The following is a 55412-nucleotide window of genomic DNA, read 5'->3' on the forward strand; positions in this document are numbered from 1 at the left end:
TTCAGCAGCATGACGAGGCCCTCGCGGAGGAGCACGTTGTCCTCGGCGATCACGATCCGCACGGCAGCTCCACCTCGAGCGTCGTCCCTTCTCCGCCCCGCCGGTCCCGGCGCCCCCGGTACCGGCGCCGCCCGTCCCGCAGCCGCCGGTCCCGGCGCCGCCGGTGCCGCAGCCGCCCGTCCCGCAGCCGCCCGTGCCCGGGGCGGTCTGGACGGCGGTGGTGACGGCCGACCGCGAGTACTTCAACACGGTGATCGCCGAGGAGGGGCCCGACTCGGCGTCGCTGTCGTTCCCCCCGTACGCGCCCGAGCGGCGGATCCCGCTGGCCGGGCGGGAGGTCCGGATCGGGCGGCGCAGCTCGTCCCGGCCGTCCCCGCCCGAGATCGACCTGCGCGAGCCGCCCGAGGACCCCGGCGTCTCCCACGTCCACGCCGTGCTGCTGGCCAAGCCGGACGGCACCTGGACGCTGGTCGACCCCGGCTCCACCAACCGGACCTGCGTCAACGGGTCCACCGAGCCCATCCCGTACAACGTGGAGGTCCCCGTCGCCGACGGGGACCGCATCCACGTGGGCGCCTGGACCACCATCACGCTCATCCGAGGCGAGGCGACATGACGGCCGTGCAGCAGGCTCCCCCGGCGGGGCCGCCCGCCCCCTCCGCGCAGGCGTCCCCGCCGGCCCGGCAGGGCCCCGCGAGCGGGCGGCTCGCGCGGGTGGACGACGCCCCGCCCACCGGGGTCGCGCGGCTGCTCCCGCGCACGGTCGCGGCCCGCGTCCGGACGCTGACCGCGCTGTCGCTCGTGCTGCTGGTGGCCCTGCTCGGCATCGGCTGGGCGGCGATCGCGAACGCCCGCGAGGGCGTGCGGGTCATCGGGCACGACGCGGGCCCGCAGGTCGTCGCCACCGGCGACCTGTACCTCCAGCTCAGCGACATGGACGCGCAGCTCGCCAACGCGCTGCTGATCGGCAACGCGCCGGGCGGCGGACGCGACCAGGCCCTCAAGCGCTACGACGACAACCGGCAGAAGGCCGGGGACGCGCTGCTGAAGGCCGCCAAGCTCGCCGACGAGACCACCGAGAACAACACCGCCCGCGACCTGCTCGACGCGCTCGGCCGCTACGAGCGCCTCGCCGGGCAGGCGCTGCTGCTCGACCGGCAGACCCCGCACGCGTCCGGGTCGCCGTCGCAGCAGGTCATCGACCTGTACCGGCAGGCGACCGACCTGATGAAGCTCGACCTGCTGCCCAAGGCGTACAACCTGACGCTCGACAACGGGACCCTCGTCCGGCACACCTACGAGGACAAGCGGTCGGCGGTGCTCACGGGCCGCACGGGCCTGCTCGTCGCGGGCGTGGTGCTGCTGGCGACCCTTGCGGGTCTCCAGGTGTACCTGGCCAGGCGCTTCCGCCGCCTGCTGAACGTGCCGCTGGCGGTCGCCACGCTCGGGACGCTGGTCCTGGTAGCGGCGGGCGCCCTGATGCTGACCGGCCAGGCCGACCATCTGCGCAAGGCCAAGGAAGAGGGCTTCGACTCGATCCTGGCGCTGTCGCGGACGCGCGCCATCAGCAACAGCGCGAACGCCGACGAGACCCGGTTCCTGCTGGACCCCGGACGCGCCGACGCCTACGAGCAGGTGTACCTGAGCAAGTCCCAGACCGTCCTCTATCTGAAGGCGGGCAACCTGACGCAGTACAACGCGGCCGTGCAGAAGGGCCTGTCGTTCGAGCCCGGACGGGCGCCGTTCCTCGGCTTCCTCGGCACCGAGGCCAACCGTCCGGCGGAGTCCGCCGAGCAGAAGGCGCGGCTGGTGGACGTCATGAACAAGGCCCTGGGCGCGTACCAGAAGGTCCAGGCCAACGACCGGCGGATGCGCGACCTCGTCAAGGCCGACCAGCGCGACCAGGCCGTCGCGGCGCGCGGCACCGCCGCCGCCGACTACACCCAGTACGACCGCGCCCTGCAGCAGTTGAGCGGCATCCACCAGGACGCGTTCGACGAGGCCGTGACGGACGGCGACGGCGGGACGAGCGGCTGGTACGCCGTGCTGCCGATCGCGGGCGTCGCCATCGCCCTGCTGATGCTCGCCGGGGTGCGGCCCCGGCTGGCGGAGTACCGGTGGTCGAAATGAGGGCGCGGCGCCTCGCGGCGGCCGCCTTCGCCGCGCTGGCGGTCCTCGGCGCGGGCGCGGCGTGCGGCGTCGCGGACGCCGGGGAGATGTCGGTCGCCGACAAGGACGCGCTCGTCATCGGCGTCAACGGCGACCAGCCCGGCGTCGGCATGCGCACCGACGGCGGCGCCTACGAGGGCTTCGACATCGACATCGCCAAGGAGATCGCCGAGCGCCTCGGCGTCCGCGGGCCGGGCGTGCGGTTCAAGCCGGTGTCCTCGGCGACGCGCGAGGACATGCTCCAGCACGGCGACGTCGACCTGGTGGTGGCGAGCTACTCCGTCACCCCGGAGCGCAAGGTGAAGGTCTCGTTCGCGGGCCCGTACTACGTCGCGCACCAGGACATCCTCGTCCGCGCCGCCGACGCCCGGAAGGTCCGGAACATCCACGACCTGCAGGGACGGCGGCTGTGCAAGGTGCGCGGGTCGGTGTCGTTCCCGCGCATCCACGACGAGCAGGGCGTGGCCGCGCTCCCGGTCGAGGAGGACGGCTACTCCGACTGCCTCGCCGACCTCGTCGAGAACCGGCTGGACGCGGTCTCCACCGACGACCTGATCCTCGCGGGCCTGGCGGGCAAAGCGTCCGAAAGCGGCCACAAGCTCACGGTCGTCAACGCGCCGTTCACCGACGAGCCGTACGGCGTCGGCATCCGCAAGAGCGACGTGGACGGCTGCGAGGCGGTGAACAAGGCGATCACGGGGATGTACCAGGACGGCACGGCGGCGCGCCTGCTGACGCGGTGGTTCGGCACCTCCGGACTGAAGATCACCACGACCGTCCCGCAGTTCGAGGGCTGCGTCTGAGCGGCCCCGGGCACGGGCCGCCGATAGCACGGAGCCGCTCGCGGCACGCCGTGAAGCGGGGTTGTCACCACCGTCCGGTCATAGAGATCAGTCGGTTGCGTAAGTTCCGGTCGGCGCGCGTGATCGTAAGTTATGGTCGCGATCAAAACCCGGCCCGGCAATCACCGTCACCCCCCGAGGAGCACCATGACGACGGTCATCCTGGTGGTGATGTGCGTCGTGGTGGCCGCGTTCGAGCTCTACGCCGGCAAGCAGAGCCGGGACCAGGCCAACGCGTTCACCCGCCGGATCGACGAGCTGAACGACCAGGTCACCAAGCAGAACAACGTGCTGGTCACGGTGGGCGAGCAGCTCACCGCCGAGCTGTCGCGGGTCAAGCAGGACGTGCTGCCCGCGCTCGACGGCCGGCTCCGGCAGAACACCGGGCAGGTGGAGGAGCTGGCGGGCCTCGTCCACCAGGCCGACGACTACCTGCGCGCGCAGGCGGGCAGGCTGCGCGAACTGGAGCAGCAGCGGGTCACGCTGGCCGCGCTGCGCCGCAAGCTCGGCGAGGTCGAGACGTCGGTGCGCGCCGTCACCAAGGCGCACGGCGAGTCGGCGTCCGGGAAGGTCGACGCGGCCCTGGACCGGCTCGCCGACATCGAGCGCGGCGGCGCGGAGATCCTGGAGCTGCAGCGCACCCTCACCCGCACCCTGGAGGGCGTCGAGGACGTCGTCGCCGAGCTGCTGCAGTTCACCGAGGGCGAGCTGGACGACACCGTCACCGCCGCGCTCACCGGCCGCCCCCGCGCCCACGGCGACGCCGTCACCGCCACCGGGCGGCTGTGGACCCGCGACGACCAGCTGGAGGACATCCTCACCGAGATGTACGAGCGGTGCGTGCGCGCGAGCCGGCTGAACGTCCGGTTCCGCACCGCCGAGGGCGCGAACGGCACCGCCCCCGGCGGGCCGGAGCGGCGCCGCTACTTCCTGGGCGGGCACGCCTCCGAGGACCTCGCCGGCGTGTTCAGCGCGCTGCTCATCTCCACCGGCGCCGACCTGCCGCACAACGGCGCCCACGAGTCCCGGCGCGGGCTCGCGCGGGTCGAGCCCGGCGTCCCCGCGGGGGTGGAGCCGCCCCGCCCGCCCGAGGACGAGGCGGCCCTGAAATCGCTGCTGCGGACGCTCGCGGAGAGCTCGGGCGCCGTCGCGCAGATCGGCCCGCTGCTCGCCGTCCGGACGCGGGACGAGCTGCTGTGCGCCGTGCTGACTTCCGCGCAGTCGCTGGAGCTGGAGAGCGACGAGGTCTTCTGGGACCCGGCCGCCGCGACCGTCCGGCTGCGGCGGCTGCCGTCCCATCAGCTCTGGGACCTCACCGCCTGGTCCGCCCCGTAGGGCGGGGCGCCGTAGACGCGCACCGTCCGCTCCGCGGGGCCGCCGAGGCGCACGTACAGGGGGCACGCGGCGGTGCGGGTCAGCGGGTCGACCTCGGCGCACAGCCCGATCCCCGCCGCGCGGTCGAGGAACACCACGTTCTCCACCGCGCGCGCGCCGCGCACCGCGTACGGGACGGAGTCGGCGTCGCCGGTGTCGAACAGCTCGTCGAACGTCAGCCGCCGCGCGAACCGCATCAGCGCGCCCGCATCCACGACCCGGCTCCCGATGGCCGCGGCCGGGCCCGCGGCGACGATGCCGAAGCTCGGGTTCTCCCGGCCGCGCACGTAGATCTCCCGGTCCGGTTCGAGGCCGCGCCGGCGGTCGGGCACCTGGACCCCGAACCCGGCGTCGCCCGTCAGGTAGGCGGGCGGGCCGAACCCGCCGGCCGCCGCCGTCCCGTGCCGGACCCGCACCGCGCCCGCGGGCATCTCCCAGCCCGGCAGGTACACGCCGAGGCCGCGCAGCAGCAGCCGCCAGATGGGCCGTCCCGTCACGTCCGGCGCGAACTCCATGGCGACCATCATCCGGTGCGCCGGCTTCCGCCGACAAGATCCTCTCGGGGGGCCAGAGCCCTTACCGCGCCGCCGCTGCGCGCCCGGCACCGCGTCGGCTACCGTTGGACCACCCGGATCATGACGAGGACGCCGCCGTGAATCTGCAGGACATGATGGTGCACCGCGACACCTCGTCGCGGACCGTCGACAAGTACCTGATGTCCTACGAGGGACGCGTCATCGCGGTGCGCCGGCATCCCGCCGTCCTGCTCCCGCCCGCCGCGATCGTCGTCGCCGGGCTCATCGCGTGCGGCGCCGCGAGCGCGTGGACCGGCATCGGCTGGCTCTGGGCGCTGTGGCTGATCGCCGTCGGCTACCTCGCCTGGAAGGTCCTCGCCTGGTCGATGGAGTTCTTCCTGGTCACCGAGCACCGGGTGATGGTGGTCAAGGGCGTCCTCAACCGGGACGTCGTGATGATGCCGCTGTCCAAGGTCACCGACATCACGCTGAACCGGTCCATGGTCGGCCGCCTGTTCGGCTACGGGGAGTTCCGCACCGAGTCCGCGGGCCAGAAGCAGTGGCTGAAGAGCGTCAACTTCATGCCGTACCCGGAGCAGCTCTACCTGGAGGTCTCCTCCGTCATCTTCGGCACGACCGACGCCTCGCCCGACTGAGCGGCCCGGCGCCGCGTCCGGCCGCCGCCTACCGTCAACCGCCTGCCGCCTGCCGCCTGCCGCCTGCCGCCTGCCGGCGGTCGTCAGGAGTCGAAGCCGAGACCGAGGCGGTCGAGGGTGCGGAGCCAGAGGCTGCGGCGGCCGGCGTTGCGGTCGGCGCGGGCGATCTCGCGGCGGGTCAGCTCGATGACGCCGTACCGGAGCGGCTCCGGCGGGAACGGGACGGGCTTGGACCGCACCATCGCCAGCCGTGTCCGCTCGGTCTCCTCCCCGGGCGCGAGGCCGACGCGCAGGAGGTCGAGCATGACGTCCGCGCCGAAGCGGGTGGCTCCGACGCCCAGGCCGGTGTAGCCGGCGGCGTAGGCGAGCCTGCCGCCGTAGGCGGTCCCGAAGAACGCGCAGAAGCGGCTGCACGTGTCGATGACACCGCCCCAGGCGTTGGTGAAGCGGATCCCTTCGAGCTGGGGGAACGTCTCGAAGAAGTGCCGCGCGAGCGTCTCGAACGTGGCGGGACGGTCCTCCAGCGCCGGCTTCATGCCGTTGCCGTAGTGGTAGACGGCGTCGTAGCCGCCCCACAGGATCCGGTCGTCGGCGGTGAGCCGGTAGTAGTGGAACTGGTTGGCGCTGTCGCCGATGCCCTGGCGGTGCCGCCAGCCGATGGCGTCGCGCTGGGCGGCGGTGAGCGGCTCGGTCATCAGCGCGTAGTCGTACACCGGGACGACGAAGTTGCGGAGCCGCTTCACCAAAGGCGGGAACGCGCCGGTGCCGAGCGCGACCCGGCGCGCGGTGACCGTCGCGCCGCTGGGGGTCGTCAGACGGAGCGTGCGCCCCTCGGAGCGCACACCCGTGACGCGGGTGCCCTCATGGACGCGGACGCCGAGGGACCGGCACGCGTCCGCGAGGCCCCAGGCGAGCTTGGCCGGGTGCACCATCGCGGTGGAGGCCGGGTTCCACAGGCCCGCGTGGTAGGTCGGTGAGTCGACCTCGGCGCGGACGGCGTCCCGGTCCAGGAGGACGGGCTTCCAGCCGAGCCCAGCCGCCGTCGCCGCGGCCTCTTCGAGCGCGGGGACCTGCCACTCCTCGGTCGCGACGTCCATCTCGCCGGTGAGCTCCCACTCGGCGTCGATCCCGTACCGCGCGAGGGTGGCGCCGATGGCGGCGAGGTTGTCGCGGCCGAGGCGTTCGAGGACCGGCATGTCGTCCGGCCACCGTCCCGCGCCGTTCTCCAGGCCGTGCGTGAGGCTGGCCGAGCAGAAGCCGCCGTTGCGCCCGGACGCGGCCGCACCGATCCGGCCGGCCTCCAGCACGACCACGTCCAGGGACGGGTCGCGCTCCTTGGCGAGCAGGGCCGTCCAGAGCCCGCTGTAGCCGCCGCCGATGACGGCCAGGTCGCACGTCAGTGCATCCTGCAGCGCGGGCTCGGCGGCGGGGCGTGCTGCGTCCTGGAGCCAGAACGGCCGCCGCTCGGCGTCGGCGAGCGCCCTCACGATGTCCATCTCGTCCCCCGGTGTCGGCGTCGTCAGGTCATGCGGTGTCGCGAGCGGTATCCCGGGCGGGGCGGCGCCGTCAGCGGGCGGCGCGGATGTTGCGGCGCGCCGAGATGACCGCGATGAGGACGCCGACCGCGAAGATGAGCGTGCCCATCACGTTCACCTGCGGCGGCGTGCCCGTCCGGGTGGAGCCGTAGATCCACAGCGGGAAGGTGACGGTGGCGCCGCTGGTGAAGTTGGTGATGATGAAGTCGTCGATCGACAGCACGAACGCCAGCAGCGCCCCCGCCAGCACCCCCGGCATGATCATCGGCAGCGTGACCAGGCGGAACCGCGTCCACGGTCCGGCCCCGAGGTCCTGCGCCGCCTCCTCCACCGCCGGGTCGAGGCCGACGACGCGGGCCCGGACGGTCACGGCGACGAACGCGATCGAGAACATCACGTGCGCCACGAGGATCGTCAGGTAGCCGCGCGGCAGGTTGAAGGTGACGAACATCGACAGCAGCGACGCGCCCATCACGATCTCCGGGCAGGAGATCGCCATGAACAGCACCAGGTTCGTCGAGCCCTTGCCGCGGAACCGGTAGCGGCCGAGCGCGAGCCCCGCGAACGTCCCGAGGACCGTGGTGATCAGCGTGCTGAGCAGGGCGATCGTCAGCGAGTTGACGACGGCGGTGGTGAGGTCGCTCTTGTCGAACAGGTGCCGGTACCACTTGAGCGTGAAGCCCTGCCACTCGAAGTTCTGCTTGCTGCGGGTGTCGTTGAACCCGAACAGGATCATGATCGCGATCGGCAGGATCAGCCAGGCGATCAGCACCAGCGTGTAGACGTGCAGGCCGGAGACCTTCCGGCGCGGGCGCGCCGCCGGGGGCTTCGCCCTCGCGTCCGGGGACTCCGGGGTCTCCGGGGTGGTGAGCGTCGTCATCGTCCCGCCGCCTCCAGAACGTCCTGCGTGCCGAGGGTGCGCGCGTAGGCGAAGATCCCGACGAGCAGGATCGCCATCAGCGAGAACGACAGCGCCGACGCCATCGGGTAGGCGCTGTTGTTGAAGTACTCGGTCTGGATCACGTTGCCGATCATGGTGTTCTGGGGGCCGCCGAGCACCTCGGCGTTGACGTAGTCGGACGACACCGGCACGAACGTCATGATCACGCCGGCGAAGACGCCCGGCAGCGACAGCGGCAGGATCACCTTCGCGAACGCCTGCACGCGGCTCGCGTACAGGTCGTAGGCCGCCTCGACCACGCGGTGGTCGATCCGCTCCAGCGCCACGTAGATCGGCAGCACCATGAACGGCAGGAAGTTGTAGGTGAGCCCGGAGACGACCGCGAGGCCCGTGTCCAGGATGTGGAAGTCGTCCGGGACGATCCCGCTGTGGCGCAGCGGCCCGAGGACGGGGCCGTTGTCGGTCAGCACCAGCTTCCACGACACCGTCCGCAGGATGAACGAGACGAAGTACGGGAGCAGGAGCAGGAACAGGTACGTCGACTTGTGCCGGCCGCCGCGGAACGCGATCCAGTACGCGGCCGGGTAGGCGATCGCGATGCACGCCGCCGTCGCCAGGAACCCGTACCAGAGCGACCGGACGAACTTGTCGCCGTAGGTGTCGAGCCCGTCGACGTAGTTCTGCCAGTGGAACGTCTGCCGGAACCCGTCGATCAGGTTGCCCGTCTGCAGCGACAGGGACACCATCAGCACCATCGGGACGAGGAAGAACGCCGCCATCCACAACCCGCTCGGCAGGATCATGAGATACGGCGCGAGCCGTCCCCGGCCCGGCGGCCGGCCCCGCTCCCCCCGCGCCATCACGACCCCTTGGCGATGGGCTCGAAGATCTTCTGGTACTCGGCCTCCTCGGCCTGGGTGAGCCTGCGGTAGTGCCGCAGCTTCGCCAGGTCGTCCTGCGTCGGGAAGATCAGCGGGCTGGTGCTGAGCCGGGTCAGGTCCTTCTTGTCGTCGCCCGTGGCCGCGGCCGCCTTCTGCTTCAGCAGCTCCTGCGTGGACGGGATCGGCGGCATGTAGTTGATGAACTCGGTCAGCGGGACGTTGTTCTCCGGGACGTACAGCCAGTCCATGAGCGCCAGCGCGTCCACCGGGTTCTCGGCCGTCTTCGGGATGCACAGGTTGTCGGTCCAGATCGTGCCGCCCTCCTTGGGCACCACGAACTTCACGTCCGGACTGGTGAGGCTGTAGACGTCACCGGACCACGCCATCGTCATCCACACGTCGCCCTTGCTGACGGCGTCCACGTAGTCCTGGCTGTAGTACTTGCGGACGATGCCCTTGTCGCGCTGCTCGCGCAGCTTCGCCGCGGCCTTCTCCCAGTCGGCCTTCGTCGACTTCTCCGGGTCGACGCCGAGCAGGAACATCCCGAAGTTCCCGAGCTCCTGCGAGTCGGCCATCATGCCGACCTTGCCCTTGTACTTCGCGTCGAAGAGCTGCACGATGCTCGTGATCTCCTCGTCGACGTACTTGGTGTTGTACGCGATGCCGGTGACGCCCGACTCGTACGGGATCGTGTGCGCGTTTCCGGGGTCGTACGACGGGTTCTTGAACGACTCCCCCGCGTTCTTCTGGAAGTTCGGCAGCTTCGCCAGGTCGAGCGGCGCCAGGTAGCCGAGCTGGCGGCACTGCTCCAGCTGGATGCCGTTCGTCATCACCATCAGGTCGAACCCGATGGACTGGCCCGCCGACAGCGGCGCCTGGATCTTGCCGAACCACGGGCCCATCTCCTGGATGACCTCCTTGTAGGTCACCTTGATGCCCGTCTCCTTCTCGAACGCCTTGATCGTCTCCCGGTCGTCCTGCATGTAGCCCGGCCAGTTCGCCCAGTTGAGGCTGCCCTTCTTGGCCTTGTCCGCCCAGAACTTCTGCACGTCGGTCTGGCTGACCTTCTCCTTGCCGCCCTGCCCCTGCACGCCGCAGGCGGACAGCGCGAGGCCCGCCCCCGCGGCGCCCATCATCCGCAGGACGTCCCGCCGGGCGTAGCTGGACCGTGCCAGGCGCGGCCGCGTGAGACCGCGCAGGAAGGCGGGATCGATGTTGCTCACTGGGGGGCTCCTATGGCGTAAGAGTGGCGCGGGTCCCACGACAGCCAGACGGTGTCGCCGCGGGCGGCGATGTCGTCGGCGGACGTGGCGTTCTGCAGGAAGACGACGACGTCGGCTCCGGCGGCGGTGGTGATGTTGTAGTTCGTCGACGTCCCGAGGTACACGACCTCGGTCACGGTGCCGCGGACGCCGCACAGGCCGTCCGCCGGCCGCTCCGGCCCGATGCCGATCTTCTCGGGCCGGACGGTCAGCTCCAGCCGCTCCCCCGCCGCGACCGCCAGACCGTCCCGCACCGGCACCTCGATACGGCCGTCCGCGCCGTAGGAGATCACCGCGGTCCCCGGCCCGGTCTCGGCGACCTCCCCGCCGAGCAGGTTGGACGTCCCGATGAACCCGGCCACGAACCGCGACGCGGGATGCTCGTAGATCTCCCGCGGCGTGCCGAGCTGCTCGATCAGCCCGTCGTTCATGACGGCGATGCGGTCCGACATCGTCAGCGCCTCGCCCTGGTCGTGCGTCACGTACACGAACGTGATGCCGACCTCCCGCTGGATCCGCTTCAGCTCGACCTGCATCGCCTGCCGCAGCTTCAGGTCGAGCGCGCCGAGCGGCTCGTCCAGCAGCAGGGCGCGCGGCCGGTTCACCAGCGCGCGGGCCAGCGCGACCCGCTGCTGCTGGCCGCCGGACAGCTCGGCGGGACGGCGCTTCTCCCGTCCCGCCAGGTCGACGATGCCCAGCATGTCGCCGACCCGCCGGGTGATCTCGGCCTTCGGCACGCCGCGCCGGCGCAGCCCGAACGCGACGTTCTCGAACACGCTCATGTGCGGGAACAGCGCGTAGGACTGGAACACCATGTTCACGTCGCGCCGGTTGGGCGGCACGCCGGTGACGTCCCGCCCGTGCAGGCGCACCCGGCCCGCCGTCGGCTCCTCGAAACCGGCGATCATGCGCATCGTCGTCGTCTTGCCGCAGCCGGACGGGCCGAGCAGCGAGAAGAACTCGCCCTGCGCGATCTCCAGGTCGACGCCGCGGACCGCGGCCACGGTCTCGCCATGGGCGTGGTACGCCTTCTGCACTCCCGCGAGCTCGATGGCGGGGAGGGTGCGCCCCGGGTCTTCGCGCGCCGGGGCCTGCTGGGTCTCGGTCATGGCGGGTCTTCCTTCACGGGCTCGTACGGACGGTCAGCCGCCGATGTAGTGCATGACGTGCTTGACGCGGGTGTAGTCCTCGATGCCGTACATCGACATGTCCTTGCCGTAGCCGGAGTGCTTGAAGCCGCCGTGCGGCATCTCCGACACGAACGGGATGTGGGTGTTGACCCACACGGCGCCGAAGTCGAGCGCCTTCGTCATGCGCATGGCGCGGCCGTGGTCCCGCGTCCACACGCTCGCCGCCAGGCCGTACTTGACGCCGTTCGCCCAGGCGACGGCCTGCTGCTCGTCCGAGAAGCCCTGCACCGTGATGACCGGCCCGAACACCTCGTTCTGCACCATCTCGTCGTCCTGCTTCAGGCCGCCGACGACGGTCGGCGCGAAGAAGTAGCCGCGGTCGCCGACGCGCTCCCCGCCTGCCAGGACCTCCGCGTGGCCCGGCGCCCTGTCGATGAACCCCTGCACACGGGCCAGCTGGTTCTCGTTGTTGACCGGCCCGTAGTAGGCGTCGGCGTCGCTCGGCGGCCCCACCACCGTGCCCTTGGCGGCCTCGACGAGCGCCTCGGTGAACTCGCCCCGCAGCCGCTCGGCGACGAGCACCCGCGTCGCGGCGGTGCAGTCCTGCCCGGCGTTGAAGTACCCCGCCTCGGCGATGCCGGTCGCGGCGGCCTCGACGTCGGCGTCGTCGAACACCACCACCGGCGCCTTGCCGCCCAGCTCCAGATGGACCCGCTTGAGGTCCTTGGCCGCCGCCGCGGCGACCTCCATCCCGGCCCGGACGCTGCCGGTGATGGACACCATCTGCGGCGTGGGGTGCTCCACCAGCGCGCGGCCGGTGTCCCGGTCACCGCAGATCACGTTGAAGACGCCCGGAGGCAGGAACTCCGCCGCGATCTCCGCCAGCATCAGCGTGCTCGCCGGCGTCGTCTCGGACGGCTTCAGCACCACCGTGTTGCCCGCCGACAGCGCCGGACCGAACTTCCAGACCGCCATCATCATCGGGTAGTTCCACGGCGTGACCTGCGCGCACACCCCGATCGGCTCGCGCCGGACCGACGACGTGTGGTCCGCCATGTACTCGCCGGTCGCCTTGCCCTCCAGGACCCGCGACGCCCCGGCGAAGAACCGGAGGTTGTCCACCATCGGCGGCATCTCCTCGTCCAGGGTCAGCTGGACGGGCTTGCCCGTATCGCGGACCTCCGCCTCGACGAGGTCCTGCGCGCGCGCCTCGACGGCGTCCGCGAACCGCAGCATCGCCAGGCTCCGCTCCGCCGGCGTGGCGTCGCGCCAGGCGGGGAACGCGTCGGCCGCCGCGCGGAACGCCGCGTCGACGTCCGCGGCGCCGGACACCGGGGCCTCCGCGTACACCTCGCCGGTGCTCGGATCGACCACCTCCAGCGTCCGCCCGTCCTTGGCGTCCACGTACTCGCCGCCGATAAAGTTGCGCAGCCGCTCGCCGCTCATCCTCAGGTCCCTCCTGGGCACCGGTGCCCGTTGTGTCCTGTAGGCCCAGACCCTTACAGACGACTCCCCCCATTACAAGTGATTCCGTTGTTACGATCCAGTTTCGCGACTGATTCACTTGACGCAGACGCCTCACACTCTCGATGCCGCAGCTAGGAGACCAACTCATGGATCGCGCAGCACGCGTCCAGCTCGACGAGACCGCGAAGCACATCATCGAGCAGCTCCAGCAGGACGGCCGCCGCTCCTACGCCGCCATCGGCAAGGCCGTCGGCCTCTCCGAGGCCGCCGTCCGCCAGCGCGTCCAGAAGCTCCTCGACACCGGCGTCATGCAGATCGTCGGCGTCACCGACCCGCTCATGCTCGGCTTCTCCCGGCAGATGATGATCGGCGTCAAGTGCGAGGGCGACCTGGAGAAGATCGCCGACGAGCTCGCCGACCTCCCCGAGATCGACTACGTCGTCATCACCGCCGGCTCGTTCGACATCCTCGTCGAGCTCGTCTGCGAGGACGACGAGCGCCTCCTGGAGCTCCTCGGGCGCATCCGCGCCGTCCCCGGCGTCGTCTCCACCGAGAGCTTCGTCTACCTGAAGCTCCGCAAGCAGACCTACTCCTGGGGAACGCGCTGACCCCGCGCACTTCTCGTTCTCAATGGGGATGTCCCGGCACCACCGCACGGCGTACGTTGAGATGCCGTAAGGAGGGAGATCGGCCATGCCCGAGCCGGTCCGCCAGGACCTTCCCGCCACCGAGCGCATCGCCTTCCCGACCTCCGCCGACCAGTACCTCGTGATCCGCAAGGCGGCGGAGCTGATCGGCTGGACGGTCACCGACTACGTCCTGTCCACGGCCCTGGACCGGGCCGAACGCGACCTCTACGAACACGCGGCCGCCCAGGAGGCGCCGCCCGAGCCGGACATGGCCGCCCCCTGCACCGCCGTCCTGACGGCCCTGGCCGCACCCGCGGTCAACCTGAGCTGAGAGCCCCGCCCAAGCGCTCGGCGTACTCGGCCGCCTCCGCGTCCGACGCGTACTTCTGCCTCGGCCAGAAGAACCCGCGCAACCCGTCCTTGCGGTTGCGCGGGACCACGTGCACATGCAGGTGCGGCACGCTCTGACTGACCCGGTTGTTCATCGCCACGAACGACCCGGCCGCACCGAGCACCGACTCCATCGCCCCCGCGAGCCGCTGCGCATACCCGAAGAACGGCCCGAGGAACTCCCCGGGCAGATCGGTGAGCGTCTCATAATGCTCCCGCGGCACCAGCAGCGTATGGCCCTTGAACAGGGGCCGCGCATCAAGGAACGCCATCACATCGGGCTCGTCCAGCACCACATGCGCCGCCCGCTCCCCTTTGACGACTTCGCAGAACACACACCCACCCATCCCCCCATCCTCCCCCACCGCCGCCAGCCAGGAAGAAGCCAAGTCCCAAACTCCCCCACGCGGACGCGGTGACCGGTTAACGGCGTCCTTATGGGGGTGCGCCTACGGTGTGGTGTTCATGCGGCTGGAGAACGTCGCCTTTCGTTACCGGCGGAGGGACCCCTGGGTGCTCAGGGATGTCACCCTGGCCCTCTCCGCGGGAAGCGTCACCGAAGTGACCGGCCACAACGGTGCCGGGAAATCGACGCTGCTCCGTGTGATCGCCGGATTGCGGAGGCCGCGTGGGGGCGTCGTCATGGAGCGGCCGGCGCGAGTCGGGTACGCGCCCGAGCGTTTCCCTGTGGACCAGCCGTTCAGTGTGCGCGGGTACCTGGGGCACATGGCCGCCATCCGCGGGGTGCCGGAGGACGCGGTCAGTGCGTGGTCGGAGCGGCTCCGCTTCGACCACCTCCTCGATGTGCGGCTCTCCGAACTGTCGAAGGGCAGCGCCCAGAAGGTCGGGCTCGCGCAGGCCCTCATGGGCGACCCGCAACTCCTGGTCCTGGACGAACCCTTCGCGGGCCTGGACGCGGTCACTCGCGATGAACTCCCCGCGCTGATCTCCGAACTCGCCGCCGGCGGCACCACCGTGGTCGTCAGCGACCACCAGCGCTGCATCGAGACCCTGCCCGGCATCGACCGGCTGCGGGTGGCCGACGCATCGGTGACCCGCCTCGCCGGCGAGACCAACGAGAGCGACAAGACCGGCGAGAGCGGCAAGATCGGCGAGAGCGACGAGTGGACCGTCCTCGAGGTGGAAGTGCCCGAAGACGAGGCCGACACCGTGGAGACCAAGCTGCGCGCGGACGGCTATCGAGTGCGGAGGCCCGAAAGGTGATCGCGCTCGTCCGGTTCCAGGTCGCGGGCTACGTCCGTTCGCTGCGCGTCCTGCACCCCCTCATCCTCGTGTTCCTCTTCGTGGCGCTTGTCCTCTTCCAGGGACCGAGCGGGCCCGATGCCGCCGACCTCGCCGCCATGACCTTCGCGGACGTGGCGGCCGTCATGTTCCCCGTGTGGGCCTGGGCTGCGCGCGCGTTGCTCGACACCGCGCCCGACGAACAGCGGGCCCTGACGGCGACCGCCGTCCGCCGCCCGTCCATCCCCGTCTGGGCGGGGCTCCTCGCCGCCTACGGCGTGAACCTCTGCCTGGGCGCCGTCGCCTTGGCCGTCCCTCTCCTGCACGCCGTCCAAGCCGGCTCTCCCGGCTCGGCCGTCTTGATGGGTCTCGGGCTGAACGTCCTTGTCGCCGTCCCGGGGACTCTGCTCGGTGCCTGCACGAGCCGCGCCCTCATCCCCGACCCGGGTGTCTCGCTGCTCACGCTCCTCGGCGGCGCCGTCGCGATTCTCCTCCTCGGCATCGGCCCGCTGGCCTGGCTCTCCGTCCCGATGATCGAATGGTTGCGCGCGGCCCATGACGGCCCTGACACCTTCATTTCCGACTTCCCCGCCATAGCCCTGCACCTACTCATCTGGTCTCTGGTCGTCGGCCTCTTCTACCTCACGGTTGCCCGCCGCACCGCAGCCACGTAGAGCGTTTAGCTCCGGGTGGCACTTCACCACGCACAGCAAGCGCAACGCTCCTCGCGGCGCGGGCGAAGACGCCTGCCCTCCGGTTGACGGTGGCCCGTCGACCCCCGCCCGACGATGAAGAACCCGGAGAAGCCGGGCGGCCCACGCAGCCACATGGGCAGTCCCCCTGTGCGACTCACTCAGTAACCGCACCCGTCCCTAACAGCGCCATAGCGAACCCAACCCTCACACCGCTGTTTGTGGATGCCTTCCGGTCGGTGTTGCCTGAGGAGGCTGTTTCGGCGGGGGCGGTCTTGGTTTGGGTGCCTCAGGCGGCTTGAAGGCTCAGCCAGGTTTCCTCCAGAGGGGTGTTCTGGCGGTTGCAGAAGTAGACGCGGCCCGGGTCGCCCCAGTACCAGCCAAGGCGAGGGTCGGAGTCGAGCTGGAGCAGGAGCTGCCACTCCTCTACGGTGCGCTGCTCATCAGGCGTGAGCGCCGGGGACTGGAGGGACGTCAAAGTGCGGCCCGTCGAGGCGTACAGGCAGTCGGGGCCCAGGGGGCGTTGGACGAGGGCGGGCCATCCCCCGAGTTGGTGTGCCGGCGTGTCGTCCGGCCATGTGTGGCGCGTCCACGCGGCGTGGAGTTGCACGTACACGGGCAGCACCCCGCTGTAGATGTTCTCCAGGCGCTGGACGGCGGGCTCCTGGGGTGAGGGCAGGGAGAGGAACGGGGTGGCGTTCAGGGTGATCTTGGGGGGCGTGGTCGTCTTGGGCGGTGGCGTCGCCTCTCGGAGGGTGCCGGTGAAGACGCGCCAGCCGTCCCGGTGGGCGGGCTCGTTGCCCCAGGGGCGCGGGATCTCGGTGGCGTAGTAGAACGCGGTCGTGCCGGTGGCGGGAATGCCGGGGATCTTGCCGAAGCCCGCGAGGTCGGCGAAATCGATCGCGCCGAGGAAGTCGAGGGGGCGGCCGTTCCACTCCGGCCACGTCTCCCCCGGCGGGAGGAGCGGCGCGCCGCCGAGGTGGACGGGCACCCCGTCGCCGGCGCCGAGTCGCAGCGCCGGCTTGGCCAGCGGCAGCAGGACGGCCGTGATCTCCGGTGAGAGGAAGGCTTCGAGGAGGAGGCGGAGCCGGCGGAAATGCGCGATGAGATCGTCCATGCACGTAGCGTGACGCGGGCGGGGCGGGGTGCGCAGCATCCGCCGAAATTGTGGATAACTTCGGTCAGCGTTCCAGGGCGGAGGCGAGCTGCACCAGGAAGCGGTCGACCTCCTGCTCGTCGTAACCGGGCCCCAGCCGGACGACCCGGAAGGCGCATTCCCGTACATCGCGGGCGCTCACCGGCGGGGCGGACCCGCGCAGGCCGGCGACGACGCGGTCCAGGAAGGCGTCCACGTCCCGAACGTCGTAGCCGGTGCGCAGGCCGGCGCTGGAGAACCGGGCGTTCTGGATCCAGTTGATCAGCCAGGACGGCTGCGCGCGCGGGCGCCCGGGGCGTTCCGCGATCGGTCCCCGAGCCTGGAGCTCCCTGATGCACTCGCGCAGCAGTTCGTCCACCGCGCGGTGGTCGTAACCGCGCAGGACGACGTCGAAGCGCGTCGCGCGCACCTCCTCCACGGAGACCGGAGGCCCGCCGTCCAGCGCCTGCGCGACCCGCCGCAGCAGGGTGTCGACCTGGTGCCGGTCATAGCCGCGCATGACCACCGGCAATCGCGCGCTCGTCCTCACCGGTACCGTGCTCCTCACCCCGCGCGCGGGACGCGAGGGGCACGCCCGCGGCGCGCTCAGTCCCTGGTCGACGCGGCGAGCTGGCCGCAGGCCCCGTCGATCTCCCTGCCCCGAGTGTCGCGCACCGTGACCGGGACCCCGTGGGCCTCCAGGCGGCGGACGAACTCGCGCTCGTCCTCGGGCCGGGAGGCGGTCCACTTGGAACCCGGCGTCGGATTCAACGGGATCAGATTGACGTGAACGAGATTCCCGCGCAAGAGCCTGCCGAGAAGGTCCGCCCGCCACGCCTGGTCGTTGACGTCCTTGATGAGGGCGTACTCGATCGACACGCGGCGCCCGCTGCGGTCGGCATAGGCCCATGCCGCGTCCAGGACCTCGGACACCTTCCAGCGGTTGTTGATGGGGACGAGGTCGTCCCTCAGCTCGTCGTCAGGCGCGTGCAAGGACACCGCCAGCCGGACGGACATGTCCTCGGCGGCGAGCTTCTCGATCGCCGGAACGAGCCCGACCGTGGAGACGGTCACCGAACGCTGGGAGATGCCCAGGCCGGCGGGTGCCGGATCTGTGATCCGGCGTACCGCGCCAATGACCGCCTTGTAGTTGGCCAAGGGCTCGCCCATGCCCATGAAGACGATGTTGGAGACCCGACCGGGCCCACCGGGGATGCGCCCGCGCGCGAGTGCGCGCGCGCCGGCGGCGACCTGCTCGACTATCTCGGCGGTGGAGAGGTTGCGTGTCAGTCCCGCCTGCCCGGTCGCACAGAAGGGGCAGTTCATGCCACAACCTGCCTGGGACGAGACGCACATCGTGGCCCGGTCCGGGTAGCGCATCAGCACCGACTCGAACAGGACGCCGTCGAAGGCCTTCCAGACCGTCTTGAGGGTCGTCCCACCGTCGCAGTCCAGTTCGCGGACGGGGGTCAGCAGCGAGGGCAGAAGCTCGGAGACCAGGCGTTCGCGGACGGCGGCCGGCAGATCCGTCATCTCGGCGGGGTCGTCCACCAGGCGGGTGAAGTAGTGCCGTGACAGCTGGTCCGCGCGGAACGGCTTCTCCCCCAGCTCGGTGACCGCTTCGCGGCGCTCCGCGCTGGTGAGGTCGGCGAGGTGCCTCGGCGGCTTGCCGCGCCTGGGCGCGGCGAAGACGAGCTTCGCCGGGGTCTTCTTGGGCGCGGCACCGGTCGTGGCGGGCTGGGTCGTAGACATGGTCCTCCCAGTGTCGCAAACACCGGCCTGTGCATCGTCCGTCCACGGGCGGCGCCCCGACGCGTAAGACGACATTCCTGCACATGACCTTGTGTAGGACTAAGGTCTCGATCATGTCGGTTTTGCGTAGGGGCGGTGTCTCGTCCCGTGGGTCCGCGGCCAAGCTCGTCCACGCCGCGGCGAGCCCGTACGGCAGTCGGCGGCTCGTCGTCGAGACCGACGGCGACGTCACCGCGGCCTATCTGAAGGACGCGCGCGACTCCGTGGTCGGGGCCACTTGGGTCGCGAACCACCGCAAGGCCCCTCAGGAACTGGACCAGTCCCGCCTGGACACGGGAGACCCGCCCCTCCTGCCGGAATCCCACGTGCGCCACCCGTCCGGACGCAAGGCGCTGGACGGCGATTCCCTGGAGGTCGTGTGGTTCGAGGAGGGCGACGGTGTCGCCGTCCTCGAGGCGGGCGATCCGCTGTTCGTGATCCCCGGATGGTCGGACATGGGGCGCGGCATCCCCGGATACGCGCGCGACGCGGCGCGCCAGAGCCCCTTCGCGTTCCCGCTGGACGAGGAGATCGAGGACTTCGGGCCGCGCATCGAGCAGGCGCGCGAGCACTGGAAGCGGTGCCGCGCCGACGGTTCCTGGGCGGAGTTCCAGCAGTCGATACTCGGCCACTTGCTGCAACGTCTCGGCCCAAGTGGCCACTACTGGCACGACGTAGGACGGCAACTGGCGGGCGGCAGGGCGGCGGCCTACCCGACCGTAGGCGTTTCGGAGCGTCCGGCAAGGAGCGACCGGGACTTCACCGTCCTGAGCACCGTCGGGATGAGCCGCCAGCGCATGCCCACGGTCGAACTGTACGAAGACGACGTCGCCCCCTATGGGCGGATCGAACTCGCCGTCGCCAGCACACTGCCCAGCCAGAAGGCCGGCAGCATCTTCCCCTGGCTGGCCCAGTACCCATGGCGGTCGGTGACCTGGTTCGCCCCAGGGGACGTCGTGAAGTGGTACCACGAGGCCCGCACGTTCCCGCTGAGCAGTGGCGAGTCGTCCTGGGAGGGCGTCCTGCTCCTGGACGACCCGACCCGTTTGGCCGGCCCTGCAGCCCCCGGGATGACCGGCCTCACGCTCAACGGCGACGCCGTCCGGTGGCTGTGGCTCGTACCCATCACCGGTGAGGACCACCGCTACGCGAAGAGCGAGGGCTCGGACGCGCTCATACGGCGCCTAGCGCACCAGGGCCGTTCCTGGGTCATCTCCTAGCTCGGCAGGAACAGCTCCAAGAGAAGCCACACAACGGGGGCCGTCGCGACCAGCGAGTCGAGGCGGTCCATCACCCCGCCGTGGCCGGGAAGGAGCGTTCCCATGTCCTTGATGCCGAGGTCCCGCTTGATCATCGACTCGACGAGGTCGCCGGCGGTCGCGGTGACCACGGCGGCGAGCCCGATGAGCACGCCCTGCCACACCTGGCCGCCGTCCAGCAGCCACCAGACCAGCCACCCGCCGACCGCCATGCAGGTGATCGCCGAACCGGTGACGCCCTCCCAGGTCTTCTTGGGGCTGATCGTGGGGGCCAGCTTGTGCTTGCCGAGGAAGGACCCGGCGAAGTAGCCGCCGATGTCGCTGGCGACGGTCGTGGCGATGAAGACGACGATGCGGTGGTCGCCGTCGTCCGGGCGCATGAGCAGGGCGACGATGCCGCCCATCAGCACCAGGTAGCCGGCCACGAGCGACCCTGCGGCGACGTCGCGCACGTACCCGTCGGCGCCTTCGGTCATCCGCGTCATCAGCAGGGCCAGCACCGTGAGGGACACTGCCGCCACAGCGGCCGTGGGGCCCCACACGTACGCGACGACCGGAGTACCGACCATTCCGGTCGCGACCGGAATGAACGGGACACGGATGTCGCGGCTCTTGAGCGCCTCGGTCAGCTCCCGCATGCCGAGGAAGAGGAACACGACCATCACGCCAAGGAAGATCTCCTTGACGGTGTAGAGCGACAGCAGAACGAGCGAGCCCAGGCCGACGCCGACGCCGATGGCGAGTGGCAGGTTGCGGCCGGTCTTGCTCTCCCGCTTGCCCCCAGGGGGCTCGGAGGGCGTCCCAGAGGAGATCCCAGCGGGTGCATCGGGGGATGCGGGGGACGTGTCGGCGGGCGTCCCGGGGGACGCCTCAGGGGGCACCGCGGCGGTGGCGCCGGCGGACGGAACGTCCGCCGAGGGCGCCTGCTCAACGGATCCGTCCTGCTCAGAGGGCGAGTCCAGAGCTTCTCCGGGGGGTGGGCCGGCCATGTGGGCCTCCGGCTCGTCCGGGGAGCCGACGGGCTCCCCGGCGTCGTCGCGTTCCATCAAACTTCGAGCAGTTCGGCCTTCTTGTGCTCGAGCAGCTCGTCGATCTGCGCCACGTAGCGATGCGTCGTGTCGTCGAGCTCCTTCTCGGCACGCCGCACCTCGTCCTCACCGGCCTCGCCGTCCTTGGCGAGCTTGTCGAGGGCGTCCTTGGCGCGGCGCCGGATGTTGCGGATGGAGACCCGGCTCTCCTCCGCCTTCGTCCCGGCGACCTTGATGAGGTCCCGGCGGCGCTCCTCCGACAGCTCGGGGAACACGACCCGGATCACGTTGCCGTCGTTCGTCGGGTTGACGCCGAGGTCGCTGTCGCGGATCGCCTTCTCCACCGCCTGCGTGGACGACTTGTCGAACACCTGGACGATGACCATCCGCGGCTCGGGCAGCGTGAACGACGCGAGCTGGTTGATCGGCGTCGGCGTCCCGTAGTACTCGGCGGTGATCTTGTTGAACATCGCGGGGGTGACCCGGCCGGTGCGGATGGCCTGGAAGTCCTCCTTGGCGACCGCGACCGCCTTCTCCATCTTCTCCTCGGCCTCGAGGAGGGTCTCGTCGATCACTGTGACTCCCATGTCATCTGGTCGGCCCTGCTCCTGCGGTTGCACGGTGCGCTGGGCACCGGCGCGGACTGCGGTCAGCCCTGGGCCGGGCTGACCAGCGTGCCGATCTTCTCACCCCGGACGGCCCGGACGATGTTGCCCTGCCCCATGAGATCGAAGACCACGATGGGGAGCGCGTTGTCCATGCAGAGACTGATGGCCGTGGCGTCCATGACCTTCAGGCCCCGCTGTAGAACTTCACCGTAATCCAAACGGTCGAACTTGACCGCGTCTGGATTCTTTCGTGGATCGGCGTCGTACACACCGTCCACCTGCGTCGCCTTCAGCACCGCTTCCGCACCGATCTCCAGCGCGCGCTGGGCGGCGGTGGTGTCGGTGGAGAAGAAGGGCTGTCCGAGGCCCGCGCCGAAGATGACCACGCGGCCCTTCTCCAGGTGCCGTATGGCGCGCCTCGGGATGTAAGGCTCGGCCACCTGGCTCATGGTGATGGCGGTCTGCACCCGCGTGTCCAGCCCGAGCTTCTCCAGGAAGTCCTGCAGGGCGAGGCAGTTGATGACGGTGCCGATCATGCCCATGTAGTCGGCGCGGCCGCGGTCCATGCCGCGTTCGGCCATGACGGCGCCGCGGAACATGTTGCCGCCGCCGCAGACGACCGCCACCTGCACGCCGTCCCGGACGGCCTCGGCGATGGCCTCGGCGACGTGCTGGACGACCGCGGGGTCGATGCCGAGCGGGTCGCGTCCGGCGAACGCCTCGCCCGAGAGCTTCAGCAGGACCCGCTTCCAGCCGGCACGCGGCGCGTGCCCGCCGGGCGCGTGCCCGGCGGACGACGAGGCCGCCGTCGCGCTAGTGGTCGTCTTGTCCGGCACGTCGGCGGCCTCCTCGTTGCGTTGCGATGTCTCGGGTACCCGTCTCCAGAGTGCCCTTACGCCTGCCCGACCTTGAAGCGGGCGAAGCGGACGACCTTCACCCCGGCCTCGTCGAGGACCTTGGCGATCGTCTTCTTGTTGTCCTTCACGAACGCCTGCTCCACGAGGACGAAATCGCGGAAGTAGGCGTTCACCCGGCCCTCGACGATCTTGGGGATGGCCTGCTCGGGCTTGCCCTCGTCGCGGGTGAGCTGCTCGGCGAGCGCCCGCTCCTTCTCGATCGCCTCGGCGGGGATCTCCTCGCGGGTGAGGTACTTCGGCGCCATCGCGGCGATCTGCTGCGCGATGTCCTTGGCGACCTCGGCGTTCTCGCTGTCCAGTTCGACCAGCACACCGGTGGTCGGCGGCAGGGACGGGTCGGACTTGTGCAGGTAGCTGGCCACGTACGCGCCCTGGAAGTGGGCGAAGCGGCGCAGCTCCAGCTTCTCGCCGATCTTGGCGCTGTTCTCCTCGATCAGGGCCTGGACGGTCTTGCCGGGCTCGATCTCGGCGCCGAGCAGCGCGGCGGCGTCGGCGGCGCCGCTGCCGGCGGCGAACTCGACAAGGCGCTGGGCCAGCTCGATGAACTGCGCGTTCTTGGCGACGAAGTCGGTCTCGCAGTTGAGCTCCAGCAGCGAGCCGTCGCCCGAGCCGTTGAAGTGCTCGGCGACGAGGCCGTTGGCGGCGGTGCGCTCGGCGCGCTTGCCGACGTCCTTGGCGCCCTTGAGACGCAGCAGCTCGGTCGCCTTCTCGAAGTCGCCGTCCGCCTCGGTGAGGGCGTTCTTCACGGCCATCATGCCGGAGCCGGTCAGGTCGCGGAGCCGCTTGACGTCAGCGGCGGTGAAGTTGGCCATCGCTCTCTTCGCTTCTCTCGTCGTTGGTCGTGGGACCCGCGACGGTCCCGGCGGCCCCGCGCGGGGGCCGCCGGGACCGCGGGATCAAGCCTGCTCGGCCTCGGCGGCCTGCGGAGCCGCCTCCGGCGCCTGCTCGGCCTGCGCCTGCTCAGGCTGAGCCTGCTCGGGCTGGGCCTGCTCGGCCGGAGCGGACTCCTCGGCGGGCGCGGCGGCCGGCGCGGCCTCGGCGCTCGCGGCGGCGTCCGCCGGGGCCTCGGCCTGCTTGTTCTCCAGCAGGTCGCGCTCCCACTCGGCCAGCGGCTCGGCGGCGCCCGCCGCCTGCTCGGCCGGCTTCTCGTCCCCGCCGGTCGCGGCGCCCGCGCGGGCGAGCAGACCGTCGGCGACGGAGTCGGCCACCACGCGGGTCAGCAGGCTGACGCTGCGGATGGCGTCGTCGTTGCCGGGGACCGGGTAGTCGACCTCGTCGGGGTCGCAGTTGGTGTCGAGGATCGCGACGACCGGGATGCCGAGCTTCTTGGCCTCGTTGACCGCGATGTGCTCCTTCTTGGTGTCCACGATCCAGATGGCGCTCGGAACCTTCGCCATGTCGCGGATACCGCCGAGGGTGCGCTCCAGCTTGTCCTTCTCGCGGCGCAGGCCGAGGAGCTCCTTCTTGGTCATGCCGGAGCCGGCCACGTCGTCGTAGTTGATCTCCTCCAGCTCCTTGAGCCGGGTGAGACGCTTGTGGACGGTGGAGAAGTTCGTGAGCATGCCGCCCAGCCAGCGCTGGTTCACGTAGGGCATGCCGACCCGGGCCGCCTGCTCGGCGATGGACTCCTGGGCCTGCTTCTTGGTGCCGACGAACAGGATCGTGCCGCCGTGGGCCACGGTGGCCTTGACGAACTCGAACGCGCGGTCGATGTAGGACAGCGACTGCTGCAGGTCGATGATGTAGATGCCGTTGCGCTCGGTGAGGATGAAGCGCTTCATCTTCGGGTTCCACCGGCGGGTCTGGTGGCCGAAGTGGACGCCGCTCTCAAGGAGCTGCCGCATGGTGACGACGGGTGCCATTGCCCGTGCTCTCCTTCTCTGGCCCTGCCGGGCCGCATTTGGTTGTCTGCCTGCGCCCGGGTGCCGTCCCACCGTCGCCGAGGCGACGGACCGAGGGACTGCGCCCCACCAAGCACTTCGGTGGCATGCGGACGCGTGAAATCAGCCGCCATGGGCATCCCAGGCGGCTGGCCCGTTGCCGGGTCTGGGCCTGTCCGTTCCGGGAGCGGCTTCTCGTCTCCCCGCCCGGAGGCGGGTCGATGACGGCCTGGCCCTGGCCGGTGTCCTTTCGGGCACGCCTACAGATTATCAGGGCGCCGAGGCGTCCGGGCATCAACGGCCGGGGCGGTTATCCACAGTCCGGCGAACGTATCGACCCGGTGGCCCCGGCCCGGCAGGCTGCGCTGCATGACGCTGCTCACACTGCTGCTCACCTGCATGATCACCATCGGCGCACCGGGCCTGGACGCCTGGCGCTGGCCGTTAGGTCCGCCCGCGCCGCAGGTCGTCCGGGCCTTCTCGCCGCCGTCGACGCCGTGGGGCGCCGGCCACCGCGGCGTCGACCTCGCGGGGCGCCCCGGGCAGGCCGTCCACGCCGCCGCACCGGGCCGCGTCTCCTACGCCCACCGCCTGGCCGGACGCGGCGTCGTGGCGATCGATCACGGTCTGCTGCGCACGACGTACCTGCCCGTCGTCCCCAGCGTGCATGTGGGGAGCCACGTCACTTCCGGAGCCCGGATCGGCGTCCTGGAGAACGGGCTGCACCACTGCCGCGTCCCCTGCCTGCACTGGGGCCTGCGCCGCGGTGGCCTGTACCTGGATCCGATCAGCCTCGTCCGGCGCCAGGTGCGCCTCCTTCCTCGCTGGACGCAGCCCGCGCCGTCCCGCAGCGCCGCTCCGTCCCAAGGCGCCGCCCCGGAGGAGCCCACCACCCGCTTCGTCTTGCGCGACGCCACCACGGCGACGGGCGGCGCGCTGACGGGCATGGCGCTGACACTGTCCGTGGCCTTCGCATGGCGCCGCTTCCGCTTCCGCCGCCACCGCCGCCGTCCCCCGCCGGGCGTGATCGACCTCGCCCAAGAACGCCGCCTGCGCCGCACCCCCTGACGCTGCTCGCGTCCACAATCCACCCCCGAACGCTGCCGCCCGCCCGGCTTCCGCGCACCGAACCCGGGCGGCAGCTGCGTGCCGCTGGGCAGGGCGCACACCGGGTCCTCAGTCGGGTTGGGCGCCGCGGGGGTGGGCCTGGCGGTGGACCTGTTTCAGCCGCTCGGCCGAAACGTGGGTGTAGAGCTGGGTGGTCTGGAGGGAGGCGTGGCCGAGGATCTCCTGGACGCTCCGCAGGTCGGCGCCGCCTTCCAGGAGGTGGGTCGCGGCGCTGTGGCGTAGTCCGTGGGGGCTCAGGTCGGGGACTTCGCCCACTTCGGAGATCCGCGCGTGGACGATACGGCGTGCGCTCGTCGGATGGAGGCGTCCGCCTCGCACGCCCAGGAAGAGCGCTGGGCCGCTGTCCTCCGTAGCGAAGGCGGGGCGTCCTGCGCGCAGCCAGTCCTGGACGGCACGGACGGCCGGCTCTCCCACCGGGACTACACGTTCGCGTCCACCCTTGCCAAGGACGCGGACGGTCGCGCGCCCGGTGTCCAGGTCGTCGATGTCGAGCCCGCACAGTTCGCTGACGCGGACGCCCGTCCCGTAGAGCACCTCCAGCACGGCCAGATCACGGAGCCCGAGGGGGCCTTGAGCGTCCATCGTGTCGAGCAGCCGCGCCGCATCGCCCTGCGTGAGGACGCTGGGGAGATCGCGCTGCCGTTTCGGTGTCCCCAGAAGCAGCCCGGGATCGTCCCTAAGGAGCCCGCGCCGGTGCAGGTGCCGGGTGAAGGCGCGGGCGGCGGCCGTGCGGCGGGCCAGAGTCGCACGGGAGCGTCCCAGCGCATGCTGACGCGCGAGCCAGGCCCGGAGTATCGAGATGTCCAGTTCAGCGGGGTCACTGACCCCGGCGACGGCGACATAGGCGCACAGGTCGGACAGATCTCCCAGGTAGGCCCGCAGCGTGTGCGGCGAAACGTCGCGTTCGGCGCGGAGATGGCGGCCGAACGCGGCTACGGCGTCCTCCAGCGCGTTGGTCACAGCCGTCACGCTGCGCCAACGGCCCGGCCGGCGCAAGCACCGACCTGCGCTTTCGCGCAAACTGCCGTGATCTCCAGCCGGGTTATCCACAAGTAGTCATTCTTTCGTCACGCAAAGTCATAGCCCGGCAACGTCATTGGCCGGAGGTGAGGCATCCATGAAGGCTCACATCAGGCTCGGCCGACGCGGCGAAGCGGCCGCGGCCGACTACCTCGCCGGCCTCGGCTGGAAGATCCTCGACCGCAACTGGCGCTGTTCCGAGGGCGAACTCGACATCGTCGCCCACGACGGCCGCAGGCACATCGTCTGCGAGGTCAAGACCCGCCGCTCGGCACGGTTCGGCGATCCGGTCGAAGCGGTCACCGCCGAGAAGGCGGCCCGGTTACGGCGGCTCGCATTGCGGTGGGCCGCGTCTCAGGGGGTCAGCGGTGCGCTCATACGGGTGGACGTCCTCGGGCTGACCTGCGACGGCGACGGGTTCTCGATCGACCACCTGCGGGAGGTCTGCTGATGACGCTCGCCAAGACCCGCTCGGTGTCCCTGGTCGGCGTGGACGGCTTCGTCGTCGACGTGGAGGCGGCGATCACCAGCGGCGTCCCCGGCCTGCACCTGGTCGGCCTCCCCGACACGGCCCTTAGCGAGGCCCGTGACCGCGTCCGCGCCGCCATCTTCAATTCCGGCGAAGATTGGCCAAATCGACATGTCACGGTGTCGCTCTTTCCGGCGAGCATGCCGAAGAAGGGATCGACCTTCGACCTCGCCATCGCGATAGCGCTGCTCGCGGCGGCGGAGGTCGTCCCGCCGCGCAGTTGCGCGGGGCTGGTACTGATCGGGGAGCTCGGCTTGGACGGCCGCATCCGCCCGATCCAGGGCATCCTGCCCGCCGTGCTGGCCGCCGCCAACAGGGGGTGCCGCACGGTCGTCGTGCCGCAGGCCAACGCCGCCGAGGCCGAACTCGTCCCCGACATGCAGGTCGTGTCCGCAGGCACGCTGCGCGGCCTGCTGTGCATCCTGCGCGACGAGCCGCCGCCGATCGAAGACGACGAGGAGGACGACTTCGCCATCCCCGCGGACGGCTACGCCATCCGGCAGCAGGAGATCCCGCCCGACCTCGACCTGGCCGACGTCCGGGGGCAGGCCGAGGCCCGCCGGGCGCTGGAGATCAGCGCGGCGGGCGGCCACCACCTGTTCTTCGCCGGGCCCCCGGGGTGCGGCAAGACGATGCTCGCGGAGCGGCTGCCGACCCTGATGCCGCCCCTGGAGCCGGAGATCGCCCTGGAGGTCACCGCGATCCACTCGGTCGCCGGAACCCTCCGGCCGGGCCAGCCGCTGATCACCCAGCCGCCGTTCTACGCCCCGCACCACACCGCCTCCAGGGCATCGATGGTCGGCGGCGGGTCGGGCCGCGTCCTGCAGCCCGGCGCGGTCTCCCTCGCCCACCGAGGGATCCTCTTCCTGGACGAGGCCCCGGAGTTCCAAGGAGGCACGCTCGACGCCCTGCGGCAGCCGCTCGAAGAGGGCGTGGTGCGGATCTCCCGCATCGAGGGCATGGCGCACTTCCCCGCCCGGTTCACGCTCGTCCTCGCGGCGAACCCGTGCCCGTGCGCGGCGGCGAAGCAGATCGACTGCTCCTGCGCGCCCGGCATCCGGCGCCGATACGCCAGCCGCGTGACGGGTCCGCTCCTCGATCGCATCGATCTCAAGCTGGAGCTGACACCGGCGAGCCGTGCGGAGCTCCGCTACGACCTGGAGTTCGCCGAGTCCAGCAAGGTGGTCGCCGAACGCGTCCAGCTCGCCAGGGAACGGACGCGGCACCGCCTCGCCGAAACCCCGTGGCGCTCCAACGCCGAGGTTCCCGGCCCGGAGCTGCGCAGGCGCTTCACACCGTCCGCCGAGGCGATGCGAGCGGCCGACGAAGCGCTGCAGCGCGGCACGCTGAGCGCCCGCGGCCTCGACCGCATCCTGCGGGTCGCCTGGACGATCGCCGACCTGGCGGGCCATGACGAGCCCGGCCCGGACGACGTCGGCGGTGCGCTCGCCCTCTGGTCGGCGGGGCGCCAATGAGCGACGAGAGGACCGCCCGCGCCACCCTCACGGCCGTCGCGGAGCCCGGCGACGCCTTCCTCAACCGGATCATCGACCACTGCGGCCCGGAGGGGGCCCTCGAAGCGGTCCGCACCTGCCGCCTCCCCAACGGCGTCGACGCCACCTTGAAGGAGGTCCAGCGCCTCGACCAGTGGCGGATCCGCCTGATCGCCGCCGAACCCGACCAGGACATGGCCGTCTGTGCCGGGTTCCGCGGACGCCTCATCTGCCCGGGAGATCCCGAATGGCCGACGACCCTCGACGACCTCGGCACCGGACGCCCCTACGCGCTGTGGCTGCGCGGCCCCGGCGACCTGCGCTATTCCTGCCTGCGATCGGTCGCCATCGTCGGTTCCCGCGCCGCGTCCCCCTACGGCCTGCGCGCCGCCGCCGACTTCGCTTCCGACCTGGCCGATGACGGCTGGACGGTCGTCTCCGGCGGCGCGCTCGGCATCGACGCGGCCGCCCACCGAGGCGCGCTGGCCGCCGACGGCCCCACCGTCGCCGTCCTCGCCAACGGGGTCGACGTCCCCTACCCGGCGTCCAACGAGGGGCTGTTCGCCGAGATGGCGCGGCGGTCACTGCTGGTCAGCGAGTCGCCGCCGGGGACGCATCCGCACCGGCTGCGCTTCCTCGTCCGGAACCGGGTGATCGCGGCCCTGTCCCGCGGCACGGTCATCGTCGAGGCCGAGGCCCGCAGCGGCGCCCTGAACACCGCCGGCTGGGCGTCCAAACTGGGCCGGGTGGTCATGGCCGTGCCCGGCCCGATCACCTCACGCTCCTCGGTCGGCTGCCATCGGCTGCTGCGGGAGGAGGGCGTCACGCTGGTCACCCGCCCCGAGGAGATCATCGAGGCGGTGGGGCGCATCGGCGCGGACCTGGCGCCTCCGCCGAACACGCCCGTCCTCCCCCGCGACCGGCTCGAACCGGTGACCCGGACCGTCCTGGAGGCGTTCCCCTCCCGCGGCGCGACCGGCCCCGCGCAGCTCGCCGTCAAGGCAGGCGTCGACCTGCCCACGGTCAACGCCAAGCTGGGCTTACTGTCCGCTGCGGGCTTCATCGAGCGCGCCGCGGCCGGCTGGCGCCTGACCAAGTCCGGAAAAACCTCGCAGGGCCCGACTCCGTCTCCCGAGGAGCCGAAGTGACCCGCTCAACAACCCCGTCGCCACAGCAGAACCCCAACACCAGGACGGCGCACTCGCCTACCAGATCGCCACGTGCCGCCCCGACGACACCACGTCGATCACGCCGTCCCACACGGGCAGGGAGTCGTCCGCCAGATCACTCCTGGGAGGGAAGTTCGAAGTCGCTCTTGGCGAGTTCCTCGATGTTCACGTCCTTGAACGTGACGACACGCACGTTCTTAACGAAGCGGGCAGGACGGTACATGTCCCAGACCCACGCGTCCTGCATCGTGACCTCGAAGAAGACGTCGCCGCTGTCGGCACCGCGCACCTGCAGGTCGACCGAGTTCGTGAGATAGAACCTGCGTTCGGTCTCGACGACGTAGCTGAACAGCCCGAGGACGTCCCGGTACTCGCGATAGAGCTGCAGCTCCATCTCGGTCTCGTACTTCTCGAGATCCTCGGCGCTCACGCTCGTGCCCCCTCCGCGCAGCCCTCGTCGGAGACCTCCCCTTCGGTCTCCTCCACCACGGCCACATCCCCATTGTTGCGCAAGGCCCGCCCGACGTTGACGTAGGAGAACCGATGCTCCGGACATGGCCCGTGCGCGGCGAGCGCTTCGCCGTGCGCGCGAGTCACGTAGCCCTTGTGGACGTCGAAGCCGTACTCGGGGTAACGCTCATGGAGCCCGACCATGATCCGGTCTCGGGTGACCTTCGCGACGATGGACGCTGCCGCCACACAGGCCGCGACCTGATCGCCTTTGATCATCGCAAGGCCGGGCACGTCCAGACCTGGGACGGGGAACCCGTCGCTGAGCACGTAGGCGGGCCGCTTGTCCAGCGCGGCCAGCGCCCGCCGCATCCCGGTGACATTGCACCGGTGGAGGCCGATCCGGTCGATGTCGTGGCACGGGATGATGATCGCGCTCCACGCGTACGCCCGCTTGATGATCTCCGCGTACAGCTCTTCCCGGCGCGCCGGCGTGAGCAGCTTCGAGTCGGTCAGGCCGTCGATCCGGCCGCGTCCACCCTGCAGCATGACCGCCGCGACCACCATCGGTCCCGCGCAGGCCCCGCGCCCCGCCTCGTCGACACCTGCCACAGGGCTGAACCCCCCGTGCGCCAGCGCGCGCTCATAGGCGAACATCCCGGCGTCCCGACGCGGGGTGAAGCGGAGTGGACGTCCCTTCATGCTCCGCAGCGTACGTCCCCACACCCCCACACCGCTCCCCGAATGCCCGCGATCACCCACCATGTCCACCCCCACCACAAGCCCCTGCCCACCACCCCCACCCACGCACATGCCCCCAACCCCAAATCACGCCAGTGCCCTTACGCAACTCCCCACCACACCACCGGATCACCAACACCACGAGACGGCCCACACCACGCCACACGAGCACAACGTCCTCTGGCCCTGCGCGCATCGAAGTCCCACCACGCCGGATTCGCGCCTCTCCCCCGCGCACCCCGCATTACGGCCCCCGCAGTCCAACACCGCACGCCACCCGAACCTGCAGAATTCCTCGCCACCACCGCCGTCCGAACACCCACCACGCCGACCACGCCGTACGCGCCCACCATCCGACCCCTGCGCCGGTGAGGTTACGCCGCTACGCCAGGAGAACATGTGTGGCGCGATGTCACGTTCGTACGGCGCGCATGACTGGCCTGGAGCTCAAGCACGGCGCGCGGTGCCTTGCGGAGGTCACACGCCGTCCGGCCGGCTTGCAGTCACGACGTGTGGCTGGCCCCGGGTCCCGTGGCCATGTGTGGCGTTGCGGCGCGATGTGCACCGCGCGATGGCGTGCCGCAGCGTGGTGGCGTCGCGTGGCGCGGCGTGTTGCGCGCGGTGGCGCGGCATGGCTGCCGTGGCTGCCGGTGCTGCGCGCGGTGTGGGTTGGGGGCTTTGGTGTGCGGGCGTGGGAGTTAAGGGTTCTTGGTGTGGTGGCGGCGGCGTAGGTAGGCGAGGGGGAATGTGATGAGGACGCCCAGGGCGTAGGGGGTGGCGGGTGCCGCTAGGGCGGCTGATTTCTCCAAGGCTGGTTGCTTGAAGGTGGCGGGGATCGGGAGGGTGCCGATGCGGTCCAGGGGCCAGACGATGACGAAGGCGCGGCCGATGACGCGGTCGATCGGGATGGTGCCGCCGCCGGGGTCGCCGCGGTGGGAGCGGGAGTCGTAGGAGAGTTCGCGATGGTCGCCCATGACCCAGAGCTGGCCCGGCTTCACGGTGACGTCGAACGGGTCGTTGGACGGCTTGTTCTGCTCGTGCGTGATCGGGTCGGTGAAGATGTAGGACTTCTCGTCCAGCGGAACGCCGTTGACGGTGACCCGGCCCTTGGCGTCGCAGCATTTGACGTGGTCGCCGGGGATGCCGATGACGCGCTTGATGTAGTCCTTCTCGTTGGGCGCCACACCGAACGCGGTGCCGATGGCCCGCAGCACCTTGGAGACGGGGTTGCTCGGCTCGTTGACCTGGACCTCGGGGTCCCAGGAGTCGAGGCCGTTGAAGACGATGACGTCGCCGCGGGCGATGTCGCGGGTGTGGTAGACGATCTTGTTGACGAGGACGCGGTCGCCGACCTGGAGGGTGTTCTCCATCGAGCCGGACGGGATGTAGAACGCCTGCACCGCGAACGCCTTGATGACGAGCGCCAGCACGACGGCGACGACGATCAGGACGGGGAGTTCCTTCCAGAACGACCCCTGCTTCTTCTTGCCCTTGCCGTCGTCTTCGGCGTCGTCGGCCTGCTCCCCGGCCGAGTCCACGGGCTCCTTCTCTTCGGGCACCGCGCCCTCGGCCTCGGATCGCACGTCTCTCCGATCGTCCTCGTCAGTCATCAGAGCGAAAGCCTAGCGGCGCCGAGCCCGCGGGGCGCCGCCCGCGGGCGTGTCGCCGACGCCCGGGCCGGTCGCGTCCGTCCGGAACGGGCAACGCCCCGGGCACCCTCTCGGGTTCCCGGGGCGTCGTGGTCCATCGGCTCAGTGCTCGCGCTTCTCCTTGATGCGCGCGGCCTTGCCGCGCAGGTTGCGCAGGTAGTAGAGCTTGGCGCGGCGCACGTCGCCGCGGGTGACGACCTCGATCTTGTCGATCGAGGGGCTGTTGAGCGGGAACGTCCGCTCGACGCCGACGCTGTAGCTGACCTTCCGGACGGTGAACGTCTCGCGGGCGCCGCCGCCCTGCCGCCGGATCACCACGCCCTGGAAGATCTGGATACGGCTACGGTTTCCCTCGGTGACGCGCACGTGCACCTTCAGCGTGTCGCCCGGACGGAAGTCCGGGACGTCGGCGCGCATCGCGGCCTTCTCGATCTCCTGGATCAGGGTGTGCATCGCAGCGGTTCCTCGTGGTCGAACGCGGGCGTCGAGAGGCCCCGGTGGGTCTTTCGTGGGGGCGTCGCGCCGCGGAAAATGGTCTTCGGGTGCCATGCGTTCTCGACGCACGGACGCTCTAGTCTGCCATACCTTCGCCGTCAACCGGAAAACCGGCCTCGCGGAGCACGTCGCGGTCTCGCCTGTCGAGGTCCTCCGGGGCGAAGCGGCCCAGGAGTTCGGGACGGTGCCGGGCCGTCCGGCGGAGTGCCTCGTCGCGCCGCCAGCGCGCGATCGCGCCATGGTGGCCTGAGAGGAGGACCTCTGGGACCGGCCGGTCCCGCCAGACTGGCGGCTTGGTGTAGACGGGGCCTTCCAGGAGCGACTCCATGGCGCCGGGGGCGAAGGAGTCGTCCGCGACCGAGTCGGCGTTGCCGAGGACGCCGGGCAGGAGCCGTCCGATCGCCTCGATCATCACCAGCACCGCGACCTCCCCGCCGGCGAGGACGAAGTCGCCGAGGCTGACCTCGTCCACGGGCATGCGGGTGCGGGCCTCCTCGGCGACGCGGGAGTCGATGCCCTCGTAGCGCCCGCACGCGAACACCAGCCAGGGCTCGGCGGCGTACCGCACCGCGTCCGCCTGTGTGAAGGGGCGTCCGCTCGGTGTCGGAATGATCAGCCGCGGCCCAGGTGGTGTGGTGCTCGGCTCCTCCGGTGTTGCCGAGGTGGGCGGTGGGGCGCCGGACGGTGACGGGGTGCCCGGGGGCGGTGGGGGGACGAGGGTGTCGAGGGCCTCGCCCCAGGGGTCGGGCTTCATGACCATGCCCGGGCCGCCGCCGTACGGGGTGTCGTCCACGGTGCGGTGCCGGTCGTGGGTCCAGGCGCGCAGGTCGTGGACGTGGACGTCGAGGAGCCCGGCGCGCCGCGCCTTGCCCAGGAGGGAGATGTCCAGGGGGGCGAAGTACTCGGGGAAGATCGTGACGATGTCGATTTTCATGATTCGTCGAGCAGTCCGGGGGGCGGGTCGATGACGAGCCGCCCCCCGGGAACGTCCACCTCGGGGACGAGCGCGGCCACGAACGGCACGAGCTTCTCCCCGGCGGGACCGCGCACGACCAGCAGGTCCTGGCCGTGGTGCAGGATGTCCGCGACCTCGCCGACGCCGGCTCCGTCCGCGGTGACCACGGACAGGCCGATCAGTTCCTGGTCATGGAAGTCGTCCGGATCGGCGGACGGGGCGATGTCGCCGGGGTCGACGACGAGCCAGGTGCCGCGCAGGGCCTCCGCGGCGTCGCGGTCGCCGATCCCGGTGAAGCGCACGAGCAGGCGTCCCGAATGCCAGCGGGTCCGCTCGATGGTGAGCGGGCCGGCGGTGCCGGGGTCGGTGGCGATTCGCGTCCCCGCGGCGAACCGGGTGTCCGGGTCGTCCGTGCGGACATCGATGGTGACCTCGCCACGGATCCCGTGCGGCCGGCCGATCCGTCCCACCACGAGCGGTTCGCTCATCGGGACGCCACTCAGCGGACCTCGTTGACGTCGAGCAGGTCAACGCGCACGTAGCGGCCCCCGGAGAGGGCGCTGATCACCGTGCGGAGGGCCTTGGCGGTGCGGCCGCCGCGGCCGATGACCTTCCCGAGGTCCTCGGGGTGCACCCGCACCTCGAGGACCCGGCCGCCCCTGATCCGGCGGGCGCGGACCCGGACGTCGTCCGGGTTCTCCACGATCCCGCGGACCAGGTGCTCGAGCGCTTCTTCGAGCACTGTCAGCCCTCGCTCTTGGCTTCGTCGGTCTCGGTGGCCTTGGCCTTGGGCTCGGCCTTCTTCTTGCCGCGGGCGGCGGTGCCGGCGGCCTCGTCGTCGCCCAGGGACTCCTTGACGGCGGCCTCGAAGGCGGCCTTCCGGTCGGCCTTGGGCTCGGCGACCTTGAGGGTGCCCTCGGCGCCCGGCTCGCCCTTGAACTTCTGCCAGTCGCCGGTGATCTTCAGCAGGTTCAGCACGGGCTCGGTCGGCTGCGCGCCGACGCCGAGCCAGTACTGCGCGCGCTCAGAGTCGATCTTGATGAGCGACGGCTCCTGCTTGGGCTGGTAGAGCCCGATCTCCTCGATGGCGCGGCCGTCCCGCTTGGTGCGGGCGTCGGCGACGACGATCCGGTACTGCGGGTTCCGGATCTTCCCCAGACGCTTGAGCTTGATCTTGACTGCCACGGGTGTGGTGTACTCCGATTTCATTACTGGGTGGACGGGCCCGCGCCAGGTGGGGAACACCGGCTCGCGGCCGTCCGATGGACTCCGGTCGCGCAGGACGAGAGAGGGCGCCTCGCGATTCCGGGTTTCCAGCCTGTCATTCTGCCAGACGTTCGGTGTAAAGGTGCAATCGCAGGGCGCCGTGTCCGGTCGGGCCGCCCGGCTCGGACACGGCGCCGGAAGCGGGCGCGGGACGCGGGCGCGCACGGCCGGTATCGCCGGCGGGCGCCGCGCGGACCACAGCCCCTACTTCTTCTTGCGGCCCGGGAGTTTGCCCAGGTCGGGCATCTGGAAGCCGGGCGGGAGCTGGCCGCCGAAACCGGGCGGCAGCCCGCCCGGGGCGCCGGGGCCGCCGCCGAGGCCCGGCGGGAGGCCCTGGGGCATGGCGTCGGCCGCGGGCTGCTGGTCCTTGCCGGCGGCGCGCTTGCGCGGGTCGCCGCTGCGCTGCTTGCCCTTCTTGTTCTTCTTGGCGGCCGCCTTCGCCGCCTTCTTGCGCCCGCCGGGCATGCCGGGCAGGCCCATGCCGCCCGCCATCTGGCGCATCATCTTCTGCGCGTCGAAGAACCGGGTGACGAGGCTGTTGACCTCGCCGACGGTGACGCCCGAGCCCTTGGCGATGCGGGCCCGCCGCGAACCGTTGATGATCTTCGGCTGGGAGCGCTCCTGCGGGGTCATCGAGCGGATGATCGCGGCGATCCGGTCCAGGTCCTTGTCGTCGATCTGGCTGATCTGGTCGCGGACCTGCCCCATCCCGGGCATCATCCCGAGCAGGTTCCCGATCGGGCCCAGCTTGCGAATCATCATCATCTGCTCGAGGAAGTCCTCGAGGGTGAAGTCCTCGCCCGAGGCGAACTTGCTGGACATCTTCTCGGCCTGCTCGGCGTCGAACGCCTGCTCGGCCTGCTCGATCAGGGTGAGGATGTCGCCCATGTCGAGGATCCGGCCCGCCATGCGGTCCGGGTGGAAGACGCTGAAGTCCTCCAGCTTCTCGCCCGTCGAGGCGAACATGATCGGGCGCCCGGTGATGTGCCGGACCGACAGCGCCGCGCCGCCGCGCGCGTCGCCGTCGAGCTTGGTGAGGACGACCCCGTCGAAGCCGACGCCGTCCATGAACGCCTGGGCGGTGTTGACGGCGTCCTGGCCGACCATGGCGTCGACGACGAACAGGATGTCGTCGGGCCGGACGGCGTCGCGGATGTCGATGGCCTGCTGCATCATCTCCGTGTCGACGCCCAGGCGGCCCGCGGTGTCGATGACGACGACGTCGTGCTGGGCGTGCCGGGCCTGGTCGATGGAGCGGCGCGCCACGTCCACCGGGTCGCCGACGCCGCTGCCCGGCTCGGGCGCGAACACCGGCACCCCGGCCCGCTCGCCGACGACCTGGAGCTGCTGGACGGCGTTGGGCCGCTGCAGGTCGGCGGCCACCAGCAGCGGCGTGTGGCCCTCCTGCTTCAGCCACCGGGCGAGCTTGCCCGCGAGCGTGGTCTTACCGGCGCCCTGCAGACCCGCGAGCATGATCACGGTCGGCGGCGTCTTGGCCAGCCGGATCCGGCGGGTCTCGCCGCCGAGGATCGCGATGAGCTCCTCATTGACGATCTTGACGACCTGCTGCGCCGGGTTCAGCGCCTGCGAGACCTCCGCGCCGGCCGCCCGCTCCTTGACCCGCGCGATGAAGTCCTTGACGACGGGGAGCGCGACGTCGGCCTCGAGCAGCGCGATCCGGATCTCGCGGGCCGTGGCGTTGATGTCGGCCTCGGAGAGCCGGCCCTTGCTGCGCAGGGACGAGAAGACCGTCGTCAACCGGTCGGAGAGCGTCTCGAACACGTGTCTGGACCGTCCTTGGAAAGCTTTTGGGATCGCCTATCAGAGTATCGGGTCGTCCTGCCTGTTGCTTCGCCCTCGGCGGTCGGCGCTGGGGTCACGTCCAGCGGGACCGTTGCCTGGCTCGGTATCGCCGGTATGGGGTGGTCAGGCGAGGGTTGCGAGGATTTGGGCTTGTACGGCCTTCAGGGCGGCGGGGTCGTCGAGGGGATGGCCCTCGTCGTTCACCACGTAGAAGACGTCCACGGCCTCTGCGCCGTGGGTGTCGACCTGGGCGGCGCGGATGTGCAGGTCGCGGGAGCCCAGCGCCTGGCCGATCCGCCACAGCAGGCCGGGGCGGTCGTGGGCGCGCACCTCGATGACGGTCGCCGTGCGCGACGCGTCGTCGAGGATCATGACGCGCGGGGGCGGCACCGTCACTCCGGGACGCGTCCGCATCGACCGTGCCCGCCGCTCCAGGCGGTCGGCCACGTCCAGGCGCCCGGCCAGCATGCGGCGCAGGTCCGCCTCCAGCCCGGCCGGGTCCGGCGGGGTGCCGAACTCCGGGATCGCCGTGAAGTCCAGGACGGCCGTCTCGCTCGCGACCGGTTTCGCGGGCTTCCCGTCCGAGTGCGGCGGACGTTCCTGCCCGTCCGGCGCGGGGGCGGAGATCGTGCGGGCGGTCTTCACGGCCAGCCTGTGCAGGGCCAGGACGCCGGCCGCGCGCCAGAGGAGGCCCGGGCGGTCAGGGGCGGCGATGGTGATCCGGGAGCCGGTGACGCGGACGGCCGCGCCGTCATGGCGGGCCAGGGCCAGGTGGGCGGGGTCGAGGACGGGCGGGGGCGGCGGCGTCCCGCCGGTGAGGGCGGCGGCGGCGCGGCGGGCCAGTTCGGCGACGAGGCCGGCCTTCCAGGCGCCCCAGGCGGCGGGTCCGGTGGCGGCGCCGTCGGCGATCGCGAGGGCGGCGAGGAGGTCGAGGATCTCGCGTTCGCGGCCCGGCACCCCGGACACGGCGCCGGTGACGTGCTGCACGGTGACGGGGTCGTCGATGTCGCGGCGGGTGGCGGTGTCGGGGAGCAGCAGGTGGTGGCGGACGAGGGTTTCGAGGACGCGGACGTCGTCTTCGGGGAACCCGAGGCGCGTCCCGATGCCGCGGACGGCGGCGGCACCCGCGGTGGAGTGGTCGCCGGGCCGGCCCTTGCCGATGTCGTGGAACAGGGCGCCGACGAGCAGGAGGTCGGGGCGGGCGACCTCGCGGGTGAGGGCGGCGGCGCCGGCGGCGGTCTCCACGAGGTGGCGGTCCACCGTGTAGCGGTGCACGGGGTTGCGCTGCGGCCGGTTCCGGACGTGCTCCCATTCGGGCAGCAGCCGGACGATCAGCCCGGCCCGGTCGAGGGCCTCCCAGACGGCGATGGCGGCGGGACCGGCGCCGAGCAGGGAGACGAGCGCGTCGCGGGCGCCGGAGGGCCACGGCACCGGCGGCAGGGCGGCGGACTCGGCGAGCCTCGCCGCCGTCGCGGGAGCGAGCGGCAGCCCCGCCTGGGCCGCCGCGGCGGCCACGCGGAGGACGAGAGCGGGGTCGCCGAGGTCGGCGTTCCGGGCGAGCACCACCTCGCCCTCGTACTCGACGGCGCCGTCGCCGACGGGACGCCGCTCGGCGGCCCGTGCGGGGCCGGCCGGCGGCCGGAGGGCGGTGGAGACGTCGCCGGGCGCGGGGCGGGTGAAGCGGTCGACGCGCCGCCACAGGGTGGAGCCCGCGTAGGTGATCGTGCGGGCCGCGTCCACGACGGAGCGCTGCAGGACGTCCGCGTCCGGCAGGGCGAGGGCGCGGGCGACGGCCTCCTGCTCCTGCAGGACGAGGCGGTCGGTGGAGCGGCCCGTGACCTCGTGCAGCGCGTGCCGCACGTCGAGGAGCAGGTCGTGGGCGGCCCTGACCCGGCCGTCGGGGGCGGACGCCGCCCAGGACGCGGCGGCGGCGTGCATCACGTGGACGTCGCGCAGCCCGCCGCGGGCCTCCTTGAGGTCGGGTTCGAGGAGGAAGGCCAGTTCGCCCTGGGCCTCCCAGCGCTCCCGGCACATCGCCGCCAGTTCGGGCAGCCGGACGGCGGCGTCGGCGCGCCAGTCGGCGAGGACGGCGGCGCGCAGTTCGTCCACGAGGGTGTGGTCGCCCGCGACGCGGCGCACGGACAGCAGCCCCAGCGCGGCCTTCATGTCGCCGCGGGCGACGGTCCGGGCCTCGTGGACGGTGCGGACGGAGTGGTCGAGCCGCGTCCCGGAGTCCCACAGCGGGTACCAGACCCGGTCGGCGATCCCGGCGACGTCGGCCCTGCCGCGGTGCAGGAGGACGAGGTCGAGATCGCCCCCGGGCGTCAGCTCCCGGCGCGCGTGGCTCCCCACCGCGGCCAGCGCGACCCCACCGGAGATCACAGCCGCCGGGGCGCGCGCGGGCGTGGCCGGAGGCGCGGTCGCGTCCGGTGACAGGGCAGCGGACAGGAGGGCCGCCAGGTGGCGGTCCAGGTCGGTGGCGCGCGACGCCCGCGCCGCCGCGAGGGAGGCGCGGGCGGCCGGGACCGCGTCGGCTTCTCCGGCCCGTCGCCCCCGGCCGGACGGCGTCTCGGGCCGTGCCGAGGGCAGTGGCCGGGGGCTGCGGGGCGCGGAGTCGGTCATGGGCGTCCTAGAGGGCTTCCGGGCCGGTCTCGCCGGTGCGGACGCGGACGACGGTGTCCACGGGGACCGCCCACACCTTGCCGTCGCCGATCTTGTCGGTGCGGGCGGCGCGGACGATCACGTCGATGATGTCGTCGGCGTCCGCCGCGTCCACCAGGACCTCGATCCGGAGCTTGGGCACCAGGTCGACCTGGTACTCGGCACCCCGGTAGACCTCGGTGTGGCCCTTCTGCCGGCCGTAGCCGCTGGCCTCGCTGACGGTCATGCCCTTGACCCCGAAGGTCTCCAGGGCCTTCTTGACCTCGTCCAGCTTGAACGGCTTGATGACCGCCGTGATGAGCTTCATCCCTACGCCTCAACCTTCTTCGCGGGGGCGGGCGCGGCCGCGGTCGCCCCGGAGCCGATGCCCGCGCGGATGGTGCCGAAGTCGTAGGCGGTCTCCGCGTGCGCCGTGCTGTCGATGCCGGCGGCCTCGTTGTCGTCGCTGATCCGGAAGCCCATCACCCGGTCGATGACCTTGGCGATCCCGTAGGTCACGGCGAAGGAGTAGACGAGGGTCGCCAGGACGGCGACGGCCTGCTTGCCGAGCAGCGCGAACCCGCCGCCGGCGAGCAGCCCGTCCGCGCCGGCGTCGTTGACGGCGGTGGTGGCCAGGAGGCCGATGAGCAGGGCGCCGACGATGCCGCCGACCATGTGGACGCCGACCACGTCGAGCGAGTCGTCGTAGCCGAGCCGGTACTTCAGCCCGACCGCGAACGCGCAGACCGCGCCGGCGACGAGGCCGAGGGCGATGGCGCCGAGCGGGGTGATGAATGCGCAGGCCGGGGTGACGGCGACCAGCCCGGCGACGACGCCGGAGGCGATGCCGAGCGTGGTGGACGCGCCGTCGCGCAGCTTCTCGACGACGATCCAGGCGAACGCGGCGGCGCAGGTCGCGGCGAGCGTGTTGACGAACGCGACGGCCGCGGTCTCGCCGGCGGCGAGCGCGGACCCGGCGTTGAAGCCGAACCACCCGAACCACAGCAGCCCGGCCCCGAGCAGGACGAACGGGAGGTTGTGCGGGCGCATCGGCTCCTTCGGCCAGCCCTTGCGCTTGCCGAGGACGAGCACCAGCGCGAGCGCCGCGACGCCGGCGTTGATGTGGACGACCGTGCCGCCCGCGAAGTCGAGGGCGCCGAGGTCGAACAGCCAGCCGGCCTTGCCGCCGTCCCGGCCGTCCGACCACCACACCCAGTGGGCGATCGGGAAGTACACGAGCGTGGCCCACACCAGGGTGAACACGACCCAGGCGCCGAACTTGGCGCGGTCGGCGACGGCGCCGCTGATCAGGGCGACGGTGATGATGGCGAACGTCGCCTGGAAGGCCACGAACACCAGTTGCGGGATGCCCGTGCCGTCGTCGGCCGTCGCGGCCTTCTCCAGGCCGACGAGCCCCCAGTCGCCGAACCCGCCGATGAACGCGCTGAGGGCGCCGCCGTCGCCGAACGTGAGGGAGTAGCCGTAGACGACCCACGCCATGCCCACCACGGCGATGCTGACGAAGCTCATCATCATCATGTTGAGCACGCTCTTGGCGCGGCTCATGCCTCCGTAGAAGAAGGCGAGCCCGGGTGTCATCAGCAGGACGAGCGCGGTGCTCGTCAGCATCCAGGCGGTATTACCGCTATCGATCTTCATCTCTGAGAGAGTCCCTCCTCGCCAGGGAACTTCGAACTGCTCAGAGACTCGACCTCGGCGGTTTCGCGCGCGGGGCTCCCGCGTTTCACCGGTGTGAAAAGCGCAACCGGGGTGTTTCGTGCGTGTTTCTAATTCCTCACATGCCGTTTTTAACCGATTAGAGGTCTATTTCAGTCACCCAGGATCGCGTCCACGAACGCCTCCGGCTCGAACGGGGCGAGGTCGTCCGGCCCCTCCCCAAGCCCGACGAGCTTCACCGGCACGCCCAGCTCCCGCTGCACCTGGACGACGATGCCGCCCTTCGCGGTGCCGTCCAGCTTGGTCAGCACGACACCGGTGACGTTCACGACCTCCGCGAACACGCGTGCCTGCTGCATGCCGTTCTGCCCGGTCGTCGCGTCCAGGACGAGCAGGACCTCGTCCACCGTCGCCTGCTTCTCCACGACGCGCTTGACCTTGCCCAGCTCGTCCATCAGCCCGGTCTTGGTGTGCAGCCGGCCCGCCGTGTCGATGATCACCACGTTGACCTTGGACTCGATGCCCTGCTTGACCGCGTCGAACGCCACGCTCGCCGGGTCGGCGCCCTCGTCCCGGCGGACGACCTGCGCCCCGACGCGCGTCCCCCAGGTCTCCAGCTGGTCGGCCGCGGCGGCGCGGAAGGTGTCGGCGGCGCCGAGCACCACCGTGTTGCCGTCCCCGACCAGGACCCGGCCGAGCTTGCCGCAGGTGGTGGTCTTGCCGGTGCCGTTGACGCCGACGACCATCAGCACCGCCGGACGGTCGCCGTGCCCCTCCGTGCGCAGCGAGCGGTCGAGATCCGGGCCGATCTGCTTGACCAGCTCGTCCTTCAGCAGCCCGCGGACGTCCTCGGGGCTGCGGGTGCCGAGCACCTGGACGCGGGTCCGCAGGTCGTCGGTGACCTGGCGGGCCACCGCCGCGCCCATGTCGGCGGTGATGAGCGTGTCCTCGATCTCCTCCCACGCGTCCTCGTCGAGCGTGTCGCGCGACAGCAGGCCGAGCAGGGTCTTGCCGAACGTGTTCTGGGAGCGCGCGAGCCGGGCCCGCAACCGGACGAGACGCCCCGCACCGGGCGGCGGCTTCTCGATCTCGATCGTGGGACGCGGAGCGGGCACCTCCGTCGGCGGCGCCTCGACGGTGGGCGCCTCCGCCTCGTCGACGGCCGTGGCGCCGCCGGTGCGTTCCGTCGGGCGCTCCACCGGCGGGCGCGGGCGGGTACGGCGGGGCCTCAGCAGCGTGATGCCACCGACGATCAGAGCGACGGCGGCCAGCGCGGCGATGACGATCAGATATTCCATAGCGCCCCCAAGTTTTGCACGTTCTCCCAGGGGGGCTGTGTCTACCCAGGGGGGCGACCCCCTGGAACCCCCGTCACGAGCCGGTCGATCCTCACACTGTGTTGGCCCAGGGGGGCGACCCCCTGGAACCCCCGTTGCGAGCCGGTCGATCCTCACGCCACGGTGCTGGTGTGTTGTGACCGTGCGGGTTTGTGGCGTGTCGCTGCGGTCGCCCGGCTCGGCGGGCAGGCCCGCTGCGCTCGCAGAGCTCGCTCCGCGTGCCTGCCCGTAGCCGGTGGCCGAGCTTCGAACCCAGAAGACCGAGCTTTCCACCCGTCGCTCAGGTCATTGCGGGTCCGGTGATCGGCTTGGCAACGATGCCCGTTCGGAGGTCTCCCATTCGTCGACGTTGCGGAGGAGGGCCTCCAGATAGGAGCGCAGGTGGGTGCGGTAGACGTCGCTGTAGGTGCGCAGGTAGGCGATCTCCCGTTCCATCGAGCGGCGCTCGTCGTCGGGCAGGGGGACGGGCCGGGTCTCCTCCGTGGAGCGGACGGCCGCGTCGGCCACGGCGGCGGCCTTGCGGTGGGCGTCCTCCAGCAGGTGCTCGGCGCGTCCCTTGGCGTCGGAGAGGATCGCCTCCCGGTGCAGCCGCGCCTCGTGGGCCAGCTCGCGGGTGTAGCGCTCGGCGTCCGCGACGTACAGGTCGGCGGTCTGCTGGGCCTGCGACAGGATCCGGACGGCCTGGAAGTGGGCGTCCTCGGGCGCCATCACGCCGGTGCCGCCGCCCTTGGCCGCCTGGGCGCGCAGCCGGTTCACCTCGTCGGCGAGCGCGGCCTTGTCGGTGAAGATCTGGACGAGTTCGTCCTCGACGTAGGCGAGGAAGCCGCGGACCTGCTCCTCGTCGTAGCCGCGGCGACCGAGGGCGGCCCGCGCGAACACCACCGAGCGGAGCTCGCCCGGGGTCAGCCGCGTGCCGGCGGACACCACGGGAAGGTTCGGGGAGTTCAACGCGCTCACCTCTGTGCGTCTGGGAAGGTTTCCAGGCGGATGCGGTCGCGGGCCACGCCGAGGCGGGCCAGCTGCTCGACGGTGTGGCCGACCATCGCGGACGGCCCGCAGACGTAGGCGTCTCGGCCGTCCCAGGGGCCGTGCCTGGCCACGACGTCCGACAGGTTGCCGTGCTCGACGTCGCCGTCACCCGACGTGAGGACGGAGGAGAAGCCGTGTCCGCCGGGTTCGTCCGATACGGCGGGGACGACGGTGAGCCAGGGGAACCCGCCGGCCAGCTTGGTCAGGTCCTCCAGGTCGTACAGGCCGTCGCGGGTGCGGGCGCCGAAGAACAGGTGCACGCGCGGCGGGACGGGACGCCGCGAGATCTGCTCCAGGATCGCCTTGAGCGGGGCCAGGCCGGTGCTGCCCGCGACGAGCAGGACGTCCCGCGGCGAGTCCTCGTCCAGGGTGAGCGTGCCGATCGGCGCGCCCATCCGGACCCGGTCGCCGGTCTCGGTGCCGCGCACCAGGACGGGGCTCACCGGCCCGCCGTCCACCAGCCGGACGTGGAAGTCGACGGTGTGGTCGGGGCGGGGCGCGTTCGCCATCGAGTAGTACCGCCAGTGCCGCAGCCGCGACGGCACCTCCAGCGCGACCGACTGGCCGGGCCGGTAGGGCAGCGGCCGGTCCGGCTGGACGCGCAGGACGGCGATGTCGAACCGGCGCCGCTCGACCGCGACGACCTGGCCGTTCCACCAGGCGGGGGTCGTGAGGGCGTGCTCGTCGGCGGCCTCCAGCATGACCTTGGCGACCAGGGTGTAGGCGGCGTTCCAGTCGCCCTCGACGTCGTCGGTCCAGTCGTCGCCGGTGAAGTGCCGCAGGGTGGCGAGGAGGCTGGCGCCGACGTGCGGGTAGTGCTCGGCGACGATCCCGAACCGCCGGTGGTCGCGGCCGAGCTGCCGCAGGAACGGGACGAGGGCCGGCAGGTCGTCGACCTGGGCGACGATCTGCCCGAGGGCGCGCAGCAGCTTGTCCCGCTGGCCGCTCATCCCGACGGGGAACATGTCGCGCAGGTGGGGGTTGCGCACGAACAGGTCGGAGTAGAAGAACAGGGCGACGGCGTCGCCCTGTCCCGCGACCCGGTCGAAGCTGTCCTTCAGCCGCTGGGCGTCCACGCGGATCAGGAGACGGGCTCGGCGGCGGCCTCCGTCATGACCTGGGCGACCACGCCGTAGGCGGCCGTCCAGTCGCGTTCGAGGTCCGCGTTCCACGCGGGGCCGCTGAAGTGGGCGAGGGTGGCGAGCAGGCTCGCGCCGACGGGCGCGTAGTGGTCGGCGGCGACGCCGAAGCCGTGGTGGCGGCGGCCGAGGTCCCGCAGGAACGGCACGAGCGCGTCCGGGTCGTCGACGGACGAGACGATCTGCGACAGCGCCGCGAGCAGCACCTCGTGCTGCTTCGCCATCGCGGCCGGGAACATCGATCTGAGCCGCGGCTCACGCGCGAAAAGGTCGGCGTAGAAATACTCGGCGACGTCCACGCCGTTCGCGCCGACCAGGGTGAAATTGTCCTTGAGTTTGCGGGCGTCCATGGGCAGCACCTCTCCCACGGTCCTCCGTACCGGGCGGGGGCACCCGGTGAGGGGAGCCGAAGAACCACGGTGCACATGGGTAGTGGAAGCCCTGGACCCCGCACAAGCCCGCCAGCGTCGCCACCGCATCACCGTCCGTGCACGCGGATCACGTGGCGCGTACGTCACCGGCGACAACGCGCCCGTAATCAATCAGTTATTGCCGGGTAGAAAAGATTCCACGCCCGTCCGAATTGCGGACAGATAGGCGATGCAACGCTCCAATCACCGCCCGCGAATATTACGGCCATATGAAATCCGCAACACGCCACCGGCATCAAGGCACACGTCCGTAAGCCCGGCCCGCGACGACCTCAACGTTGCGATCGCGTGCGAAGCCAGGTTCGAGCGAAGCAAGAACCTGATCGCGCAGCGAGCCGCAAGGCGAGCCGGAGCGATGCAGCGATCGCCGCTTGGCCCGTGGAAGGAAGGCGCGCCAGCGCCGCCCGCCGAGGGCGAAGCAATTAGCTCAACCGCTGGCTGACGACCTGGGTGACGCCGTCGCCGCGCATGCTGACGCCGTAGAGGGCGTCGGCGCCCTCCATGGTGCGCTTCTGGTGGGTGATGACGATGAGCTGGGACGATTCGCGCAGCTCCTCGAAGACGGTGATGAGCCGCTGGGTGTTGGTGTCGTCCAGCGCGGCCTCGACCTCGTCCAGGACGTAGAACGGCGACGGGCGGGCCTTGAACACGGCGACGAGGAAGGCGATGGCGACCAGCGACCGCTCGCCGCCGGACAGCAGCGACAGCCGCTTGACCTTCTTGCCGGGCGGGCGGGCCGACACCTCGACCCCGGTCGTGAGCATGTCGTCGGGCACGGTCAGCGACAGGCTGCCCTCGCCGCCGGGGAACAGCCGCGCGAAGATCCGCTCGAACTCGCGGGCCGTGTCGTCGTAGGCGGCGGCGAACACCTCCTGGACGCGGTCGTCGACCTCCTTGACCAGGCCGAGCAGCTCCCGCTGGGTCTTCTTGAGGTCCTCCAGCTGCGAGGTGAGGAACGCGTGCCGCTCCTCCAGCGCCGCGAACTCCTCCAGGGCGAGCGGGTTGACCTTGCCGAGCTGGTTGAGCTGCCGCTCGGCGACCTTGGCGCGCTTCTCCTGGACGGCCCGGTCGTAGGGGACGGGCCGGGCGTCCTCCCCCTTCTCCGGGTCGGGCGGGACGGGCTGGTCCGGGCCGTACTCGGCGACGAGCGACTCGACCTCCAGGCCGAACTCCTCCAGGGCCCGCTGCTCGTACTGCTCCAGCCGGAGCCGCTGCTCGGCGCGGGCGACCTCGTTGCCGTGGACGACGTTGACGAGGCGCTCCAGGGTCGCCGACAGCTCGCGGACCTGCGTGCGGACGACCTTCAGCTCGGCCTCGCGCGCGGCCTTGGCCTGCTCGGCGGCCTCGCGGCGGCGGACGGCGGCGGCGAGGGAGTGCTCGATGCGGTCGAGGGACGTGCGGGCGCCGCGGTGGACGGCCTTGGCGACCCTGGCCTGCTCCTCGCGGCGGGCGCGGCGCTGCGCGGCCCGCGCGCGCTCCTCGCGCTCGCGGCGGGCGCCGCGTTCGAGGGCGTCGGCGCGGCCGGTGATGGCCTGCACGCGCTCCTCGGCGGTGCGGACCGACAGCCGCGCCTCCATCTCGGCGGACCGCAGTTCCTGGCTGCGGGCGTGCAGCTCGTCGCGCGCCTCGGTGTCGTGCCCGGCCTCGTCGGCGACCTCCGCGGCCTCCTCCGACTCGGCGAGCCGCATCGCCAGTTCCTCGGCCGCCTGGGTGTCGCGCTCCAGCGACTCGGTGGCGGCGTCCAGCGCCTTGGTGAGCCGTTCCACTTCGCCGCGCGCGGCCCGGACGTCGGCCTCCAAGCGCGCGGCGCGCTTGGCCTCCTGCGCCGCCTGCGCGTCGAACTCGCGCACGCGCGCGCGGACGCGGTCAAGCTCGGCCTGGGCCTGGTTCACGCTCGCCTGGGCCTCGCCAGCGGCGGCCTCCGCAGCCTCCAATGCCATCTGGGCGGACTGCTCGCGCTCAATCGACGCAGTGAGTTCGTCGGCGGCGACCCCGGCCGCCGTCTCCGCGGCGGCCAGATCCTCGGTGGCCTGGTCAAGGGTCGCGCGCATCTGCAGAAGGCCCTGCCCGCTGCTCGCACCACCCTGCGCCCAGTGCGCCCCGACGAGTTCGCCGTCGCGCGTCACGGCGCGCAGGGACGCCTCCCGCCGGACGAGCGCGGCGGCGGACGGCACGTCGTCGACGACCGCCACGTCCCGCAGGAGATGCTCCATGGCGGGCCGCACGACCTCGGGGACGGTCACCGCGTCGATCGCGTAGTCGACGCCCGGCACCCGCGCGCCCGGCGTGACCGCTCCCCCGCCGACGATCAGCCCGGCGCGCCCGGCGTCGCGGGAGCGCAGCAGCGCCAGCGCGGCCTCGGCCGTGTCGAGCGAGCCGACGGCGATGGCCTCGGCGGCGTTGCCCAGGGCCGCGGCGACCGCCGTCTCGTACCCGGACCGGACGTTCAGCAGCGACGCGACCGTGCCCAGCACGCCTTCGAGGGAACCGTCCGCGCCCGCCGACAGCAGCGCCTCGCCGCCGTCGGCGGCGCTGGCCAGCGTCAGGTTCAGGGCTTCGATCCGCGCCTGCAGCGCCGTGACCTTCTTCTGCGCGGCCTGGTCGGCGGACCGCGCGGCGCCCACCGCGCCCCGCGCCTCCTTCAGCGCCCCGCGCGGACCGTCCACGCCGGCGCGCGCGGCCTCGGCGGCGTCCTTCGCGGTGGCGAGCGCCTCCTGCGCGGCCTCGTGCTCGGCGGCGAGCGCGGGGTCCTCGACGACCTCGGCCTCGAACGCCTCGAACTCCACCCGGGCGTCGTCGGCGCGCTGCTCGGCCTCCTCGCGGGCGTCGGCGAGCCGTCCGATCTCCGACCGGCCGGCCTGCGCCTTGCTGCGCAGCGCCTCGACCCGGCCGCGCAGCCGGGCCAGCTCCTCGCGGCGGTCGGCGGCGGCGCGCGCGGCGGCCTGCAGGCGGCGCTCCTCGGCCGCGAGGGCCTCCTCGACGCCCGTCCGCTGCTCCACGGCGTCGGCGAGGCCGTCCTGCGCCTCGTCCAGCGCGGCGCGGAGCAGCTCCTCCTGCTCGCGGATCTCGGCGGCCTCGCGCTCCATGTCCTCGGGGTCGCGGCCCCGCCGCTCCTCCTCGCGCGCCTCCGCGGCGTTGCGGTGCCGCTCGGCGGCGAGGTCGGCGACGCCCCGCAACCGCTCCTTCAGCGCCGACAGCTGGAACCAGGTGTCCTGGACCTCGGCGAGCTTCGGCGCCTGCTCGGCCTCCTCCGCCTCCAGGACGGCCTCGCGCCGCTGCGCCTCGCCCAGCGCCCGCTCCGTCTCGGTGCGGCGCTCCCGGATCGCGGCCTCGTCGGCGGCCTCCTGCTCCAGCCTCGTCCGCAGCGTGACGAGGTCGTCGGCCAGCAGCCGCAGCCGCGCGTCCCGCAGGTCGGCCTGGATCACCGCCGCGCGCCGCGCGATCTCGGCCTGCTTGCCGAGCGGCTTCAGCTGGCGGCGCAGCTCGCCGGTGAGGTCCTGGACGCGGGTCAGGTTGCCCTGCATCGCGTCCAGCTTCCGCAGCGCCTTCTCCTTGCGCTTGCGGTGCTTGAGGACGCCGGCGGCCTCCTCGATCACCGCCCGGCGCCCCTCCGGGCCCGAGTGCAGGACGCGGTCGAGCTGCCCCTGCCCGATGATGACGTGCATCTCGCGCCCGATGCCCGAGTCCGACAGCAGCTCCTGGATGTCGAGCAGCCGGCACGAGTCGCCGTTGATCGCGTACTCGCTGGACCCCGACCGGAACATCAGCCGGCTGATCGTCACCTCGGTGTAGTCGATCGGCAGCGCCCCGTCGGCGTTGTCGATCGTCAGCACGACCTCGGCGCGCCCGAGCGGCGCCCGGTTCGCCGTGCCGGCGAAGATGACGTCCTCCATCTTGCCGCCGCGCAGCGACTTGGCGCCCTGCTCGCCCATCACCCAGGCCAGCGCGTCCACGACGTTGGACTTGCCCGACCCGTTCGGCCCCACGACGGCCGTGATCCCCGGCTCGAACTTGAGCGTGGTGGACGACGCGAAGGACTTGAAGCCGCGCAGCGTCAACGTCTTCAGGTACACCCGCCGTCCCTCCCTCGCTCCGCGGCCCGGAATCGCAACGCTAGAGGCTATCGCGTACCCGCCCCGACGACCCGGCGAGTCACGCCCCGCCCCGGTCCGATGCCACGATTCCAAAGATCAACGCAGAACCCCCGGTTCCGGCCGCCCCGAACCCCCGAAACCTTTGCCACATTTTGACCACATATCCCAGGCCGAAGCCGTTCCCCAGGATGCACCCACCCCACCGCCCCGACAGACAGTGACCGAAGGGCAGGTCATGCAATTGAGCTATGGCCCCACCACGGCACCCCGGCACGATGACAATCAGCACAGCGCGCCACAAGCGACCGCAGCCGCCAAAGAGGGCCAACGCCACGGCCCAGACCCGGACAAGACCAGATCTGTGCCGATTGACGTCCTCCCCCGCCTGAAGGCGGGGGATTCCAACCGTCCCCTATACGGAGAGGAGAGCGGGTTGAGGTTCGCGGTTCACCGGCCCGCCCAACGGCGTGCCTCCCCGCGCGGCCACCGTGCGCCCCACGGCGGTGTCTCGGATGTTGCGTGCGGCGTTGACGTCGGCGTTGGCCCGGTGCCCGCAGGCCGTGCACCGGAACACCGCTTGGCTCTCGCGGTTGTCCCGGGCGCGGTGCCCGCACGCATTGCAGGTCTGCGACGTGTAAGGCGCCCCAGCGCCTGACGCCAAGGGTGAAGTAAACAAACACCTAGGGACGCCGAGGTTCGACGTCCCTGTGTTTTGAGGATGACGCGCCGAGATCAGGTCAGCGCGGGTTCGCGGTCCTTCACCGCGAGCGACATCACATCGTCGTCCGTCGCCGTCGCAAGCGCGTCGTTCTCCGCCTGGAGCCGTACGAGTTCGGCCTCCAGGTCACGTACGCGCTGCTGCAGGCGCCGCATCTCCGCGACCATCCGGGGGTCGGGACCGCCGACGTGGCCGAGTAGAGCCTTCGCCATGACTAAGGGTCCTCCACGCTGAGTAACCAGCAGGGATCGCGCACGAGAATCAGCTGAAGTCGGTGCGCGTATCGTCTAGAGTCGCACCGGCCGGTGTCCTGGTCAAGCCGCACATCACAGGCCGGTAACAACCTTCCTCTACTAGTTTAGCAGGTACAAACCGGAACTCCCTACCCGTCACCGCTCCACGAAACCGGCGGCCTCGCCGCGCGGGTCGCTCCAGCGCTCGGTGACGCCGGTGACCTTGCCGGGACGGCCGGCGCCGCCGTCGCCGCCCAGCAGGTCGAGCAGGTCGCGGCACCGGCCGCGCGGGCCCTCGGCCACCACCTCGACGCGGCCGTCGCTCAGGTTGGTGGCGCTGCCGGCCAGGCCGAGTTCCAGCGCCCGCGACCGCACCCACCAGCGGAACCCGACGCCCTGGACGCGTCCGCGCACCCAGGCCGTGAGCCGCACGTTCTCCTCGTCGTCCGTCACGCGAGGAAACCCTAGTAGTGCGCCCGCCGGGGGCGCGGCTGGCACACCGGGCAGCTGTAGGACGAGCGGTTCATGAACTCGTCGCGGCGGATGGGCGCCCCGCAGCGGCGGCAGGGCTCGTCGCGGCGGCCGTAGGCGTCCAGGGAGCGCTCGAAGTAGCCGCTCTCGCCGTTCACGTTGACGTACAGGCTGTCGAAGGACGTCCCGCCGACCGCGAGGGCGGCGCCCATGACCTCCTGTGCGGCCTCCAGGAGGCGCGTGGCCTCCGCGCGGGTCATCGTCTCGGTGGGGCGCGCCCAGTGCAGCCTGGCCCGCCACAGCGCCTCGTCGGCGTAGATGTTGCCGACGCCGCTGATCAGCGACTGGTCGAGCAGGGCCCGCTTGATCCCCGTCTTGCGGCGCCGCAGGGCCCGGAAGAACGCCTCGGGGTCGAAGGCGTCCTCCAGCGGGTCGGCGGCGATGTGCACGATCGGCTCGGGGACGAGCGACCCGGCGGCGTGCGCGTCCGGGACGAGGTCGGTGAGCATCAGGTGCCCGAAGGTCCGCTGGTCGACGAAGCGCAGGTCGTGGCCGCCGTCGTCGAAGCCGACCCGGACGCGCAGGTGCTTCTCGCGCTCGCGGCCGGGGTCGCCGACGAGCAGCTGCCCGCTCATGCCGAGGTGGGCCAGCACCGCCTCGGACTCGCCGTCGAGCGGGATCCACAGGTACTTGCCGCGGCGGCGGGGCGCGCGCATCGCGCGGCCGGCGAGGCGGGCGGCGAAGTCGGCCGGGCCCGCCTCGTGGCGGCGCACCGAGCGGGGGTGCAGAACCTCCGCGGACGCGATCGTCCGGCCGGTCGTCCACTGGTCGAGGCCGCGCCGGACGACCTCGACCTCGGGCAGCTCAGGCACCGGCCTGCGCCGCCTCACCGGTCTGCCCGCCGGTCTGCTCGCCGGCGTCCCGCTCCACGACGAGCGCGCGTATCTCGTTCCAGGCGGCCTCGGCCGCGTGCTGCTCGGCCTCCTTCTTGCTGCGGCCCTCCCCCGAGCCGTAGGTCTTCCCGCCGACCCGCACCGACGCGCGGAACGTCTTCTGGTGGTCGGGGCCGCTCTCGGCGACGTGGTACTCGGGGACGCCGAGCTCCTCCACGGCCGTGAGCTCCTGCAGCGAGGTCTTCCAGTCCAGCCCGGCGCCGAGGCCCGCGGACCGGGTGATCAGCGCGTCGAAGAGCCGGTGGACGAGGGCGGACGCCTCGTCGAGGCCGCGGTCCAGGTAGACGGCGCCGATCAGCGCCTCCAGGGTGTCGGCGAGGATCGAGGCCTTGTCGCGGCCGCCGGTGCCCTCCTCGCCGCGGCCGAGCCGGATGTGCGCGCCGACGCCGAGGCCGCGGGCGACCCCCGCGAGGGCGCGCATGTTCACCACGGCGGCGCGGAGCTTGGCCAGCTGCCCCTCGGGCAGGTCGGGGTGGCCGCGGAACAGGGTGTCGGTGACGACGAGCCCGAGCACCGAGTCGCCGAGGAACTCCAGGCGCTCGTTGGTGGGCAGGCCGCCGTTCTCGTAGGCGTACGAACGGTGCGTCAGGGCACGTTCGAGCAGTTCGTCGGTCACGTCGACGCCGAGCGCGGCGGTCAGTTCCGCGCGGTCCGGCGTGGGTGCGCTCCTCTTGGCGCTCACGGGCCCTCCTCGCAGGCCGTGCACCGCGCATGGCGCGGTCGCTGATGCGGCGCGCCGGCCGGAACGGCCGGGACGGCGAGGACGCGCGGCGGGGAGGATGTCCGCGAAGACGAGGTGCGCGCCGGTCGGCTGATCCCGGCGTGCACCACGGCTCCGGGCGCGGTCTCCGCGCCGGTCACCACGCCGACGTCGCGCGCCGGGGTGGTCGGGGTGGTGCCGTCCCGCACCGTGGGGGGCGGGCCGCGCCGCGCGCGGATCCGCCCCCCAGGATGCGAGAAGACTCAGGCCGACGGGGTGATGACCTGCCGCCGGTCGTAGGTACCGCATGTCGCGCACGCGGTGTGCGGCAGCTTGTGGTCGCGGCACGTCGGGCACTCGACCAGGTTCGGCGCCGCGGTCTTCCACTGCGCGCGCCGGTGCCGCGTGTTGCTGCGCGACTTCTTCCGCTTCGGGACGGCCACGTCAGCCCTCCTGCTTTCCTTCTCGTCGGTCGAATGAACCACGGGTGCCGGAGCTCCCGTTCCCCCGGTCGGGGTCCGCCGGCGCCATGTCGCCGGCGAGGTCCTGCAGCGCCGCCCACCGGGGGTCGGCGACGTCGTGGTGGTGCCCGGGCTCGACGTCCGCGAGCCGCGCACCGCAGTCCGGGCACAGGCCCGGGCAGTCGTCCCGGCACAGCGGGGACAGCGGCAGCGCGAGCACCACCGCGTCCCGCAGGACCGGTTCGAGGTCGATGAGGTCGCCCTCGAGGCGGAGCTCATCGTCGTCGGCGTTCCCGCCCGAGCGGGTGTCGTCGTAGACGAACAGCTCCTGGAAGTCCGCCTCGAAGGACGAGGCGATCGGGTCGAGGCAGCGGGAGCACTCCCCCTCCAGGGGGACCGTCGCCGTGCCGGTGACGAGCACCCCCTCCAGGACCGCTTCGAGCCGGAGGTCCAGCTCGATCGCGGCGCCCTCGGGGACGCCCACCATCTCGACGCCGAAGTCCTCCGGTGCCGGCACGGTCAGGCGCTCCTCGCGCGACGATCCCGGCTGCCGGCCCAGGGCTCGGGTGTCGAGCACGAGAGGGGCGTTGGGGTCGAGGCGTGTCAGCGGATTCCTGCTTTCGTGAGGCATGGTGAACGGCGGCCGCCGTCGATGGCCGATGTCCCAGGGTACCGAACCCGGGGCGGTGACCCAACTCGCGACCCGTCCGTCCGCCGCTCACGGGGCGGGGAGGGCCGTCAGCCCTGCTGCTGGAGGCGGTCCACGAGGCGGGCGTGGACGCTGTCGGGGACGAGTCCGGAGATGTCCCCGCCGAACTTCACGACCTCTTTCATCAGGCTCGAGGACAGGAAGGCGTACTCCGGGTTCGTCGCCATGAAGAGGGTCTCCACGCCGGCGATCCGGTGGTTCATCTGGGCCATCTGCAGCTCGTACTCGTAGTCGCTGACGGCCCGCAGCCCCCGGACGATGACCGGGATGTCCTGCTCCTTGCAGTAGTCGACGGTGAGCCCGTAGAACTTGTCGACCTTGACGTTGCCGTACTCCGCGGTGACCTCGGCGATCATGTCGGCGCGCTCGTCCACGGTGAACAGGCTCTTCTTGTTCTTGTTGATCAGCACCGCGACGACCACCTCGTCGTACAGACGGGAGGCGCGGCTGATGATGTCGAGATGCCCGTTGGTGACGGGGTCGAACGATCCCGGACAGACGACACGGCGCACGACGCGAACCCCTTCGGTCCCGGTTTCTGACCTGCGGCGTGAACGTACCAAATCGCATTCGGCCTGGTTTCACCCGGGCTCGCCCGGCCGTCCGGGTACGCCCTCCGGGCCTGCGGTCCGGGCATGCCGCCCGGGGGCCGCTCAGTCGCCCAGGGCCTTGAGGATCCGGGCCGCGATCGGGCCCGACTCGATGCCGTAGCCGGGCGCCTCGGTCATCACCGCGACCGCGTACTTCGCGTCGTTCCCCGGCCCGAAACCGATGAACCAGCGGTCGTTGTAGGCGGCGCCCTCGATGTCGGCGGTACCGGTCTTGCCGCCGACGATCGACGTCCCCTTCAGCGTCTTGCCGGTACCCCGGTCGACGACGGCCTCCATCATGTCCCGCATCTGCTTCGCCTGCCCGGACGTCAGCGCCCGCGACATCCGCTGCGGCGAGATCGTGTCGACCGTGCGGCCGTTCGGGGCGCGCAGCCTGTCGACGAGGTGCGGCTGCATGACCTCCCCGTCGTTGACGACGCCGGCGGCGACCATGGCCATCTGCAGCGGGCTGGCGACCGTGCTGCCCTGCCCGATGGAGCCGAGCGCGCTGAGCGACGGCTGGTCGGTCGTCGGGAACGCGCTGGCGGCGCTCCGCAGGCCGTCGGCGTACTCGACCGGGTCGCCGAACCCGAACCCGCCGGCCGCCTCGTGGACGGCGCCGTTGCCGGGCTCCTCCGCGCCCATGAACGCGAACGTGGTGTTGCAGGACTGCGCGTACGACTCCGCCAGCGGGATGCGGCTCAGGTCGCAGGACCCGCCGATGTCGCCCGCGTCGTTGTTGATCGCCTGCCCGGCGCCCGGCGGCTTGTAGCTGCGGCCGGCCTTGACCTGCGACGCGGCGGTGGCGCCGGACTTCAGCGCGGCCGCGGCGACGACGGTCTTGAACGTGGAGCCGGGCGGGAACAGCTCCCGCGTGGCCTTGTCGAGCAGCGGCTTCAGCTTCTCGCCGTTGAGCCGCTCGAACGCCTTCACGGCCTTCTGCCGGTCGAGCGTCGACACGTCGTTGGGGTCGTAGGTCGGCGTGGACGCCAGCACCCGGATCGCGCCCGTCTTCGCGTCGAGGACGACGGCCGCGGCGCGGCGGGCGCCGCTGGACGCGAGCGCGGCGTAGGCGGCGCGCTGCGCCCCGACGTCGATGGTCGACTCGACCGTCCCGCCGGGGACGTGGTTGCCGACGAGCTTGTCGACGAGGTTGGTGGTGGCGAGGCGGGCGTCGGTGCCGTCCAGGAAGTGGTTCGCGGCGCTCTCCAGGCCGGTCTGGGAGAACA

General features: G+C 71.7%; 56 protein-coding genes and 1 pseudogene (1 of these 57 running past the window's edge). 14 read left to right on the plus strand and 43 right to left on the minus strand.

Annotated features, from left to right (window positions below; translation table 11 throughout):
- Positions 1–163 precede the first annotated feature (163 nt).
- The 4 genes from AB0K34_RS25040 (at position 164) to AB0K34_RS25055 (ending at position 4346) form a co-directional block, all read left to right on the plus strand.
- Positions 164–616 (plus strand): FHA domain-containing protein, encoded by a 453-nt coding sequence (locus AB0K34_RS25040; protein ID WP_364551174.1) that lies wholly within the window; start codon positions 164–166, stop codon positions 614–616.
- A complete protein-coding gene (locus AB0K34_RS25045) occupies positions 613–2130 on the plus strand; it encodes a hypothetical protein (RefSeq protein ID WP_301175643.1) in 1518 nt (505 codons plus the stop codon). The genes AB0K34_RS25040 and AB0K34_RS25045 overlap by 4 nt, the downstream gene beginning before the upstream one ends.
- Entirely contained in the window at positions 2127–2972 is an 846-nt protein-coding gene (locus AB0K34_RS25050) for a glutamate ABC transporter substrate-binding protein (protein WP_138640986.1), read from the plus strand. Before AB0K34_RS25045 ends, AB0K34_RS25050 begins: the two co-directional genes overlap by 4 nt.
- Before the next feature lie 186 nt (positions 2973–3158).
- Complete coding sequence (locus AB0K34_RS25055; protein ID WP_364551176.1) at positions 3159–4346, plus strand: hypothetical protein; 1188 nt, start codon at positions 3159–3161, stop codon at positions 4344–4346.
- Here the strand turns inward: AB0K34_RS25055 and AB0K34_RS25060 are convergent.
- A complete protein-coding gene (locus AB0K34_RS25060; RefSeq protein ID WP_240808487.1) occupies positions 4310–4900 on the minus strand; it encodes a hypothetical protein in 591 nt (196 codons plus the stop codon). The two genes, AB0K34_RS25055 and AB0K34_RS25060, sit on opposite strands and share 37 nt — an antisense overlap.
- Positions 4901–5037: 137 nt before the next feature.
- Between AB0K34_RS25060 and AB0K34_RS25065 the strand changes: the two genes are divergently transcribed.
- Positions 5038–5556, plus strand: a complete 519-nt coding sequence (locus tag AB0K34_RS25065; RefSeq protein ID WP_301175645.1) for a PH domain-containing protein — start codon at positions 5038–5040, stop codon at positions 5554–5556.
- A gap of 83 nt (positions 5557–5639) precedes the next feature.
- On the opposite strand, the gene AB0K34_RS25070 is transcribed toward AB0K34_RS25065, so the two are convergent.
- From AB0K34_RS25070 to AB0K34_RS25095, 6 genes are all read right to left on the minus strand, one after another.
- Positions 5640–7052 (minus strand): FAD-dependent oxidoreductase, encoded by a 1413-nt coding sequence (locus AB0K34_RS25070; RefSeq protein ID WP_301175646.1) that lies wholly within the window; start codon positions 7050–7052, stop codon positions 5640–5642.
- A 70-nt stretch (positions 7053–7122) separates the two neighbouring features.
- A complete protein-coding gene (locus AB0K34_RS25075; RefSeq protein ID WP_364551179.1) occupies positions 7123–7971 on the minus strand; it encodes an ABC transporter permease in 849 nt (282 codons plus the stop codon).
- Entirely contained in the window at positions 7968–8852 is an 885-nt protein-coding gene (locus tag AB0K34_RS25080) for an ABC transporter permease (RefSeq protein WP_364551181.1), read from the minus strand. The genes AB0K34_RS25075 and AB0K34_RS25080 overlap by 4 nt, the downstream gene beginning before the upstream one ends.
- The gene (locus tag AB0K34_RS25085; RefSeq protein ID WP_364551183.1) at positions 8852–10096 is read right to left on the minus strand and encodes a spermidine/putrescine ABC transporter substrate-binding protein; all 1245 of its coding nucleotides are present in this window, start codon (positions 10094–10096) and stop codon (positions 8852–8854) included. The genes AB0K34_RS25080 and AB0K34_RS25085 overlap by 1 nt, the downstream gene beginning before the upstream one ends.
- Positions 10093–11244 carry an ABC transporter ATP-binding protein gene (locus AB0K34_RS25090; protein WP_364551185.1) on the minus strand — a complete coding sequence of 384 codons (1152 nt, stop codon included), beginning with the start codon at positions 11242–11244 and terminating at the stop codon, positions 10093–10095. The genes AB0K34_RS25085 and AB0K34_RS25090 overlap by 4 nt, the downstream gene beginning before the upstream one ends.
- Before the next feature lie 33 nt (positions 11245–11277).
- The gene (locus AB0K34_RS25095) at positions 11278–12711 is read right to left on the minus strand and encodes a gamma-aminobutyraldehyde dehydrogenase (RefSeq protein ID WP_138641861.1); all 1434 of its coding nucleotides are present in this window, start codon (positions 12709–12711) and stop codon (positions 11278–11280) included.
- 167 nt (positions 12712–12878) lie between these two features.
- On the opposite strand from AB0K34_RS25095, the gene AB0K34_RS25100 reads away from it, so the two are divergent.
- Positions 12879–13340: an Lrp/AsnC family transcriptional regulator gene (locus AB0K34_RS25100; protein ID WP_240808584.1), complete on the plus strand. Its 462-nt coding sequence runs from the start codon at positions 12879–12881 to the stop codon at positions 13338–13340.
- An 85-nt stretch (positions 13341–13425) separates the two neighbouring features.
- Positions 13426–13692, plus strand: coding sequence for a DUF1778 domain-containing protein (locus AB0K34_RS25105; protein ID WP_138641863.1), 267 nt, complete (start codon positions 13426–13428; stop codon positions 13690–13692).
- Here the strand turns inward: AB0K34_RS25105 and AB0K34_RS25110 are convergent.
- A complete protein-coding gene (locus AB0K34_RS25110) occupies positions 13679–14140 on the minus strand; it encodes an HIT family protein (RefSeq protein WP_364551189.1) in 462 nt (153 codons plus the stop codon). The genes AB0K34_RS25105 and AB0K34_RS25110 overlap by 14 nt on opposite strands.
- Positions 14141–14216: 76 nt before the next feature.
- Between AB0K34_RS25110 and AB0K34_RS25115 the strand changes: the two genes are divergently transcribed.
- Positions 14217–14975, plus strand: a complete 759-nt coding sequence (locus tag AB0K34_RS25115) for an ATP-binding cassette domain-containing protein (RefSeq protein WP_138641482.1) — start codon at positions 14217–14219, stop codon at positions 14973–14975.
- Positions 14972–15667 carry a hypothetical protein gene (locus AB0K34_RS25120; protein ID WP_138641481.1) on the plus strand — a complete coding sequence of 232 codons (696 nt, stop codon included), beginning with the start codon at positions 14972–14974 and terminating at the stop codon, positions 15665–15667. Before AB0K34_RS25115 ends, AB0K34_RS25120 begins: the two co-directional genes overlap by 4 nt.
- 307 nt (positions 15668–15974) lie before the next feature.
- On the opposite strand, the gene AB0K34_RS25125 is transcribed toward AB0K34_RS25120, so the two are convergent.
- The 3 genes from AB0K34_RS25125 to rlmN all read right to left on the minus strand — a co-directional run bounded on the left by AB0K34_RS25125 (position 15975) and on the right by rlmN (position 18572).
- The gene (locus AB0K34_RS25125) at positions 15975–16802 is read right to left on the minus strand and encodes a YwqG family protein (protein WP_171069446.1); all 828 of its coding nucleotides are present in this window, start codon (positions 16800–16802) and stop codon (positions 15975–15977) included.
- Between the two features lie 64 nt (positions 16803–16866).
- Entirely contained in the window at positions 16867–17370 is a 504-nt protein-coding gene (locus AB0K34_RS25130) for a DivIVA domain-containing protein (protein WP_138641479.1), read from the minus strand.
- A 56-nt stretch (positions 17371–17426) separates the two neighbouring features.
- Complete coding sequence (rlmN, locus tag AB0K34_RS25135; protein WP_138641478.1) at positions 17427–18572, minus strand: 23S rRNA (adenine(2503)-C(2))-methyltransferase RlmN; 1146 nt, start codon at positions 18570–18572, stop codon at positions 17427–17429.
- 113 nt (positions 18573–18685) lie between these two features.
- On the opposite strand from rlmN, the gene AB0K34_RS25140 reads away from it, so the two are divergent.
- Positions 18686–19831, plus strand: coding sequence for a suppressor of fused domain protein (locus AB0K34_RS25140; RefSeq protein WP_138641477.1), 1146 nt, complete (start codon positions 18686–18688; stop codon positions 19829–19831).
- Here AB0K34_RS25140 and AB0K34_RS25145 read toward each other — a convergent pair.
- The 5 genes from AB0K34_RS25145 to rpsB all read right to left on the minus strand — a co-directional run bounded on the left by AB0K34_RS25145 (position 19828) and on the right by rpsB (position 24285).
- Positions 19828–20916, minus strand: coding sequence for a phosphatidate cytidylyltransferase (locus AB0K34_RS25145; protein ID WP_364551195.1), 1089 nt, complete (start codon positions 20914–20916; stop codon positions 19828–19830). The genes AB0K34_RS25140 and AB0K34_RS25145 overlap by 4 nt on opposite strands.
- Entirely contained in the window at positions 20916–21473 is a 558-nt protein-coding gene (frr, locus tag AB0K34_RS25150) for a ribosome recycling factor (protein ID WP_138640485.1), read from the minus strand. The genes AB0K34_RS25145 and frr overlap by 1 nt, the downstream gene beginning before the upstream one ends.
- A gap of 74 nt (positions 21474–21547) precedes the next feature.
- The gene (gene pyrH / locus AB0K34_RS25155; RefSeq protein ID WP_240808408.1) at positions 21548–22246 is read right to left on the minus strand and encodes a UMP kinase; all 699 of its coding nucleotides are present in this window, start codon (positions 22244–22246) and stop codon (positions 21548–21550) included.
- Between the two features lie 152 nt (positions 22247–22398).
- Complete coding sequence (tsf, locus tag AB0K34_RS25160) at positions 22399–23235, minus strand: translation elongation factor Ts (protein WP_138640477.1); 837 nt, start codon at positions 23233–23235, stop codon at positions 22399–22401.
- Positions 23236–23319: 84 nt separating this feature from the next.
- Positions 23320–24285: a 30S ribosomal protein S2 gene (gene rpsB / locus AB0K34_RS25165; protein ID WP_138640478.1), complete on the minus strand. Its 966-nt coding sequence runs from the start codon at positions 24283–24285 to the stop codon at positions 23320–23322.
- 387 nt (positions 24286–24672) lie between these two features.
- Here rpsB and AB0K34_RS25170 point away from each other — a divergent pair, with 387 nt between their 5' ends.
- On the plus strand, positions 24673–25371 hold the full coding sequence (locus AB0K34_RS25170) for a M23 family metallopeptidase (RefSeq protein ID WP_138640479.1): 699 nt from the start codon (positions 24673–24675) through the stop codon (positions 25369–25371).
- A gap of 108 nt (positions 25372–25479) precedes the next feature.
- On the opposite strand, the gene AB0K34_RS25175 is transcribed toward AB0K34_RS25170, so the two are convergent.
- Entirely contained in the window at positions 25480–26391 is a 912-nt protein-coding gene (locus AB0K34_RS25175; protein WP_240808407.1) for a tyrosine recombinase XerC, read from the minus strand.
- A 157-nt stretch (positions 26392–26548) separates the two neighbouring features.
- On the opposite strand from AB0K34_RS25175, the gene AB0K34_RS25180 reads away from it, so the two are divergent.
- From AB0K34_RS25180 to dprA, 3 genes are read left to right on the plus strand one after another with little or no spacing between them, the layout of a single operon-like run.
- Positions 26549–26902 carry a YraN family protein gene (locus AB0K34_RS25180; protein WP_138640481.1) on the plus strand — a complete coding sequence of 118 codons (354 nt, stop codon included), beginning with the start codon at positions 26549–26551 and terminating at the stop codon, positions 26900–26902.
- On the plus strand, positions 26902–28455 hold the full coding sequence (locus tag AB0K34_RS25185; RefSeq protein WP_138640482.1) for a YifB family Mg chelatase-like AAA ATPase: 1554 nt from the start codon (positions 26902–26904) through the stop codon (positions 28453–28455). The genes AB0K34_RS25180 and AB0K34_RS25185 overlap by 1 nt, the downstream gene beginning before the upstream one ends.
- A complete protein-coding gene (gene dprA, locus AB0K34_RS25190) occupies positions 28452–29621 on the plus strand; it encodes a DNA-processing protein DprA (protein ID WP_138640483.1) in 1170 nt (389 codons plus the stop codon). The genes AB0K34_RS25185 and dprA overlap by 4 nt, the downstream gene beginning before the upstream one ends.
- A 136-nt stretch (positions 29622–29757) precedes the next feature.
- Here the strand turns inward: dprA and AB0K34_RS25195 are convergent, their stop codons facing one another.
- The 26 genes and pseudogenes from AB0K34_RS25195 to AB0K34_RS25320 all read right to left on the minus strand — a co-directional run.
- Entirely contained in the window at positions 29758–30072 is a 315-nt protein-coding gene (locus tag AB0K34_RS25195; RefSeq protein WP_138640484.1) for a DUF2469 domain-containing protein, read from the minus strand.
- The gene (locus AB0K34_RS25200) at positions 30069–30794 is read right to left on the minus strand and encodes a ribonuclease HII (protein ID WP_138640486.1); all 726 of its coding nucleotides are present in this window, start codon (positions 30792–30794) and stop codon (positions 30069–30071) included. The genes AB0K34_RS25195 and AB0K34_RS25200 overlap by 4 nt, the downstream gene beginning before the upstream one ends.
- Before the next feature lie 737 nt (positions 30795–31531).
- Positions 31532–32416 carry a signal peptidase I gene (gene lepB / locus AB0K34_RS25205; RefSeq protein WP_240808642.1) on the minus strand — a complete coding sequence of 295 codons (885 nt, stop codon included), beginning with the start codon at positions 32414–32416 and terminating at the stop codon, positions 31532–31534.
- 168 nt (positions 32417–32584) lie between these two features.
- Complete coding sequence (gene rplS / locus AB0K34_RS25210; protein WP_067632127.1) at positions 32585–32935, minus strand: 50S ribosomal protein L19; 351 nt, start codon at positions 32933–32935, stop codon at positions 32585–32587.
- A 118-nt stretch (positions 32936–33053) separates the two neighbouring features.
- Complete coding sequence (trmD, locus tag AB0K34_RS25215; RefSeq protein WP_364551203.1) at positions 33054–33911, minus strand: tRNA (guanosine(37)-N1)-methyltransferase TrmD; 858 nt, start codon at positions 33909–33911, stop codon at positions 33054–33056.
- A complete protein-coding gene (gene rimM, locus AB0K34_RS25220) occupies positions 33908–34420 on the minus strand; it encodes a ribosome maturation factor RimM (RefSeq protein ID WP_138642126.1) in 513 nt (170 codons plus the stop codon). The genes trmD and rimM overlap by 4 nt, the downstream gene beginning before the upstream one ends.
- 11 nt (positions 34421–34431) lie before the next feature.
- The gene (locus AB0K34_RS25225) at positions 34432–34674 is read right to left on the minus strand and encodes an RNA-binding protein (protein WP_067632131.1); all 243 of its coding nucleotides are present in this window, start codon (positions 34672–34674) and stop codon (positions 34432–34434) included.
- 2 nt (positions 34675–34676) lie between these two features.
- Positions 34677–35117: a 30S ribosomal protein S16 gene (rpsP, locus tag AB0K34_RS25230; protein WP_138642127.1), complete on the minus strand. Its 441-nt coding sequence runs from the start codon at positions 35115–35117 to the stop codon at positions 34677–34679.
- A 285-nt stretch (positions 35118–35402) separates the two neighbouring features.
- Entirely contained in the window at positions 35403–36980 is a 1578-nt protein-coding gene (gene ffh, locus AB0K34_RS25235) for a signal recognition particle protein (protein ID WP_138642128.1), read from the minus strand.
- Positions 36981–37124: 144 nt separating this feature from the next.
- Positions 37125–39623, minus strand: coding sequence for a [protein-PII] uridylyltransferase (locus AB0K34_RS25240; RefSeq protein ID WP_301175660.1), 2499 nt, complete (start codon positions 39621–39623; stop codon positions 37125–37127).
- Between the two features lie 7 nt (positions 39624–39630).
- The gene (locus tag AB0K34_RS25245; protein WP_138638122.1) at positions 39631–39969 is read right to left on the minus strand and encodes a P-II family nitrogen regulator; all 339 of its coding nucleotides are present in this window, start codon (positions 39967–39969) and stop codon (positions 39631–39633) included.
- 2 nt (positions 39970–39971) lie between these two features.
- Positions 39972–41300, minus strand: coding sequence for an ammonium transporter (locus tag AB0K34_RS25250; protein WP_364551207.1), 1329 nt, complete (start codon positions 41298–41300; stop codon positions 39972–39974).
- Between the two features lie 170 nt (positions 41301–41470).
- Positions 41471–42616: a signal recognition particle-docking protein FtsY gene (gene ftsY / locus AB0K34_RS25255; protein ID WP_138638124.1), complete on the minus strand. Its 1146-nt coding sequence runs from the start codon at positions 42614–42616 to the stop codon at positions 41471–41473.
- A gap of 324 nt (positions 42617–42940) precedes the next feature.
- Positions 42941–43603, minus strand: a complete 663-nt coding sequence (locus AB0K34_RS25260; protein ID WP_171069146.1) for a DivIVA domain-containing protein — start codon at positions 43601–43603, stop codon at positions 42941–42943.
- A gap of 5 nt (positions 43604–43608) precedes the next feature.
- Positions 43609–44760, minus strand: coding sequence for a globin domain-containing protein (locus tag AB0K34_RS25265; RefSeq protein WP_364551210.1), 1152 nt, complete (start codon positions 44758–44760; stop codon positions 43609–43611).
- A 5-nt stretch (positions 44761–44765) separates the two neighbouring features.
- Positions 44766–45173 (minus strand): globin domain-containing protein, encoded by a 408-nt coding sequence (locus tag AB0K34_RS25270; protein WP_364551213.1) that lies wholly within the window; start codon positions 45171–45173, stop codon positions 44766–44768.
- 503 nt (positions 45174–45676) lie between these two features.
- Complete coding sequence (gene smc / locus AB0K34_RS25275; RefSeq protein ID WP_364551216.1) at positions 45677–49327, minus strand: chromosome segregation protein SMC; 3651 nt, start codon at positions 49325–49327, stop codon at positions 45677–45679.
- A gap of 433 nt (positions 49328–49760) precedes the next feature.
- Positions 49761–49985, minus strand: a pseudogene (locus tag AB0K34_RS25280) (zinc ribbon domain-containing protein); the annotation flags it as partial.
- A 95-nt stretch (positions 49986–50080) separates the two neighbouring features.
- The gene (locus tag AB0K34_RS25285) at positions 50081–50278 is read right to left on the minus strand and encodes a hypothetical protein (RefSeq protein ID WP_021598747.1); all 198 of its coding nucleotides are present in this window, start codon (positions 50276–50278) and stop codon (positions 50081–50083) included.
- A 177-nt stretch (positions 50279–50455) separates the two neighbouring features.
- The gene (locus tag AB0K34_RS25290) at positions 50456–50752 is read right to left on the minus strand and encodes an acylphosphatase (RefSeq protein WP_138638127.1); all 297 of its coding nucleotides are present in this window, start codon (positions 50750–50752) and stop codon (positions 50456–50458) included.
- A gap of 11 nt (positions 50753–50763) precedes the next feature.
- Positions 50764–51642, minus strand: coding sequence for a bifunctional DNA-formamidopyrimidine glycosylase/DNA-(apurinic or apyrimidinic site) lyase (gene mutM, locus AB0K34_RS25295; RefSeq protein ID WP_364551219.1), 879 nt, complete (start codon positions 51640–51642; stop codon positions 50764–50766).
- Positions 51635–52405, minus strand: a complete 771-nt coding sequence (gene rnc / locus AB0K34_RS25300) for a ribonuclease III (protein ID WP_138638129.1) — start codon at positions 52403–52405, stop codon at positions 51635–51637. Before rnc ends, mutM begins: the two co-directional genes overlap by 8 nt.
- Positions 52406–52686: 281 nt before the next feature.
- A complete protein-coding gene (rpmF, locus tag AB0K34_RS25305) occupies positions 52687–52866 on the minus strand; it encodes a 50S ribosomal protein L32 (protein WP_089324772.1) in 180 nt (59 codons plus the stop codon).
- 1 nt (position 52867) lies between these two features.
- Positions 52868–53515: a YceD family protein gene (locus AB0K34_RS25310; RefSeq protein ID WP_138638130.1), complete on the minus strand. Its 648-nt coding sequence runs from the start codon at positions 53513–53515 to the stop codon at positions 52868–52870.
- A gap of 107 nt (positions 53516–53622) precedes the next feature.
- Positions 53623–54105: a pantetheine-phosphate adenylyltransferase gene (coaD, locus tag AB0K34_RS25315; RefSeq protein ID WP_138638131.1), complete on the minus strand. Its 483-nt coding sequence runs from the start codon at positions 54103–54105 to the stop codon at positions 53623–53625.
- 141 nt (positions 54106–54246) lie between these two features.
- Positions 54247–55412, minus strand: the 3' portion of a protein-coding gene (locus AB0K34_RS25320; protein WP_301175668.1) for a penicillin-binding transpeptidase domain-containing protein. The gene runs 286 nt beyond the window's last position; 1166 of the gene's 1452 nt are visible here — the last part of the coding sequence; the start codon falls outside the window, past its right edge; its stop codon occupies positions 54247–54249.

It is taken from the genome of Actinomadura sp. NPDC049382, from assembly GCF_040677125.1.
In the GTDB taxonomy this organism is placed as follows: domain Bacteria; phylum Actinomycetota; class Actinomycetes; order Streptosporangiales; family Streptosporangiaceae; genus Spirillospora; species Spirillospora geliboluensis.

Excerpts from the sequence above, each read along its gene's own strand:
- AB0K34_RS25045 (WP_301175643.1), top strand. The coding sequence starts at position 613 with ATGACGGCCGTGCAGCAGGCTCCCCCGGCGGGGCCGCCCGCCCCCTCC.
- AB0K34_RS25050 (WP_138640986.1), top strand. The coding sequence starts at position 2,127 with ATGAGGGCGCGGCGCCTCGCGGCGGCCGCCTTCGCCGCGCTGGCGGTC.
- AB0K34_RS25055 (WP_364551176.1), top strand. The coding sequence starts at position 3,159 with ATGACGACGGTCATCCTGGTGGTGATGTGCGTCGTGGTGGCCGCGTTC.
- AB0K34_RS25060 (WP_240808487.1), bottom strand. The coding sequence starts at position 4,900 with ATGGAGTTCGCGCCGGACGTGACGGGACGGCCCATCTGGCGGCTGCTG.
- AB0K34_RS25070 (WP_301175646.1), bottom strand. The coding sequence starts at position 7,052 with ATGGACATCGTGAGGGCGCTCGCCGACGCCGAGCGGCGGCCGTTCTGG.
- AB0K34_RS25075 (WP_364551179.1), bottom strand. The coding sequence starts at position 7,971 with ATGACGACGCTCACCACCCCGGAGACCCCGGAGTCCCCGGACGCGAGG.
- AB0K34_RS25080 (WP_364551181.1), bottom strand. The coding sequence starts at position 8,852 with ATGGCGCGGGGGGAGCGGGGCCGGCCGCCGGGCCGGGGACGGCTCGCG.
- AB0K34_RS25090 (WP_364551185.1), bottom strand. The coding sequence starts at position 11,244 with ATGACCGAGACCCAGCAGGCCCCGGCGCGCGAAGACCCGGGGCGCACC.
- AB0K34_RS25095 (WP_138641861.1), bottom strand. The coding sequence starts at position 12,711 with ATGAGCGGCGAGCGGCTGCGCAACTTTATCGGCGGCGAGTACGTGGAC.
- AB0K34_RS25100 (WP_240808584.1), top strand. The coding sequence starts at position 12,879 with ATGGATCGCGCAGCACGCGTCCAGCTCGACGAGACCGCGAAGCACATC.
- AB0K34_RS25105 (WP_138641863.1), top strand. The coding sequence starts at position 13,426 with ATGCCCGAGCCGGTCCGCCAGGACCTTCCCGCCACCGAGCGCATCGCC.
- AB0K34_RS25115 (WP_138641482.1), top strand. The coding sequence starts at position 14,217 with ATGCGGCTGGAGAACGTCGCCTTTCGTTACCGGCGGAGGGACCCCTGG.
- AB0K34_RS25125 (WP_171069446.1), bottom strand. The coding sequence starts at position 16,802 with ATGGACGATCTCATCGCGCATTTCCGCCGGCTCCGCCTCCTCCTCGAA.
- rlmN (WP_138641478.1), bottom strand. The coding sequence starts at position 18,572 with ATGTCTACGACCCAGCCCGCCACGACCGGTGCCGCGCCCAAGAAGACC.
- AB0K34_RS25140 (WP_138641477.1), top strand. The coding sequence starts at position 18,686 with ATGTCGGTTTTGCGTAGGGGCGGTGTCTCGTCCCGTGGGTCCGCGGCC.
- AB0K34_RS25145 (WP_364551195.1), bottom strand. The coding sequence starts at position 20,916 with ATGGAACGCGACGACGCCGGGGAGCCCGTCGGCTCCCCGGACGAGCCG.
- tsf (WP_138640477.1), bottom strand. The coding sequence starts at position 23,235 with ATGGCCAACTTCACCGCCGCTGACGTCAAGCGGCTCCGCGACCTGACC.
- rpsB (WP_138640478.1), bottom strand. The coding sequence starts at position 24,285 with ATGGCACCCGTCGTCACCATGCGGCAGCTCCTTGAGAGCGGCGTCCAC.
- AB0K34_RS25170 (WP_138640479.1), top strand. The coding sequence starts at position 24,673 with ATGACGCTGCTCACACTGCTGCTCACCTGCATGATCACCATCGGCGCA.
- AB0K34_RS25180 (WP_138640481.1), top strand. The coding sequence starts at position 26,549 with ATGAAGGCTCACATCAGGCTCGGCCGACGCGGCGAAGCGGCCGCGGCC.
- AB0K34_RS25185 (WP_138640482.1), top strand. The coding sequence starts at position 26,902 with ATGACGCTCGCCAAGACCCGCTCGGTGTCCCTGGTCGGCGTGGACGGC.
- dprA (WP_138640483.1), top strand. The coding sequence starts at position 28,452 with ATGAGCGACGAGAGGACCGCCCGCGCCACCCTCACGGCCGTCGCGGAG.
- AB0K34_RS25200 (WP_138640486.1), bottom strand. The coding sequence starts at position 30,794 with ATGAAGGGACGTCCACTCCGCTTCACCCCGCGTCGGGACGCCGGGATG.
- rplS (WP_067632127.1), bottom strand. The coding sequence starts at position 32,935 with ATGCACACCCTGATCCAGGAGATCGAGAAGGCCGCGATGCGCGCCGAC.
- trmD (WP_364551203.1), bottom strand. The coding sequence starts at position 33,911 with ATGAAAATCGACATCGTCACGATCTTCCCCGAGTACTTCGCCCCCCTG.
- rimM (WP_138642126.1), bottom strand. The coding sequence starts at position 34,420 with ATGAGCGAACCGCTCGTGGTGGGACGGATCGGCCGGCCGCACGGGATC.
- AB0K34_RS25240 (WP_301175660.1), bottom strand. The coding sequence starts at position 39,623 with ATGACCGACTCCGCGCCCCGCAGCCCCCGGCCACTGCCCTCGGCACGG.
- AB0K34_RS25245 (WP_138638122.1), bottom strand. The coding sequence starts at position 39,969 with ATGAAGCTCATCACGGCGGTCATCAAGCCGTTCAAGCTGGACGAGGTC.
- AB0K34_RS25250 (WP_364551207.1), bottom strand. The coding sequence starts at position 41,300 with ATGAAGATCGATAGCGGTAATACCGCCTGGATGCTGACGAGCACCGCG.
- ftsY (WP_138638124.1), bottom strand. The coding sequence starts at position 42,616 with ATGGAATATCTGATCGTCATCGCCGCGCTGGCCGCCGTCGCTCTGATC.
- AB0K34_RS25270 (WP_364551213.1), bottom strand. The coding sequence starts at position 45,173 with ATGGACGCCCGCAAACTCAAGGACAATTTCACCCTGGTCGGCGCGAAC.
- AB0K34_RS25285 (WP_021598747.1), bottom strand. The coding sequence starts at position 50,278 with ATGGCGAAGGCTCTACTCGGCCACGTCGGCGGTCCCGACCCCCGGATG.
- AB0K34_RS25310 (WP_138638130.1), bottom strand. The coding sequence starts at position 53,515 with ATGCCTCACGAAAGCAGGAATCCGCTGACACGCCTCGACCCCAACGCC.